Source organism: Actinoallomurus sp. CA-142502, from assembly GCF_050936355.1.
GTDB classification, from domain to species: domain Bacteria; phylum Actinomycetota; class Actinomycetes; order Streptosporangiales; family Streptosporangiaceae; genus Actinoallomurus; species Actinoallomurus iriomotensis.
Genome location: NZ_JBNJMY010000001.1, coordinates 6,312,783 through 6,370,453, shown reverse-complemented (window position 1 = coordinate 6,370,453; position 57,671 = coordinate 6,312,783). Strand labels below are relative to the sequence as shown.

The following is a 57,671-nucleotide window of genomic DNA, read 5'->3' as shown; positions in this document are numbered from 1 at the left end:
GCGGCCAGGACGGTTCGGACTACCCGTTCCCGCAGGCCGAAGGGAGCGTGGAGGAGCGTCGGCGCCGGGTACATGTCTGGGTCGAATCGAGCGGCCCGCGCCGGCCGGTGACCGAGCAGGCCGAGTCCGAGGCGAGCACCACCTACGGGGTGACGAACGCACCGAGCTTCTCCCCGGAGGAGCTCACCGCTGAAGTCAACTCGGCGTACATGGAGATGACCGGGCAGGAGCGCAATGGCATCGACCAGCAACGGGTTGCGGCGGCGTACGACTCTTTGCCCGAGTGGTTGAAGCACGACCTGATGTCCGTGGTGGCCCGCCGGGTCGCCGAGTTCATCCTCACCGGTCAGGTGACCCTCCGGAAAGGGTAAGGGCAAGGACCCCTGGCACACGCTTGTACGGCCGGTGACGGAGGGATCCGGCACGCGCCGGTACGAAGTCAGCGACGCGGGCTGGATCCGGCTTTCCGACGGCCGGGAACTGTCGGGGCCGTGCGCGGATCGCGTCTTCTGCCATCGCGACAGCGGGTTGTAACAGGATGACTGCTCAAGGACATAGACGATTTACCAGCCAAGGACGACCATAACTGAATGCCCGCTGACCGAGGAGGGACGTCGCCGAATGTATCTGACCCAGACGTTGCACAGGGCGGTCCAGCAGGACAGGCGATGGCCGCTGACGATCTTCGCGGACCGGGTACGGTCGGCGGGCGAGTGCGCGGATCGGGTGGGACGCCTGGCCGCCGGGCTGCGGGCGCTCGGTGTCGGTCGCGGGGATCGGGTGGCGTTGCTCGGCGCGAACTCCGATCGCTTCCACGAAAGCCTGCTCGGCGTCCCGTGGGCGGATGCCGTCGTCGTGCCGATCAACCATCGGTGGAGTCCCGCGGAGATCGGTTTCGCCATCGGCGACTGCGGCGCGAACGTCCTGATCGTCGACGAGGATCTCCTCCCCGTCGTCTCCTCTCTAGAACATCCGGAGCCGTCGACCGTGGTGGTCATGGCGGACGGAAACGTTCCGGCGGGCACGGTCTCCTACGAGCGGCTGATCGGGGACAACCCGCCGATGGAGGACAGCTGCCGGGGCGGTGAGGACCTGTTCGGCGTCTTCTACACCGGCGGCACCACCGGCCGGCCGAAAGGCGTCATGCTGACGCACACCAACGTGATCGCCACGGCGTTCGGGACTCTGGCGACCGGCCGGTTCCTCACCCCGGGCGGCCGGCTGCTGCACGCCGCGCCGATGTCCCACCTCGCCGACCTCGGGGCATGGATCGCCGGGTTGCTGACCGGAGGTACTCACGTCATCGTTCCGGGCTTCACTCCGGAGGGTGTGCTGACGGCGATCGAACACCGGCAGGTGACGGACGTGCTGCTGGTGCCCACGATGATCCAGATGCTGGTCGAGTTCCCCGGCGCGGCCCGTTTCGACGTGTCGAGCCTCGCCCATCTGCTCTATGGCGGTTCCCCCATGCCGGAGGCGCTCCTGGAACGGGCCCGGAAGATGTTCCCCCGAGCGGGGTTCGTCCAAGGCTATGGAATGACGGAGCTCTCCGGCGTGACGAGCCTGCTCCTGCCCGACGACCACGACCGGCCGGAGCTGGTGCGTTCCGCCGGGCGCGCCGCTCCGCACGCGCAGGTCCGCATCGTCGGGCCCGACGGCCGTGAGGCACCGCGCGGCACGGCCGGGGAGATCGCGGTACGCGGTGACCACGCGATGGCCGGTTACTGGCAGCGGCCGGGCGAGACGGCCGCAGCGCTGCGAGACGGGTGGCTGCACACCGGCGACGCCGGTTACCTGGACGACCGTGGATACCTGTTCGTCGTCGATCGCATCAAGGACGTGATCATCTCTGGTGGTGAGAACGTCTACTCGGTCGAGGTGGAGAACGCGCTGACGCTGCACCCTGCGGTGGCGGCATGTGCGGTGATCGGGCTGCCGGATGAGCGGTGGGGGGAGCGGGTCCACGCGGTGGTGGTGCGCGCCGGGGGAGCCGACGTGACCGGCGAGGAGCTCCGCGAGTTCTGCGGGCAACGGCTGGCCGGGTACAAGATCCCGCGCAGCGTCGAGTTCGTCGCGTCGATGCCGACCGTCGGCGCGGGCAAAGTCAACAAGCGTCAACTGCGCGCGGAACGGGGCGCTCGGTGAGCCGGCCCGAAGGGCTGGTCGGGCGGGACGAGGACTTCGCGGCGGTATGCGCCTTCGTCGACCAGGCCGCGGCCCACGGTGATGCGCTTATGATCATCGGCGATGCGGGCGTCGGCAAGTCCGCACTCATGGAGGCGGCCGGCTCGTACGCCGTCTCGGCCGGGTTGCGGCTGCTGCGCGCGATCGGCACACAGTTCGAGGCGAACGTGAGCTTCGCCGGCCTGCACCAACTGTTGTTTCCGCTGTTGGGCGACCACCTCGACCAGCTGGGCGCCGCGCAGCGCAAGGCGCTGCGCAGCGCTCTCGGACTTCAGGAGGGCGCGGCGCCGGATCGGATGGCCATTTCCCACGCGGCGCTGGAGATGCTCACGCGAGCCGCATCCACCACCCCCATCCTGATCGTCGTCGACGACCTTCCCTGGCTGGACCAGGCGAGTGGCCTGGTGCTGGGCTTCCTCGCCCGGAGAGTGGCCGGCACGAACATCGGCTTCCTCGCCACGGCGCGTACCAGTGAGGAGGGCTTCTTCGACCGCTCCGGTATCCGCGCGCATGAGCTCCGGCCGTTGTCGGACGCCTCGTCAGAGGCCCTCCTCGACAGCCGGTACCCGGTGCTCAACCTGCGTGCGCGACGCCGGCTCCTGGATGAGGCGCAGGGCAACCCGCTGGCCCTTCTGGAGCTGCCGATCGCGCTGACCTCACCGCACGCCGACCGGACCGTCACCGGCACGTTGCCGCTGACACACCGTCTCCAGGCGGTGTTCGCCGCACGGATCCGCGGCCTGCCGGCGCGGACCCGTCACGCACTCCTGTTGGCCGTCCTGGACGGGACCGGCGATCTGAACGTCCTGCGGTACGGAGAGCAGGGATCGGAGGCACGCGACCTGGCAGCGGCCGACCGGGCACACGTGGTCTCCATCGACGGCGCCGCCGCCAAGGTGTCCTTTCGTCACCCGCTGATCCGTTCGGCCGTCGTGGAGCTCGCCACCGACGACGAGCGCCGGCGTGCCCACCAGATTCTCGCCGAGCGCCACGCCGACGAGCCGGCACGGCGTGCCTGGCACCTGGCGGAGGCGTGTACCGGACCGGACGAGGAGGTGGCCGCTCTGCTCCAGGAGGTCGCCCACGCGAACCTGTTCCGCGGCGACTCGGTGAGTGCCATCACCGAGTTGCTCAGGGCAGCCGATATCAGCCCCGCCGGCACCGACCGATCGAGTCGCCTGGCGGAGGCCGCCTACCTCGGGGCCATCGTCACCGGCGACCTGTCCGACGTGCCCGCCTTGATGGACGCCGCCCGTCGCGCCGATCCGCAACACGGGGGCTCGCTCGCCGGCGCAGTCGCCGGTGCGTACCACCTGCTGAACGAGACCGGCGACATCGACAACGCGAATCGCCTGCTCGTCGGCGCCATAGAAGCGCTGCCAGAGCCGGGTGACGCCCACAACAAGACGTTGGTCGAAGCGCTCTACACCCTGCTCATGGTGTCGTTCTTCGGTGGTCGCGCGGAGCTGTGGCCGGCGTTCCACACCGCCGTCACGCGGCTGCGGCCTCGGCCGCCGCATCTGCTGTCGATCCTGGCGCACACGTTCAGCGACCCGGTCCGCCTCGCACGGCCCGTGCTCGGCCAGTTGGATACGGCGATTGACCGGCTGCATACGGAGACGAGCCCGGCGCGCATCGTCCGCACCGCCATCGCCGGCAGTTACCTCGACCGCGTCGGCGACTGCCGTGAGCCGCTGTGGCGAGCGGTACGCCACGGCCGCGAGGGCGGCGCGGTGACGTCCGCCATCGAGGCGCTGTTCCTGCTCGGGAACGACGCCTATTTCGCCGGACGATGGGACGACGTTCAGGTGCTGACCGAGGAGGGCATCGCTCTGTGCCAGGCCCACAACTACTCGCTGTTGCAGTGGGTCGGCCAGTTCCTGCGAGCCCTGGTCGCCACCGGCCGCGGCGATCACGCCACGAGCGGGCCGTTGATCGATCAGATGAGCCGTTGGGCGGCCCCTCGCCGGGCCGGTCTGGTGTCCGCCTACGCGTGGCACGTCAAGTCCCTCGCCGCGCTGTCCTGCGGCGACTTCGATGAGGCGTACCGGTGCGCCAGTGCCGTCAGCCCGGCCGGGCAACTGCCCTCGCATGTTCCCAACGCGCTGTGGTTGATCATGGAGCTGGTGGAGGCGGCGGCTCGATCAGGCCGGCCCGCCGAGGCGGCCGCTCATGTCGCGGTAGTGCAGCAGGCACGCGTCGGCGAGTTGTCGTCCCGCCTCGCGCTGACGGTCGCCGGCGCTGCCGCCATGGCGGCGGCCGACCATGATCACCGGGACTTGTTCGAACAGGCACTGGCCACCCCGGACGCCGACCGGTGGCCTTTCGACCTGGCGCGTATCCGCCTGGCGTACGGCGAACGTCTCCGACGCGCCAACTCTCCGTCCGACGCTCGCGTTCATCTCAGCGCCGCCGCCGAAGGCTTCGAACACCTCGGTGCCCGTCCCTGGGCGACGCGGGCAGCGAACGAACTGCGTGCCACCGGCATGCACCGCGAGCGGTCCGCCACCACGGACAGCGAAAGTCTCACCGCACAACAGATCCAGATCGCCCAGCTGGCGGCGGCGGGCCTGTCGAACAAGCAGATCGGCGAACGGCTGTTCCTGTCCTCGCGAACCGTCGGTTACCACCTGTACCGGATCTTCCCCAAGCTCGGCATCACCTCCCGCGCCGCGCTACGCGACGCGCTCGCCGACCTGCCCGACAACGAGGCCGGCACCGACTCGCCGGACTGACCAGTCATTCGACAGACGCTAGTCATCGGTCATCGCTTCTAGTGTCGTCTTCAGTTCCACACATCCATCGGAACCGGAGAAAGCGATGAATATGGCCGAGAACGTCGTCCTTGTGCACGGCGGCTTCGTTGACGGTTCTGGCTGGCAGAAGGTGTACCAGTCGCTGAGCCAGGACGGTTTCAACGTCAGCGTCGTGCAGAACCCGACGCTGTCCCTGGGAGACGACGTCGAGGTCACCCGCCGCGTCCTGCAGCGTCAGGAAGGACCCACGGTGCTGGTCGGCCACTCCTACGGCGGAGCGGTCATCAGCGAGGCGGGTACGCACCCCGCCGTGACGGCGCTGGTCTACATCGCCGCCTTCGCCCCGGACAAGGGCGAGTCGGTGAACACGCTCATCGCCGACCCACCGCCTGGTGCACCGGTACCGCCGATCCTGCCGCCTGAGGACGGTTTTCTCTTCCTCGACCGGGCGAAGTTCCCCGCCGCCTTCGCCGGTGACCTGCCGCCGGAGGAGGCGCGGTTCATGGCCGACTCGCAGGTCCCGTGGGGCGTGGACGCCCTCGCGGGTGCGGTCGGCGAGCCCGCCTGGCGCCACAGGCGTAGCTGGTACCTGGTCGCCACCGAGGACCGGATGATCCCGCCGCCCGCGCAGCGCGCCATGGCCGAGCGGGCCGGTTCCACGGTGGCCGAGACACCTGCCAGCCACGCCGTCTATGTGTCCCAGCCGCAGGCCGTCATCGATCTGATCAAGCTGGCCGCCGGCGCGGCCGCGAGCACTGGCCTCTGAACGCCGCCATCCGATCGCAGGAAGTTGGTGTGAACGAGCCCGATCTCGAAACCATCCAGGAGTGAGCTAAGAGATGGATCTTTCCCGAGCAGATCCGTAACGCTCGAAACGTTGAGCGTAACGTCATTGTACTGACAATGGCGACCTGAAGCCTTATAAATGGCCGGGCCGGCCCTTCTAGTGCGTGCCTGGCCATGCAGGTGCGGCTTCGGCATCAGTCTCCGGCGTAGAAGCGACGCCCGGCAGTTCCAATCACGCTGACCAGGGCATCGATGCCTTCTTTAAGATCGCCGTAGAGCTTTTTGTATCTCGCGCATGGCGCCCACAGTAACCATCCGTACGTGTGCACGCATGCCTCAAACATATCCAAGGACCAGAGACTCTGTCCGGGTCCCGAACCGCAGGAGGAAACACTTCTGCCGGTTGTTCTTCCTGGGCTCGCGGGCACCGCGTTGTTTCAATTCTTTACAACGCCCATGAAAGACCGGATTGGAGACGAGCGCCGCGATGAACACTCACGTCCTCGAACGTAACGGATCCCCGGCGGACACCGCCTGCTCGGCCGAACCGGACCCAACTCGGCTCGTCCGCTCGCTCTACGCCCAGTACCGTCCTGCACTCCTCGCCTACGTCACGCAGATGCTCTCCGACCCGTACCAGGCCGAAGACGTCGTCCAGGAGACGATGGTGAGGGCCTGGCGGAACGCTCACCTGCTCACGCCCGAGCGCGGCTCCGTATCGGCCTGGCTGAAACGGGTCGCGCACAACGTCGCGGTGGACAAGGTCCGGGCTCGCCGGGCACGGCCGGCCGAGATCAATGTGGCCGAGGCGCCCATGCAGATCCTGAACGACCACTCCGCCAACGTGGTGGAGTCCATCCACGTCAAGCGTGCGCTCGACCGCCTGAGCCCCGCCCACCGTGCCGCTCTACAGCAGGTCTACTTCGCCGACCGGACGGCCGAACAGGCCGCCAAGGTGCTCGGGGTGCCCGTCGGAACCGTGAAGTCCCGTGTCTACAACGCGCTGAAGAACCTGCGGCTCCTCCTCAAAGAAGAACTGATGTCCGAGGTGTAGGTGATGCCCGTTCACTCGCCCCGCAGGGGGTTCGCCTCGCCCGCCCACCTCATCGACATGCTCGACGACCCTGTGGTAACGCGCTGAACTTTACTGGCCGTCCCCCTTCCAGCAGGCAGAAATACCGGCAGAATTAACGGCAGAACTACTGTGCCGCCGGTTCTGGGAGTGCTGGGAATTTGATGGATGAGACGAGGTCGTTCGGGGAACTCCTCCGCGATCACCGCCACACGGCACGGATGACGATCGAGGAGCTGTCCGACGCCTCAGGCGTGAGCGTCCGGGCCATCGGAGACATGGAGCGCGGGCGCAGTAGAGGACCACAGCGCCGTACGGTGGCGGCGCTCGCCGCCGCGCTCGGTCTCACCCCCTCCGAGAGCGAGGCGTTGAACGGGGCGGCGAAGGCCGGCCGGCCGCGTTCGGTGACGTCGCCCGGCGGCGGCTGTGAGCTGCCGCGCGCGGTGGGAGATTTCGCCGGTCGGGGTGCTGAGCTGGACCGGCTGGAAAAGCTTGCCGAGGAGGCCGCGGGCGACGGGCGCGCGGTGGCGGCGACGATCTCGGGCGGCCCTGGTCTGGGCAAGACGACCCTCGTGGTCCGCGCCGCCGAGTCGATGGCCGGCCGCTTTCCCGACGGGCGGTTCTTCCTGGACCTGCGTGGCATGGACGATTCTCCGCTCAGTCCTGGATCCGCGCTGTCGGCGCTGTTGAAGGCGTTCGGGGTGGCCGACGAGCGGATCCCGCAGGACGAAGGGGAGCGCGCGGCGTACTACCGTTCGGTGCTGGGCAGGCGGCGGAGTCTGGTCGTGCTGGACAACGCCGCCGGAGAGAGTCAGGTGCGACCGCTGTTGCCGGGCGACGGGAACAGCCTGGTGCTGATCACCAGTCGGCGCTCACTGGCGGGTTTGGAGGACGTTCGGCAGCTGCCCTTGACGGAGATGCCGCCGGAAGACGCCGTCGAGATGCTGCGTACGATCGTCCGCGCTGACCGCGCCTTCGACATCGATGATCTTGACGCCGTGGCGGGTTTGTGTGGACATCTGCCACTGGCCATCCGAATCGCCGGGAACCGACTGTTGAGCCGGCCCGGCTGGACGGCGGCGCAGATGGCGGGACGGCTCGCGGACGAGGAACGCCGTCTGGAGACGCTGTCCGCCGGTGACCTGCACATAGCGGCCGCATTCGCGGTCTCTTACCATCATCTGCCGGCGCGGGCGCGTCGCCTGTTCCGCCAACTCGCTCTCGTGCCGGGACCCGATTTCGGGGCGGCGATGACCGCCGTGCTGGCCGCGATGCGCCTGGACGAAGCGGAGGACGCGCTCGAGGAACTCGTCGAACTCGGCCTGCTGCAGTCGCCGCACGTCGGCCGCTATCGCCTGCACGACCTGGTCAAGCTGTTCGCGCGGGCACGGCTGGCCGAAGAGGAGACCGAGGCCGACCGCCGGGCGGCGGAGGCGCGCATGAACGAATGGCTGCTCGACGTCGCAACCGCGGCGGGGCGCTGGTTCGGGCCGGATCATGGCGAGCCGCCACGGGACTTCGACGGGGTACCGCTCGGCAACCCGGAGGACGCCCACGCTTGGCTGGAAGTCGAGGGCGCCAACTGGCTGGCCGCGCTGCGGTCGGCCGCGGACCATGCTGGTCATACGAGGGTCATCGAGGTGGCCGAGGCGATGCACTGGTTCTCCGACCGGCTGGCCCACTGGACCGAGTGGCGTGAGGTCTATGAGATGTCCAGCCGCGCCGCGCGGGCCATGGGGGATCGCGGCGTCGAAGCCGTCCACGTGAACTATCTGGCGTGGGCGCTGAGCCGTTGCGAGGGACGGCACGAGGACAGTGTGGAGTGCGCGCTGCGGGCGTATGAGCTGGCCCGTGCGGAGGAGGATCTCGGCCAGCAGGCCTGGGCGCTGGAGTACGCCGGGATAGCGTCGTGGAGACTGCCCGAGTACGAACGCGCCGCCACGTATCTCCGGCAGGCCATCGACCTGTTCCGGGCCGCGGGCGACTGGGACGGCTATCCGCAGGCCGCGGCCGGCTACGGTGACTGCCTGCGCGGTCTCGGCCGGCTCGAAGACGCGCTCCGGCAGCACGTCAGCCTGCTGGAAGAGATCAAGGCCCCCGATTACCCGGGTTCGTCCTACGTACGGGACATCACCATCGCCGTGACACTGAGCCGGATCGGCGAAGACCATGCGGCGCTCGGCGACTGGCGCGAGGCCGCCGACCACTTCAGGGAGTCGATCCCTCTCCTCCGTAAGTGCGTTCCGTTCCTGGTCGGCGACAGAAGCCACCGAAGCCAGCAGCTCGGTATGGCGCTTCAGGAACTCGGCGACATCGCCGGAGCACGTAAGGCCTTCGAGAACGCACTCGAGGACTACCTGACCATCGGCGACGAGCGCGCCGAGGACGTCCGCAAACTCATCGCCGCCCTCGACGGTTAGGGTGCCCGATCTCAGACCGCCTTTGAGATCTGAGCGCCTGATGCGTGGGCGTGTGGGCCGTTTCAGGCGACGGCGCTCTCCGCGAACGAGATCCCTCCGCGCTCGCTGTGTGAGAGAACAAGCCGCTCCAGGTGCTCTTCGTCGAACCGGATTCCGGGTGAGTGCCTGCGCTCATGGCGGCATCCGACCAGCACGGGCAGGTGAGGGCTCAGCTGGTTGCCTTCGAGAGCGGTCGCGGGCCGGGGCGGCTGCGGGTGAGACGGCGGACCATGATGCCGATCGTCGCCCAACGGATAAAGTCCCGTTGATCGGGATCTTTGCGGACAACCTCCAGTTCGCGGCCGAGGGTCTGGGCGGCCCAGTCGACCAGACGGCCGGCGAAGCCATGGTCGGCCCAGACCTTCCGCACTTTGGGCGGTCGAGGCGGGTCCACAGCGGAGGACGCCTGGCACCATCGGGGTCTTGGACGTTCGCTGCGACGACGTGGACGGCCAGCGGCAGGCCGAGGGTGTCGGTGACGATGAACCGCTTGCGGCCCTTCACCTGCTTGCCCGCGTCGAAGCCCTTGGTGGCGGCCGGGACGGAGCCGGCGGTGCGCACCGACTGCGAGTCGATCAGCCCCGCACTCGGCCCGGCGTCGTGGCCGTCGGCCTCACGGACCTGTTCCCGAAGGGCCTCGTGGATCCGTCTCTCGCCACCCGCCCTTCGGCCCCACCCTCGCGGAAGGCAGCAACGGCTCGACCAGCGCCCGCTGTTCATCCGACAGGTCCGACGGATAGCCCCCACCAGTCACGTCAGGCCCAACGGCGAGCCCACGGGGGCACGGAAGATCTCAAACGCGCTCTCAGCGTCGTAGCGGAATTCCGGCCGTGCCCGATTCATGGGAGCAGGCGATGACCGGTCACGGTGTGGATCCGCCGACCCGGGCCGCGACGGCGCACACGCTCGCAGAGCTGACCGGCTGACGCCGGTCAGCTTCCGATCGTCAGCCGGACCGGGCCTCTCGCAACCCAACCTCGGCCCCAGTCAACGTCGAAGACGTCCCAGTCGGGGAATTCGTCGAGTATCCGGTTGAGCCATATCACCATCTCGAGCCGTGCGAGGTTGATGCCCAAGCAGTGGTGCATGCCGAAACCGAAGCCGAGATGAGAACGCGGCGTGCGGCGGACATCCAGCACGTCGGGGTTCTCCCATCGCGCCGGATCCCTGTTCGCCGCACCCTGCAGCACCAGGATCGTCGCCCCATCCGGGATATGCACCCCCGAGACCAGGCCTTTTCCGTCTCGCGGCACCCGCCAGCCCACGTGGATCACGGACATCCACCGGTGGATCTCCTCCAGCGCGCGGGGAATGAGCTCGCGGTCGTCCAGCAAGAGGCGTCGCTGATCCGGGAATCGCGCGAGCGCGTACAACGTCGTCGCCATGAGTTTGGCGGTCGTCTCATTGCCGGCGAACACCAACTGCGCGACCGAGGCCGTCATCTCCTGGGCGGTCATCTTGCCGGACAGGGGCGAGGCGACCATCTGGCCGATGAGATCGGCGGGGCAGCCGGACCGGTGGCCGGTGGACATCATGGCGGCCAGGTATTCGTTGAGCGCCGCGGTGGCCTCCATGCCCAGGCGGAGGTTCTCCGCGCCCTGTGGACTGGAGTCCGTCGCCCCCTCGGCGGCCTTGACCATGCCATCGCTCCAGTCGCTGAACCGAGGATGGTCCGTCGTCGGAATGCCGAGCAGGCGGGCGATCACCAGGGTGGGGATCGGCCGGGTCATCGCCCTCACCACGTCGACCCGTTCACCCGAACGCAGCCGCTCGACCAGCGGAGCCAGGCATGCGTCGATCACCTCAGTGATCATGTCCCGCTGCGGTGCGATACCACGACGTGTGAAGCTTTCGGCCCAGATGCCGCGCGTCTCATCGTGGCGATCCACGTCCATGCTCATGATCGTTTCGCCGCCGAACATCGAACGGAAGAATTCCGGCGGAGAAAAGAACGCACGAGAATCCGAAAATACCGCCATGCATTCTTTGTAGTGCGAGACGATGTATTGATGCAGATCTTCGTGATAGACGACCGGTCCTAATTCCTGTAGTTCATGAAGGGCCGGGTAAGGATCGTCGATAAAGCGTTGCTCCTGAAAATCAAGTCGCGTCCCAGGCACTTCTCGCATTCGTACGTTCATCGATGAGCTCCATCTTTTCGCCGGGACGGCTCAAGGGGACTTGGGGAGACCGAGGCTGTCCTGCGCGAGGTGGGCGAGGCTTTCTTCCTCGGCGATCGGGAGGGTTCTGCCGATCAGGGCGTCGCGGAAGAGGCGGGCCGCGGTGGAATACCGGGCGTGGGCGCCGGCGCCGTGGATCTGGAACATGCGGTCCGCGGCCTGCCATGCGGCGTCGGCGGCCGCAAGGCCGGCGATGTCGGCCGCTGAACCGCAGAGGCGATGACGGTCCCACAGCCATGCCGCCTGGTAGGTCATGAGGCGGGCGAGTTCGGTCTGGGCCTTGACCCGGGCCAGCGGGAGGGTGATCCGCTGTTCGGCGCCGATCGTGCGGTCTAGTGGCGAGCGGCGGCCGGCGTGGTCGCGGGCGACCTGCAGGGCCAGGTCCGCACTTCCGACGGCGCCTGCCGCGGCGATGACCCGTTCAGCGTCGAGGATGTCCCGGAGAACGGTGCGGCCTTCGTCGATCGTGCCGATGACGTTGGCGGCGGGTACGCGTACGTCTTCGAAGAAGACCGTGCTCGAGGCGGCGACATTGTTGCCCGTCTTCGCGGTGGGCTCGTAGAGGAGTGTTCCGTCGGCCACCGCCTCCTCGACGTCGACGAGGAAGATTGTGAGACCGTGGCCGCGCCCCGTGACCTCGGTGGCCGGCGCCGTGCGGGCGGTGAGGATCATGAAGCGCGTACGGTCGACGCCGGTGACCCAGGTCTTCTGACCGGTGACCACGAAGTCGTCGCCGCGGCGGCGGGCGCGGGTACTGATCTCCGGCACGGTGATGCCGGATTCCTCCTCGGTCAGCGCGAAGCAGGTCTCGAACTCTCCGGCGGCCGGTCCGGAAAGCAGCGCGCGCCTTTGCCCGGGGGTGCCGTGGCGCTCGATGACGAGAGCTCCGAAGGCGGGCGACAGGAGGTAGAGGAGGGAGCCGGTGGCGCCGGCACCGGAGGCGGCCAGCGTCTCGGCGGCAACGGTGAGCTCGAGCAGGCCCTGGCCGGCTCCGCCGTACTGCTCCGGAACGGCCAGGGTCAGCCAGCCGCCGTCGATGAGCTCTTGCCAGATCTCCTCGGGCCAGCGCTCGTCGGCGTCGCAGCGGTCCCAGTACTCCGGCGCGTACCGCATGCCGATCTTGGAAACGCCCTCGTGGACGGAGACGGCGTCTTCCGGGAGGTCGAAGTTCACGCGAATCTCCATCGATGTCGGCAACCACAACCGACGTTAAGGCCGGCCCCCATCGTCAGGTTCAGTCATTTGACTGGGCTTACGCGCGGCGGAGCAGGTAACGGGGGTTGATCACGGTTCGTTTAGTACCGTCATCCTGCGATGAGAGATTACGGCGGTAAGAGCGGTGAGCAGCGTCGCGTCGAGAGGCGGGCGCGGTTGATCGATGCGGCTCTCGAGCTTTTCGGCAGCCAGGGCTACCAGGCGACTTCGATGCGAGCGGTGCTGCGGACCGCCGGTCTTCAGGATCGCTACTTCGCCGAAAGCTTCGCGAGCATGGAAGAGTTGCTCGTCGCCGTGCACGACCAACTCCATGAGGCGGAGTTCGTCGCGGCCGTCGGCGCGATGGATCCGGCGGCGCCGCAGGCAGAGCGGCTTCGTCAGCTGATCGGTGCGATCGCCCGAGGGCTGGAGGACGACCCCCGGGTCGGCCGGGTGAAGATACTCGAAATGTTCGGGGCCGGGCCGCTCGCGGAGGCGCACCGGCAACGTGGCCTGCGAGCCTATGCGGCCGTGGTGGCCGACGCGCTCCCTCCCCTTCGGAAGGACAGTGACCTCGACCGGGATGTTCTCGCCATGGCGCTCGTCGTCGGCATGAACGGTCTGTTCATGGAATGGGTGGCCAAGTCCCTGGACCTCTCCCGTGACCGGATCGTCGAGCACGCGATGCTGCTGGTCAGGGGGGTCATGCGCGAGGCGTGTGAACCCTCGGTCGGTACGGGCTGAGCGGCCGCGTCGGCGAGAGAAGCCGGTGGCGGCGGTCGGTCTTGACTTCCTTCTGCATCTGATGTTCCCTGTCCTCAAATAAGGGAACGGACGCCCAGAAAGGAGCGGCGCTTGTAGAACGTCAATCATCCGAGCCGTTTGATTACCTTTCGTCGGCGCACTGCATATCTCTGCCGCGGCTCGTCAAGCTGCAGTTCCCGGTCCGGCACTGCCGATATCGCGCGCCTGCCGACCTTCCGTCAACTCATGGAGCAGGCTGTCTCCTGCGCCGTTTGACGGGCGTATTTTTATCATTTTGGCTAGGTCCATTGAGTGGTGAAACCCATGCATTCTTATGTCTTCGCCAATAGGGACGACCATGAATGCCGCCGTCTGCAGCGACTGGCTCGTCTGCTCGACCCCATGCACCGCAGAGCCCTGGAGGCTGCGGAGATCGGTCGTGAGTGGCACACCCTCGAACTCGGCGCGGGGCTGGGCACCATCTCCGCTTGGATCGCCAGCCGGACAGGGCCCGGGGGTCACGTGCTGGCCACGGATCTGGACACCACGTTCCTGTCGGAGGCGCGTCACCCGGACGGCGTGGTCATCGAGCAACTCGACGCGGTCCACGACCCGCTGCCGGAAGCGGCGTTCGACCTGATCACCGTTCGTGCCCTGCTTCACCACCTGCCCGAATGGCGTCAGGTGGTGAAGAAGTGCGGCCACGCCCTGAAGCCCGGCGGCTCGCTGGTGATGGTCGAGCCGGATGCGACCAGCAGCGTGCTCAACGACACACCACTGCACCATCGTTTCTGGTCGGCATGGTGCCGATGGGGCGACGGTGAAGGTATCGACTTCCAAATCGGCCACAAGGTGGCGGGCGGGATGCACGACGCAGGTCTCGATGTCGCCGACGCCACGATGGAAGTGCCCTTTTACCGCGGAGGGTCCGCGTGGGCGCAGTTCTACTCGCAGACCGTCGACGCCGCCAGGCCGCGGTTCGCCCGGGCGATCGACCCCGACCTTGTCACCGCGTTCCACCAGGCGTCGGCCGACCCGAACGCGTTGATGTGTTCGTTCGGCTGGATCGCCGTGACCGGACGACGCCCGCCCGGAGTACATGAAGGAGGCACTCTGTGAACCCCGCGAAGGTCACCATCGTCGGCGGCTATGGCGGCGTCGGATCGGCCCTCGCCTACACCTTGTCGAGCACGGACGCTCCGTACGAGCTGGCGCTGATCGGGCTTCGCAGCGAATGCGTCACTTCCCAACTGATGGATCTGGGCGGAATAACCCCATTCACGCGCACGGCTGTGCGGAGTGGCGACATCGATGACTTCACGAATAGCGATGTGGTGGTGATCGCCGCCTCTGTTTCCTTCGAACCCTTGAGGTCACGCCTGGACTTCCTGTCCGGCAACGTCGAGGTCTTGCGTCCGTATTTCCGTGCGCTCGCCGAGCTGCCCGCGGACTGGTCCGGTCACGTCATCGTCGTCACCAACCCGGTCGACCCACTGACCACCTGGCTCAGCCATTCCGCACGGATCGATCGGCACCACATTCTCGGCTACTCCTGGAACGACACCCTCCGCCTGCGTATCGCCGTCGGGCGGGTGCTTCGTGCGGGCCCCTCGGAGGTCGTCGGCTGGGTGATCGGCGAACACGGTGATGGATGCGTGCCGCTCTTCGACCGCATCAGCTTCAGCGGGGTGCCCGTGCGGCTGTCCCCTGAGCAACAGAGGTCCGTGCACGCCGAGATCAGTGGCTGGTACGCCCGTTGGGCGGCTCTCGGCGTCAGCCGTACGACCGCGTGGACGACGGCGACCGGTGTCGCCCGCATGATCCACGACCTCGTCTCGCGCACCCCGGCGGAATGGTGTGCCGCCGTGCCGCTCAACGGCGAATACGACATCGACGGCGTCGCCATCGGTGTGCCGGTCACGCTCGGCCTGAACCACGTGCCCTCGGTTCATGAATGGCGGCTCGCGCAGCACGACAGCCACGCTCTCCACCAAGCCGCCGAGGTGATTCGGCGGTATGCGTACCAGTGCGACGACATGCTCGCCGTCTGAGCCGGTCGTCGCTGGGTTTCGATGAACTCTTCTCGTGTTCACAGCCGTGTCAGCGGCGGGATCCGCTTCATTCCCGCCTGCCGCCGACTCGTGTCGGCGAATGACGAAGGGGTTCGGCGTGATGATCGAAGAGAGAGTTGAAAAGGGGGAGGAGCGGTCGCGCCTTGTCGACGCCGCACGTGCATTGGCGCCGGTGCTCCTCGCGCATTCGGACTGCACGGAGCAGCGGCGCCGGCTCGCCGGCGAAAGCCTTGTCGCTCTCCACGGTGCTGGCCTGCTTCGTCTGGGCACGCCCCGGGCACTGGGCGGGCACGGTGCCACCGTCGGTAACGCGATCGCGGTCTGCGCCGAACTCGCGCGAGCGTGTGCCTCATCGTCCTGGATCGTGGGAATCGCTTACGGGGGAGCCCTCTTCGCCTCGCAGTTGCGCGGCGATGTCCGCGAGAAGGTCTGGGCGGCCGGGCCCGACCGTCTCGTCTGCGGAGCCGCCAACCCGTCCGGCACGGTACGGCGGGTCCCGGGTGGCGTCGCGCTCACCGGCCGATGGCCATGGATCTCCGGCATCCGGCACGCGTCATGGGTGCTGCTCGGTATCGAGTGGGGCGACGCGGACGCCGTGCCGGAGCGTGGTCTGGCGCTGGTCAGTGCCGATGAGGTGAAGGTCGCCGAGACCTGGCACATGGCCGGGATGTGCGGCACGGGTAGCGAGACGGCGGTCGCCGAAGAGCTGTTCGTCCCTGACACGCGACTTCTGTCCTTCGCGGAGATCGCGTCGGGTGTCGGCGTACGCCGGCACCCCGGCGAGGCGCGCGTCACCTTCCCGCTGTCGATCAATCTGCCACTGGTGGGCACGGGTATCGGTATCGCGCAAGCGACGCTGGAGCACGTCGTGCGGTCTCTCGTGGGCGGTAAGCGCGGGCCCTCTCCGCTCTTCCCCGAAGTGGCGAATGCTCCGGCGCATCAGCTGAATGTCGCGGACGCCGCCACGCTGATCGACACGGCGCGGCTGCATGTGTTCAGCGCTGCGGAAGAACTCGACCAGGCCGCACGCGAAGGGCACCGCCCTGACCTTGAGGCCAGGGCACGCCTGCGGATGGCCGGCAGCCACGCGATGCGCTGCGCCAGGGACGCGGTCGGCCTGCTACTCGACACCGCCGGAGCGGGAGCTTCGCCGACGGCTCTCGTCTGCAGCGGGCCTGGCGCGACCTGGAAACCGCGTCCCGGCACGCCGCGCTGAGTGCGGAGACCAGCCGGGAGATCTATGGACGGGTGCTTCTGGCGAGGAGGCTGCCGCTCAGCCCGGTCATCTGACCGAGGAGGCTTCGATGAGTGAATTCCCTGATGTCACCGCGCCATCCTGGGCACGGGTCGCGCTGGTCACCGGCGCGGCGCGAGGTATCGGCGCGGCCGTCGCGGCGGAACTGCACGGTCGCGCGATGCGGGTGGTGCTGCTGGACCGAGACGGTGCCGCCGTACGGGAGACCGCGTGGGCGCTCGACTCGGGCACTGGTACCGCGATGCCGATATGCGCTGACGTGGCCGATGTTCAGGAACTCGAGTCGGCGATCCAGACGATCGCGTCACGCTGGCACGCTCCAGACATCCTCGTCAACAACGCCGCCCGCACGGTCCCGGGCTCTGTCTGGGACGTCAAGATCGACGAATGGGACGCCATCATGGCGACCAACCTGCGCAGCGTCCTGGTGATGACCCGGCTGTGCGCGGAGAAGATGCGGGAGCGACGCTGGGGCCGGGTCATCAATCTGGCCTCGCTGGCGGGCCAACAGGGCGGCCAGGTCGCCGGGGTGCACTATTCCGCCGCGAAGGCGGGAGTGCTGGTTCTGACCAAGATCTTTGCGCGGGAACTCGCCGCGTACGGAGTCACCGTGAACGCCGTCGCGCCCGCCGCCATTCTGACTCCGGTGATGGGCGACCTTCCTCAAGAGGCGCTGGATCGAACCGCGGCAAGCATCCCCGTCGGACGGCTCGGCCGGCCTAAGGAGGTGGCGGCCATCGTCGCCCACCTCGCGGGAGAGGACTCTGGCTACATCACGGGTGCCACGTTCGATGTGAACGGTGGCTCGTTCATGCGGTAAGGCGTCCCTGTGCCGCCGCGCAGTGATCCCGATCAGGGATCAGGGCCGTGATTACCCCGACACCATCTTTCGCCCGGAGGACGACCCGAGGTCCCGGTCCGTGCTGAGACGGACCGGTTCCCGGGCCCGTGCCGTCGGCGACGCAGAGAGGACGGTAGGAAACACCATGGAAGAGGCAACGGGCGGGCGAGGTCGCGGAGTGTGGCAGCCTCCTGTCCCTGACGTGGGAGGCGAAGAAGCGATCCCTGGCGGAACGGCCGTACCGGGTCGCGCGCCGGACGTGGACGGGAACGTGGCACCAGGCTCGGACGCCGGTCCCGGAACCGGCGGCCTCCCGCTGGACATCGCGTCCGTCGACGTGTTCGATTCGAGCACGGTCACCCCCGGAGGCGGCGCTACGAAGCTGCCGCCAGGTCTCGATGGGTCACGGCTGCGACTGGGCGATACGAAGAAGGCGGGCGGCGGCGGGCGCCGTAGGAGCGTCGCGCTTTTGACGGCGACCGGCGTGGTGGCGCTGGCGGCGGCGCCGTTCATGGTGGTCTCCCCGCACTTCGCCGGCGAGCCCACGTCGTCGACGATCAAGGAGGATCACAAGGCCGCGGCGAAGAAGCCCGGCCCCGGCGGCAGGACAGTGGCCGCTCCCGTTCCGAGCTGGCCGGCCGAAGACACTCCCGGATCCGGCGGCCAGCGGCCGTCACCGTGGGAGACGCCGGACGGGACGCAGCCGAGTCCGCCCGGCCTCCCGCCGGCGGTGCCCGACTCCCCGGCCCCTACTCTCTCGCCGTCGCCGTCGCCGTCGACCTCGCCGGGCAGCCCGCCCCCGAACCCCGTGCGGAGCAAGGACGACCAGAACTCCGGTTCCGGCAAGAAGCCGGATTCACCGGCCCGTCCCACCCCCATGGCGTCGACAGAGGCGACGAAGACGATTCGGACGCCGCACAGCGTCACAGCGTCAGAGCACCGTGCGAAGCCGAAGCAGAGCCCCAACACGGAACCCGGCAGCCCCGCGCAGGGACAGACCCGCGTGATCCATGACACCTATGTGCTCCAGCCGGGGCAGGAAGTGCACACCGACCGCATTCGCCTGGCCCTGCGGACCGACGGCGACCTCGTGCTGCTGGACCAGCACGGCACGGTGGTCTGGTCGACCGGGACGAACGCGTCCGGCACCCACGCCGTCTTCCAGGCGGACGGGAACTTCGTCCTGTACTCCAGCAGCCAGGAGACGCTCTGGAGCACGCGCACCGACGGTCACGACGGGGCGGTCCTCGTCATGCGGGGCAACGGTGATCTCGCGATCGTCCAGGGCGACACGACCCTCTGGCACACGGGCACCGCGAAATAGTCCCCGCCATTCCGTATCGGGACACCGGTAGCGAAGAACCGCGCCGCCGCCGGAACGCGGCGGCGCGGCTCCGTCCGAACGAGTGAAGACGGTGGGAAGGATGGAAGTGCGATGTCTTCCGTGACGAGCGACGACACGATCGTGATCGAAAAGGCGGGGGTGGCCGCCATTCTTCGTTCGGCCCACGCCGGCGCGGCCGAGTCCAAATACGCGAAGCTCCCGGTCGACCCGGACCGGACGACCGTCGTCGTGGACGCCTCGGCCGCGAACGCGTTCCACCGTCTGGACGACGATCTGCTCGACGAGCTGGCCGACGTGGTCGGTGCGGACGCGGCGGCGCGTCGTTCGGCGGCCGGCACGTGGGGCGTGCGGTTGATCGCGTCGCGCGCGGGTCGGCCGGGATCCTCCGGCACGCCGGCCCTTGCCTGCCGCCTCGCCGATCGGCTCGGCATGGGCGTTGTCGCCCCCGACGGCGAACTGATCGTCCTGCGCGGGGGTGAGGTGTTCTCCGCCGGCCGCGGGGCGGGATGGCGCGATTTCCAGCCCGGCCGGCGACCGGGCTGGAGCGGCCCTCGTTATCCCGCGCCCGCCTGGCAGAAAGAACTGCTCCGCGTGTTCCGCCCGCGTACGTCGCCTCGGCCGGCCGGGGCCCGCCGCGACGATCAGCGATCACCGCGGGTGACCGTCGATCCGACTCCCGCAGGGCTGTGGGTCCGCACCCCCGAGGCCGTATCGCTGCCACTGGGCGATCACGGGTTCGGCGTACCCGTTGAGCTGGAGCGGCCGATTGTCGTCGTGGGTGCTCCAGGGGAGTCCGCGCCCGCGGCGACAGAGCTGGCCGCGTTCCTGGCGTCGCTATCGCATGTGATCCGTTCGCTCGCCGTCGTCATCCCGTACGGTCAAGATCCCACATCGTGCGCCACCTTCGCGCGAAACCTCGCCGAGCAACTCGGTGCCCCGATCCGGGCCTACCACGCGCTGCCTTATTACACCTCCGACGGCACACGGCGGTTCATCGGTTTCTCCACCGCCGGCCGGCCGGAGCGTCCCGACGCCGCCGGTGAACACGTCTACCCGCCTGAGCGGAACCGCGTGGTGACGCTGGACGAACTCGATCCGGCCAGCTACGTCGTCTACGACGACACGTTCTACCCCGCTCCGTCGCGTCGGCTCAGCCGGCCGCCGGTTCGGCATCGCCGCGATGAACTCCCCGAGCCTCGGCACACGTGGAATCTATGAGGCCCTCGAGGGAAGGAGGCGCGGGTGACTGCCGGTGTGAGCGAATCCGCGATCGTGGTAGAGGAGGCCGGCTCGACGCTCGTGCTCCGTTCGACGGACGCCGACGCCTCGGCCGTCGGGTTCGCGGCGGCGCTGCGGCCGGAGTCGTCCAGAACGACCGTCGTGGTCGATGCCTCGGCATCGGCCGCGCTCGACGCTCTCGACCCGGACCTCCTCTGGCGGCTCGTCGATAGACTGAACGCCGGTGGTCCGGGCTCGGAGATGCGCGACATGCGACTGGTCGCGGCGCGCTCCGGTGCGCCAGACCCGTCTGGCGCGTCACCTCTGGCCGCCCGTCTGGCCGATTGGCTCGGCGTAGGCGTGGTGGCTCCGGACGGGGATTTGATCGCGCTTCGCGGTGGCGAGCTGTTCTCGGCCGGGGCCGGTGCGGGCTGGCTCGCTTTCCGCCGGGGGAGCAGTCCCCAGTGGAACGGGCCCAGGTATCCGGCACCGGCCTGGCAGGCCGCGCTGCCACGCGAGTTTCCGCCGCGTCGGTCCAGAGCGTTCGGCAGGCTCCGGTCGTCGGCACCGCCGATGTCGGTCACCGCGATCCCCGCGGGTTTGTGGGTCCGCGCCGCGGGGGGCGCGCCACTGACCCCGGCGGACCTGGGGTACGGGGTCCCCGTCGAGAAAGCCCGGCCGGTCGTGCTCGTCGGCGCACCGGGGGAGCCTGCGCCGGACGTGGCGGAGCTCGCCGCCTTCCTGGCGTCGCTGCCGTCCGACCTCGGGAAATCCGCCGTCATCGCCCCGTACGGACAGGGTCTCGACGCCTCCGCCGATCTCGTGCAGAACCTCGTGGACCGGCTCGGCATGCCCATCCACGCCTATCACGCTCTGCCTCACTACGCGGGCGACGGCACGCGCAGGTTCGCGCTCTTCGGCAGTACCGGGAGACCGGACCGGCTGACCGACGCACCCGAGTGGTTGCACCGGCCCGGAGCCCCGCGGGTTCAGGTCACGGTCGAGGAGCCGTCCGCGCCCCCCGACTCCGGACCGGACGACTCGACCGTGCGGCAGGATGACCCGAACGTCACGCTTGTCGACCCGATCGCGTCGGAGCCGCGTCCGTACGGTGCTACCACCGACCGGCAGGACGACGCGATCGTCCTGCCGGCGCGGGAGACGCCCGTACGCGGGCCGGATGACTCCGTCGTGCGACCGTCAGCCCCCCATCGAGGCGCCCCTGCGATGGTCACTGTCGACGTTCGGGGGTTCCTGCGGCCTTGCGGCCCTACGCGGCGGGCCACCATGGCGCGTGACGGGGGAGCGGCGGACCTGCCGACCGTGGCGTCTACCGAGGTACCGGAGGTCCGATCGGCCGCCTCGTACGAGCAGGCCGGCGGACCGGCCACGGTGACGTCCACCGAGCACGTTCCACCCGATACGGACACCGTGTCCGCACCGCTTCCGGCGAAGCGCGTTGCGCCGCTGCAGCCGCCGATCGCGGCACCGAGGGAAAAGCCGAACATGTCATCGCATGCTGTCCGGCCGCACGAGCCGGCCGTCACGCCGCGACCGTCGCCGGGCCCCGTGCCTGATCAACCACGACCCGTGCAGCCCGTCGTCGCCCGCCAGGCGACCAAGATCGATCGGCAATGGCTCGCGAACCGGGTCCGGACTCCCGAGGACCGGCGGGCGTTCCGGGCATCGCTCGGCTGGCGTTACGACGCCGCGGCGCGGTCGGTGGCCCGGCTGCTCGCCGAACAGCCGGGACTGCGTGGCGCGGCAGAACAGGACGAGGCGCTGATGACGGATCTGGCGGCGGTACGGGTGTTCGCCGGTGGCGACCGGGCGGAGTTCGTCGCGTCGGTCAGGTCGGGCGGGAGTGAGAGCGATCGATCGTTCGCCGCCTGCGTCGCCGCGGGGCTGCGGAGGTTGCCGTCGTTCCAGGGAGTGGTCGTCTGTGGTGGACCGCCGGATCCGGAGACGGCGAACGCGTACCGCCCAGGGCAGGAGCTGATCGAAGCTGCCCCCCTGACCGCGTTCGACGCGGTCGACGCGCTGGTTCCAGGAGCGGTGGAGTTCCTCATCTGGTCCGCCACGGCGCGTCGCCTGAGCGGGTTCGCGGGGAACTCGCCGTATGCGGAGGTGGCTTTCCTGCCGGGCACCGTCTTCCGGGTGCTCGCCGTGGATCCGGAGGAGACAGCGCCCGTTCGCCGGGTCCTGCTCGCCGATATCCCGGCCGGACGGTCCCCGAAACAGACCTGGCTGGACCGGATCCTGGCCCGGCTCGAGGAAGCCGCGGCGAACCGGGCGGACCTCCCGCGCGAGACGGCCGTGGCAGGCGACGCACGATCAGTCCTCCTGCCGGGAGATCCGGACGGCGCGCCGTCCGTGACGCGTACCAACCAGACGATGACCTGAGTATGGGCGGGACGGTAGGGCGATGACGTCGTGGATCAGCATGCACGGTACGTGGCGCGTCACGGTGGTGCGCAAGGCCTCGGACTGGCCGCAGCGTGTCGTCATCACCGGGTCGGTACAACGCGCGATTCCGGGAACGGTCGGAGCGTCGGAGACGGTGAGCGGCATAGACTGGCACCTCACCATCGAGCATGACCTCGGCGGAGCATGGCGGCAGAGCGAGTTCGTCCAGGCCGGCCCGGTGCGCGAATACGACGGCCGGGCGGCCCGGACCGTCGCGTCGAAGGATCACTACTGGCAGGGCGACAGCGACCCGAACGACCTCGTGCTGCGGCTGGAACACGTAGGAGCCCGGTTCGAAGTCACCGCCACGCCGCACCTCGTCGACGGTCTGGGCCGTGGCGACGATCGCTACCTGGCCGTCACGATCCGGAACACCGGCTACCGCGCCTTCGACTACGACACCGTGCTGGATGTCACCGACCGGGGCCGGAACGCCCTGGCCCGGCAGGGCATCGTAGTGGCCGAGATCTGGACGCCGGAGGCGCTGCGGGCGACCGGGCAGGAGGCGTACGGTCGCGGCGCCGTCGTCCGGCCGCTGGAGGTCGGTGCGGAGGCCGTCGTCCACTTTCCGGCTCGCCGTGACACGGTCCCGTCGGTGGAGGCGGCGGACATCGAGTTCCTGCTGTCCAGCAGGGGAGGCGGAAGCCGCGGGACCGTCCGCGAGCGCCGACTCGCGCGCATGGTCCCGACCGCTGCCCGCCCTGCCCGGAAGCCGAACGATGCCCTGCGAGTGGCGGGGGACAGCGTGGACGTACGGGCGCGAGCCCACCTGCCCGTGCATCGGTCCGCACCGTCACGGGCGCCCGAGTCCGGTGGCCAGGCCGTCATCGGCTGGGAACAACGCCCGGCGAAGCCTTGACGGTTCCAAAAGGTCGGCGGTTCCATCGGCACCCGCCTTGCGAAACACCATCACCGCCAACCATCGCCGGCCGCCCATAGACGCTGGTCGCGCGCAGGCCCGACCTGCGACGACTGCGAATACGTTACTTTCTGTTACGATCGTTAGGTGGCATAGAGTGATATGCAGCTCATGTTGCGTGGCCTGGGGTGTAGCACCGTCGCCTTCTCGGGTCTTGTGCCGTGTCCGAGTCTTCTTACTCGGGAGCGCTGATGAGCAGCACACCCATTGCCGACCTCGCGTTGGTGTCCGATCGTCATTCCGCCGGTCTGATCGGCCGGGACGGGGCTGTCGAGTGGCTGTGTTTTCCCCTGTTCAACGGGCCGTCCGTCTTCGCTCGCCTGCTGGACGACGAGGCCGGGCACTGGACGATCCGCCCGTCCGTGCCGTACGAGACGACGCGCCGCTACCTACCGCGGACGATGGTGCTGGAGACGACCTTCCGCACCGGGAGCGGCACGGTCGTTCTCACCGACGCCCTGCTCACCGGCCCGGATGACGGCGGCCACCGGCTCGGCGCCGGTGTGCCGCACCTGCTCGCCCGACGAGTGTCCGGCGTCGGCGGTGAGGTGCCGATGGAGATCGAGTACCGGCCCCGGCCGGAGTACGGCCTGATCTACCCGATCCTGTCCGGCGTCGAAGGCGGCGTGACCGCCCGCGGCGGTGCCGAGTGGCTCGTGCTGACCACGCCGGCCCCCCTGAGCATCGGCGACTGCAGCGGATACGGCGTGTTCACGGCGCGAGAGGGCGAGACACGGCACTTCGGGATGCACCGCTCGACGCTGCAGGAGACTCCGGCGCGGGTGTGGGACCAGGCGGAACTGGCGGCCCGGCTGGACGACACGATCATCGCCTGGCAGTCGTGGTCCAGCCTCCACCAGGCCTACGACGGCCCGTGGCGCGACCTGGTGCACCACAGTGGGCGGGTGCTGCAGGCGCTGTCCTTCCAGCCCAGCGGTGCGATCGTCGCGGCCGCCACGACATCGCTGCCCGAATGGGCCGGCGGTGAGCGCAACTGGGACTACCGGTACACGTGGGTACGGGATGCGTCACTGACCATGGGCGCCCTGTGGGTCGCGGCCTGCCCCGACGAGGCGAGCGACTTCTTCGCGTTCCTCACCACCGCGGCCCCGTCGCTGGGCAAGGATCGCGCGCTGCAGATCATGTTCGGCGTCCGCGGCGAGCATGACCTGAGCGAGCGCACCCTGCCGCATCTGCGCGGCTGGCGCGGCAGCCGACCGGTACGCGTCGGAAACGACGCGTGGAACCAGCGACAGATCGACGTGTACGGCGAGCTGCTCGATGCGGCCCTGCGCCTCGAACGGCAGATCGGCGACATCGACGACGACGTCCGGCGCTTCCTCATCGCCTGTGCCGACACTGCGGCCGAGCGCTGGACGGAGAAGGACCAGGGCATCTGGGAGATGCGGGGGGAGCCGCGGCACTTCCTGTACTCCAAGCTCATGTGCTGGGTGGCGCTGGACCGCGGCATCGCCCTCGCCTGCCTCCTACGGGCGCGGGAGCGTGTGGAGTACTGGCAGCGGACCCGCGCCGAGATCCGCGAAACCCTGCTGCGCGAGGGCTGGAACGACCGAGTGGGGGCGTTCACGCAGGCCTTCGGCTCCGACGCGCTGGACGCCAGCGCCCTCATGATGCCGATCGTCGGCTTCCTCCCCGCCGGCGACTCGCGGATGCTTTCCACGATCGACGCCGTCGCGGACCGGCTCACCGACGACCAGGGCCTGGTCTACCGCTACCGCACCGCGGACGGCATCGACGGCCTCGCCGGCGAGGAGGGTGCCTTCCTGCTGTGCTCGTTCTGGATGGCGCAGGCGCTCGCCATGTCCGGGCAGGTCGGCCGGGCCAGGGACGTGTTCGAGCGAGCCGCCGCCTACGCCAATGACGTGGGCCTGCTGTCGGAAGAGGTCGATCCGCACAGCGGCGAACTGCTCGGCAACTTCCCGCAGGCGTTCAGCCACATCGGGCTCATCAACGCCGCCTGGGCCATCGACGAGGCCGAACGGGCCTGCGGGCCGGTGGGCGCGGGCCGGGGGAACGGCGATGGTCGGGTGGCGTGAGGTCGCCGCCGAGTTCGCCGGCACGGCGCTCCTCCTGCTGCTCGCCGTCAGTGCGATCGTCGCGGGCTTCGCGGCCGGCTCGCCGATCGTCGGCGCGGTGCCGGACGAGTACCTGCGGCGGCTCATGACGGGTGTCCTGATCGCGGCCGCGGCGGCGGGGATCGTCTACTCGCCGCTGGGCCGGATCAGCGGCGGTCACCTCAATCCCGCGGTCACGACCGGGTTCTGGGTGCTGGGCAAGCTGACGTCCGGTTCGGCGCTGAGGTACGCCGCGGCGCAGGTCGCGGGCGCGACAACCGGTGCGCTGGTGGCGCTTCTGGTCTGGGGCCACGCGGCGGTCAGCGTGCGGGTCGGCGCGACGGTGCCCAGGCTCGGTGGCGCGGCCGCCGCGCTGGGAGCCGAGACCCTGATGACGTTCCTGCTCCTCACACTGATCTTCACCTTCGTCGACCACCCGCGCCTGATGCCGTTCACCGCGGCCTCCACGGCACTGCTCGTGGCCGTGCTGATGCTGGCCGAGGCGCCGGTTTCCGGCACCAGCCTGAACCCCGCCCGCAGCTTCGGCCCGGCGCTGGTCGGCGCCACGTGGACGGGCCTATGGGTGTACGTCGTCGCGCCGACACTCGGCGCGCTCGCCGCGGCGCTGTTGCACCGGCACCGCCGGGGCACCGTGGCCTGCGGGAAACTCCTGCACGACAACGCTTACCGTTGCCGGTTCCTGAACTGCGCTTACACCCCACCCCGCGACCGCGTCCAGCGGCTCCGTCGTCACCACTACTCACGGAGGGAGCAACCGAAGATGAAGGCGATCGCCGTATATCCCGGGAAGGCGGACAGCGCCCACCTCACGGACGTGCCCAGGCCCGCCGTAACCGACGTCCCGGGCGGCCACGGCGTCCTTGTCCGGGTCCTACGCGTCGGTCTGGACGGCACCGACAAGGAGATCAACGCCGGCGAGTACGGCACTGCGCCGGCCGGCGAGGACATCCTGATCACCGGCCACGAGAGCCTCGGCGTCGTCGAGGAGGTCGGCCCGGCCGTGAGCGAGGTGCGGCCCGGCGATCTGGTCGTCGCCCGCGTCCGACGCGCCGGGGGCAGCCTGTACGACCTCATCGACACCCCGGACATGACGGCCGACGAGGCCTACTTCGAACACGGGATCAGCGGGGTGCACGGGTTCCTGAGGGAGTACTACGCCGAGGAGCCCCGCTATCTCATCCCGGTACCCGCGGCCTTGCGGCACGTCGCCGTACTGCTGGAACCCACGAGTGTGGCAGAGAAGGGCATCCTGCAGGCGTACGACATCCAACGCCGGTTGAAAGTGTGGCACCCGCGCCGCGCCGCGGTCCTGGGGGCCGGCACGATCGGGTTGCTCGCGACCATGATCCTGCGCAACCGGGGGCTCGAGGTCACCACCTTCGGCCTGGAGCAGGCCCCTTACCTCAACTCCGAACTGGTCGAGGCGATCGGTGCCTCATACGTCAGCACCCGGCAGACCTCGCCGGCGCAGGTCGCCGCGGAGGGCGGCGCGTTCGACCTGGTGTTCGAGGCGACCGGCTACTCCCCGATCGTCTTCGACGCGATGTGCGGCCTGCTCGCCAAGAACGGCGTGCTGATCCTCTCCAGCGTGACCGGCGGGATGCGGCGCAGCGAGGTGCCGTCCGACGCGATCAACCTCGACTTCGTGCTGGGGAACAAGGTGATGTTCGGCACGGTGAACGCGAGCCGGGAGCACTTCGAAGAGGGCGTCCGTGACCTCGCCGTCGCCGAGGCCCGCACCCCCGGCTGGCTGTCCCGCCTGCTCACCCACCCGATCCCCGGCCTGGACCGGTACGCCGACGCCCTCACCGCGCTCGGCGAGCCCGGCGCGATCAAGGTGTACGTGGAGGTGTCCCCGGACAATGTGTGACCCGGGACCGGTGCCCACGGGGAGTGGGTGTCGTATCGGTGACAGCCCATGAAGTTCAGCCGTTCGCCGCGAGCAGGGCACGGATGGTCTCCTGCACCGCGCGGGCGGCTCGCCGGGCTCCGAGTGCGGCGTTGGTCGAATCGTCTTCGACCTCGCCGCGGACACAGGGGAGCGGCAGGTGTCAGACCCCGGCGGCGGCGAGCAGACCTTCGTAGTCGTCCAGGCAGGGGTCGCAGATCCGCAGGTGAGCGGCGACACCGGGGAAGCGTTCTTCGGGATCGCCACCCGCGAGCCGTTCTTCCACGTAGAGGTCGAGCAGATCGAAGGTACCCGCACAGCCCGCGTCGAGCGGATCCGTTCGCAGGAACCGCTCGAGAGATGACCAGCCGCTCATGATCGCTCCACCTCATCGAGCGTCAGATATCCGTTGGCGACCAGGTTCGCGCGTATCTTACGCCGTGCGTCGAACAGGGCCTTGTAGAGAGCGTTGCGGGTCGTCCCCAGCTTGATGGCCAACGCGTCCGCCGGCACGCCACCCAGTACGAGGGCCGAAAAGATCCGGCGCTGGTGTTCGGTCAATTCCTCGTCCACCGCGCGGCGCAGTGCCGAGACCAGATCCCGCCACTCGGCCTGATCTTCCGGCCGGAGGCCGAACCGGTCAGGCAGTCGATCCCAGTCCTCTGGCTCGATCGGCCATGTCCGCCACTGCCAGAAATGACGTCCGATCTTGTTGGCCACCTCGAGTACAACGAACTTGTAGGCCCACGTCGTGAACCGGCTCTCTCCTCGGAACTGGCGAACCTTCGCGGTGATCGCGACCAACGCGTCCGCCGCGGCCTGGTGGGCCAGGTCGTCGAGTTCGGGTCCGTCGATGCCGAGGGCCGCCCGGCGCCTGGATGCCTCCCGTCGGGCGACTCGCAACAGCAACTCATGGAGATTCGTGATCGCCTGTTCACGCGCCGATCCCGTACCGGTCAACGCGCTCACCCAGTCGCGCGAGTCTCGGTACGCGGCCTGCCGGCGCGTGAGCTCGCGGTCCGCGGTATCGGGCGGCTCCGATGGCGACATGATTCGAGCCTACGGTGCCTGATCTGGACCAGCTCTCATCGGCCCCCGCCCCGGTGGACGGATGCCGATTGATCTTACGAAACGCGAACGCCGAACAGATTCGGCGGGATCTCAGGTAAGCCCGGCCCGCTCCGGCTGCGCTAACAGTCCGTTCGGCTCGGCTTGGTGACCGTCCCTGGTGCCACCGGAGAAGAGGGAACCGTCATCGCCTGATGATGGCGGGCCGGCGGCGCACGGGGCACGGCGACGCGCCCGGGCGACAGTTACACCACAACGGAAAGGACACCTCACATGCCGCTCCTCAATCCGGGCGACCGGTTCCCGTCGCTGACGGTCCCGTCTCTCGGCGGCGGTTCACTAGCGCTGCCTGACGTTCTGCGCGGCCACTTCGGCGTCATCCTGTTCTACCGCGGGCACTGGTGCCCGTACTGCAACGCGCAGCTGCGCGCCTTCCAGCGTGCCCTGGACACCCTCACCGGACTCGACGCCAAGGTCGTCGCGCTCACCGTCGAGGACGAAGCCACGACACGGGCCCTGGCCGACGAGCACGGCCTGACCTTCCCGCTCGGGCACAGCGCCGACGCGGACGAAATCGCCGAAGCGACCGGCGCGTTCGTCAATCAGGACCCGAAGTACCTTCAGTCGACAGGCTTCGTACTCGACGGCGATGGCAAGGTCATCGTCAGCGTGTACTCCAGCGGAGCCATCGGCAGGCTCGTCCCCGAAGATGTGACCGGCCTGATCCGCTACCTGCGCGAGCACGCGGCCGGCTAGCCACCGGCGAACGAGCTTCGCGCACGGCGCTCCAGCAGGTGGAAACGCGGCATAACGACCGATTTCCGCCTGCTGGCTCCGTCATCACACCTGCCATGCTCACGACTCGGGACAACCAGAAGGTAAGACAGGTGCGCAGCGCCGCCGCAAACCATTCATGACTACTTCGCTCAACGGCCGCACGGCGCTGGTGACCGGCGCGGGACGCGGCATCGGGCGGGCGATCGCGCTGGAACTGGCCAAGACGGGCGTCCGTGTGGCACTGGTCGCGCGCTCGCACGACGAACTCACCGACAGCGCCGCGTCCGTCCACGAACTCGGCGGCACGGCAGTGGTGATCACGGCGGACGTCGCGGATCCAGACCAGCTCGCCCGGTGCGCGACACGCGCCCGTGACGAACTCGGGGGCGTGGACATTCTCATCAACAACGCCGCCGTCGTGTGGCCGCTCGGCCCGAGCGCCGAGATCGATTCCACCGACTGGGCGGCCGCGATCGGCGTCAACGTCGTGGCCGTCGCCTCACTGACCTTCGCGCTGCTACCCGCCATGCTCGAGCAGAAGTGGGGCCGTATCGTCAACGTCTCCAGCGGTGTCGTCACCCGCCCGGCATCCATGGTCGGAGGTAACGCCTACGTCACCGGCAAGGCGGCGCTCGAGGCGCACACCGTGAATCTCGCCGCTGAACTGGCCGACAGTGGTGTCGCCGTCAATGCCTTCCGGCCTGGATCGGTCGACACCGCGATGCAGGCATGGATCCGCGGCCAAGACCCCGACCGGATCGGCGTGAACCTGCACCAACGGTTCAGCCGCTCGTACGCGGAGGGCTCCCTGATCACCGCGGAGCGGTCTGCGAGGTCGCTCCTCGACCGGCTTCCGGGCGAGGAAACGGGGCAGATCTGGGATGTCACCGACTCCGTCTCCCATTCACGCCCGTGATGAAGCCCCGTGAAGTAGGCCCGACCGGTATCACTCACACGAGGAGACAGGCCATGACCAAGGTGATCGCATTCGACGTCAACGAAACCCTGCTGGATCTCAGCTCGCTCGATGACGCGTTCGAGGACCTGCTGGGCTCGGCCGCCCTGCGCGGGCAGTGGTTCGCACAGATGCTCCAGCTGTCATTCGTCGGCGGACTGACCGGCGAGTACGTGGACTTCACCACCGCACAACACGCGGCACTGCACATGCTCGCCGAACGACACGGGCATACCCTCACGACCGATGAGGCCACCGCGGTGGTGAGCCGGATGAGCTCATTGCCGGCCCATCCGGAGGTTCCCGGCGCCCTACGGCGGCTGCGCACCACCGACCTCACGCTCGTCGCCCTGACGAACTCGATCCAGACGGTCGCCGAAGCACAACTGACCAATGCCGGGATCCGCGAGCATTTCGACGGCGTCATCTCGGCCGACGCTGTGAAACGGCTCAAGCCCGCTCCGGAGCCCTACCTCACGGTCGCGCGGGCATTCGACGTCGATCCGGCGGAAGTCCGCCTGGTCGCAGCGCACTCCTGGGACGTGTCCGGAGCGCTCGCCGCCGGATGCAAGGCCGCCTTCGTCACACGCCCCGGCATGGTGCCGAGCCCACTCGGCGGCCGACCTGACATCGTCGGCACCGACGTCGCCGACGTCGTCGACCAGATCATGACAATGGACACCGAATAGCAGCGTCCACGCTGCTCACTCACCAGGCGGTCCCCACCCGGTCGAACGTGCACCGGCCGGCGCCGCCATGACCTGGTCGTCCATGGCCGGCCGTGAACGCCGGCCCGACCAGCCGTACGCCAGGAGCTCGACCAGCCGTAGCCGCCGGCCGAGTTCCAGCCTGGTCATCACCGCGAGGCGGCCGATGCGGCTGTGGGCGCCATGCGGACCTCAGAGGCCGTACTCATGTAGGAGGTTGAGCCAGATCTCGCTGGTGGTCGGGAAGGTCGGGACGGCGTGCCAGAGCTTCTCGAGCGGGATCTCGGCGCTCACCGCGATCGTGGCCCCGTGGAGCAGGTCGGCCGCCGCCGGGCCGACGAAGGTCGCGCCGAGTGGCACCCGGCGGTCCTCGTCGACGACCAACCGGGCCCGCCCGACGTACCCGGGTACCTGCCTGCAACTGGGCGCCGACGATCGCGCCGATGTCGAAGTCGACGATGCGCGTGCGGAAACCGTCCGCGCGCGCCTGAGCCTCCGTACGTCCCACCGCGCACACCTGCGGGTCGCCCAGGGCGTCGGCGCGATCACGGAGCGACGGCAGGTCGTCGGCGCACCCGCCGGTCGTCTGGCGTTCGACCCGAGCGAGTGAGCGGCCGAAGTGCAGGTCGATGCCGATTCCGCGAGGGACGGGGACACCAGCTCACCGGCGAACGGCTCGGTCCGGGTGAGTAGGCGGTCCTCGCGCACGAGGATGATGCTCTCGACGGCGCCGAGGGCGTGCAGCGCCTGCGTCATCTCGCACGCGACGGGCCCGCCGCCGATCACGATGAGCCGCTTGGGCGTCTGCCGTGTGCTGGTCGCCTCCCGGTTCGTCCATGGACGCGCCTCCCGCAGCCCTGGAACATCGGGGATCGCGGGAGCGCGCGAGGGGAGTCCTCGACACCGCCTACCGCGAGGGTCAAGCAGGCCGATGATCGCCGTGGGCCGTCCGTCCGAGGGTTCCGCACTGGGAGCAGGACACGGACGAAGCAAGAGGTCATGGGCGTACTCGGCGCGGTCGTCGCAGCGAACGGCATGCTGGAGGGCGCCGCCGACACAGATCCGGCCTGGCACCTTTGTCGTCGTCCATCTCCGTACAAGGCCGAGGCCGCGCCGACCGGGTGAATCAGCCGAACACGCGGCGCTGGATCTCGCGCCGGTAGTCATCGAGGGTCTTGTCGAGGTGAACGGCCGCGGCCTGGGCTGCGGCATCGGGGTCGCCGTCCCGGATGGCCTGGTAGATCGCGGCGTGCTCCTCGACGGCCTCCTCGGCGTGGCCGCCGACCGTGCCGTGCAGGCCGATCGTGCTGGACTGGCGCTGGAGGCGCCGGGCCTCGCGGACCGCCGCGACGAGGAACGGGTTGTGCGAAGCGGTGGCGATGCCCAGGTGAAAGTCGTCGTCACCCTGGTCGAACAGCGCCGTCTGGCCGGTCGAATACCCCTCCCGGCACATCTCGGCGGCGGCCTCGATGGCGCGGAGCTCGGCGGGAGTGGCCCGGGCCGCGGCCAGCCGGCCGGCCGCGGTCTCCTGGACCCGGCGGAACTCGAACAGCATGTAGACGTGATCGAGGTCGGTCGGCAGGAAGAAGCCACCCCAACGCGATGAGCCGAGCATCCCCTCGTCGTCGGCGACATAGAGTCCGCGGCCCTTCTGGGCACGTAGCCGGCCGATCGCGGAGAGGATCTTCACGGCTTCTCGTACGACGGTCCGGCTGGTGCCCAGGCGTGCGGCGAGTTCGTTCTCGGTGGGCATCCGGTCGCCGGGCCGCAGGCGCAGCTCGGCGATGAGCTGGAGGATCTGTTCGGCCACCAGCTCATAGCGTGGCCGGTACGCGCCGGTCCGCCGTGCGTCGCCGTCCTGCTCCGGCGGCGGCGCATCGGCCGCAGCCGGCTTGGGCGTGCCGTCCACCGGCGTGCCTCCTTCGTTGCGGGTCACCCTGAGAGTATGACCCACCGTTGCCGCCCAAGGAGCATACATCTGTCGGTGTACGAAACGAAGATGAGTAAGACTTATCGTGTCGCTCGCACGTCAGGTGAGCTGGTCCAACGTCTCTCTCCTGGCCTCGTCGCCGTAACACGGCCGTAAAAATGGGCCCGCCTCTCCTCTTGACGACCTCGGGCTCCGGAGCTCTGATGAGGGACGACAGGAGTCAGCCGGGCCGAGGTGCTCGCCAGAGCCTCCGCGACGCCGCGGACCACCTCGCCCGTTCGAAGTTCGGCGAGATGAGTAGGACACATTTCCTGCCCGCCATGTGCTGGTCGGCGGGTCCCACGACGTCAGTGGAGCAGCCAATGACAAGGAAGGCCCGCGCCGACGGCGCGAAGAGATCAGGCAGGAGCCGTCGCCGCGCCGTGCTGCTGGCCCTCGGCAGCGCGTTCACGTTGACCGTCGTGGCCTGCGGGGGAGGGGGAGCCGCCGGCGGGCAGGGAGGTCTCAAGAAGGCGCCGCAGACCGACGGGCCGCTGACGGTGTGGGTGGACTCGACGCGTCTGGCGGCCGCCCGGCTCTACCAGCGGCAACATCCCGCGGTGAAGATGAACATCGTCACCTATGACGGGGACGCCAACGGTTCGAACTACCTCCAGACCAAGGTGAGCCTGTTCAACCGAATCCGCAGGGGATGGCCGGACGTCGTCTTCAGTTCGCAGAACAACGAGGTCTCCTGGGCGGTGCAGGCGGGCTTCGCCGCTCCGCTGAACAAGGGCCTGATCCCACGGTCCGTCCTCGACGGCTTCGCTCGCGGCGCCAACGACCCGTGCATGGCGAACGGCACGCTGTACTGCCTGCGCAACGACCTGTCCCAGACCGTGCTCTGGTACAACGCCGGCCTCATGAGGAAGTGGGGCTACCGGGTCCCGGCGACGTGGGAGGAGTACCGGGCGCTGGGCGAGAAGGTCGCCGCCGGGCATCCCGGGTACCTGGTCGGTTCCGCGGGTGACAACTTCACCCCCGAGATCTACATGTGGGCGAGCAAGTGCGGCGCCAACCAGATCACCGGCCCCAAGGCCGTCACGATCGACACGACGAGCGCGAACTGCACCCGGATGGCCTCACTGCTGGACACCCTGATCAAGAACCACACCATGTCCACGAGCAGCGTGTTCAGCTCCGACTTCGACAAGAACCAGGCCGGCAGGATCCTCATGCTGCCCGGCCCTTCGTGGTTCGGCGGCTCGCTGTTCCAGGGCACGTTCAAGACCCCCGCCGGCCAGATCGCGGTCGCCCCGACGCCCCAGTGGTCCGGCGACCCGGCCCCCTCCGCCGGCAACGTCGGCGGCGGCACCTGGCTGCTGTCGGCGCACAGCGCCCACCTGAAGGCCGGCACGGACTTCCTCACCTGGGTGACCACCGCGAACGACTACCAGGGAAAGGTCGCTCCCGGCTATCCGGCGTACACGGCCGCGGCCAAGGCGTGGCTGGCGAACCAGACCTCCTCCCGCTACTACGCGGGGGACATCGCCGGGCCGCTCCAGACGGAGGCCGGGCGGGTGTGGCCCGGCTGGGGATACGGCCAGTTCAGCCAGGAGGCGATCTGGGCGGCCACCGTCACACCGGGCGTGACCGCGGGCAAGACGATCGTCTCTCTCCTGCCCGCATGGCGGAACGCGATCGCGAACTACGCGCGGTCCGACGGATACAAGGTCGGCCAGTGAGGGAGGGGAACACCAGACAGGGAAGACCGGTGGGCGCTCCGTCGCACGGGGCATCGCGTATCGCGTGGCCTGGCCGGGCCGGACACGGTTTCGTCGCCCCGTACGTCGTGCTGCTGATCGCGTTCGGCGTCGTGCCGACGGTCTACGCGATCTACTTCGCCTTCACCGACGCGAGCGAGCGCTTCGCCGGACTGTCGAACTTCACCACCGCGGCGGCCGACTTCCGGTTCCTGCCGGCCATCGGGCACGTGGCGCTCTACCTGCTGGTCTGGCTCGTCTTCCTGGTGGTCCTGGTCGTCGGGCTCGCGCTTTCGCTGCACGGCCTGACCGCTCGCGCGGCCGACCGGGCCCTGCGCTTCCTGTACTACCTCCCCGGCGCGCTGGCCGGGGCGGCGAGCGCGATGGTCTGGCTGTTCATGCTCGACCCGGCGGTGAGCCCGGTGGGTTTCCTGCTGCGTGCTCTCGGCTACGACACCTTCGGCCAGGTCATCGCGCCCGGACACCTGCCGATCCTGCTGGCCTTCATCGCGTTCTGGACGGGTGCGGGCGGCTGGATCGTGGTCATGTACGGCGCGCTGAACAACATCTCCCCGGACCTGCTGGAGGCGGCCCGGATCGACGGGGCCGGGCCCTGGCAGGTCGCGTGGCGCATCCAGTTGCCGCTCCTGCGCAAGTGGATCGTCTACATGGTGATTCTGTCCTTCGCCGCGGGCACCCAGCTGTTCGTCGAGCCGCAGCTGCTGTCGCAGGCGAGCAACGGGGTGGCCGGCCGCGACTACTCGCTCAACCAGCTCTCCTACGACTTCGCCTTCCAGAACGACAACGTCGGCTCCGCGGCGGCCATCTCGGTCGAGCTGCTGGTCGTCGGGCTCGTCGTCGCGGGTCTGTTCGTCGCCAGATCGGGGTTCTTCGATGCCGACTGACCCCCGGCGGCCGGGCCGCGCCGTTCGCCGGCGGCCGCCGAACCCGCTCCGCGCCCTGGTGCTCGCGGTGTTCCTGCTGTTCTTCGTCGTCCCGGTCCTGTGGCTCCTGCTGGCGGCCACCAAGACCGACGAGCAACTCGTCCACGGCGACCCGCTCTCGGCCGGGTCCTGGTCCGCACTGCGGCACAACTGGGACGCGCTGACCTCGTACCAGGACGACGCGATCTTCCAATGGCTGGGCAACTCCGCGCTCTACTCGTTCGTCGCACTCGCGATCACACTGTGCGTGACGATTCCCGCCGGTTACGCGCTCGCGATGACCGAGTTCCGCGGTCGCCGCACTCTCCTGGTGGCGACCCTGGTCGTCATGCTCATGCCGAACGCGACGCTCGTGGTGCCGTTGTTCTTGGAGGTCGACGCGGTCCACCTGGTCGGCTCGATGTGGTCGATCATCCTGCCGTACTCGTTCTATCCGTTCGGCGTGTACCTCACCTACATCTACTTCAGCACCGCGATGCCCAGAGAACTGCTGGCCGCCGCGAAACTCGACGGCTGCTCGGAGTTCGGCGCCTTCCGCCGGATCGCCCTGCCGCTGGCCGCGCCGGTCGTCGCCCTGGTCGGGTTCTTCAGCTTCGTGGCCAACTGGACGAACTATTTCCTCCCGTACGTCCTGCTGCCCGAGAGCGGCCAGTTCCCGGTCCAGGTCGGTCTGGGCACGCTGCTGAACAACGTCCCCCAGTTCAACCCGACCGTCGGCTCGCTCGAGGTCCAGCGACCCGAGCTGGCGCTGGCCACGCTGCTGGCGATCACGCCCGTACTCGTCGTCTTCCTGTTCTCACAGCGCTTCCTGGTCGCCGGAATGCTCGCCGGCGCGACCAAGGACTGATCCCCGCGCCCCGGAATGGAGAGTCCCGGATGCATCCCGTCATCACGGCCTCGGTACCGCTGCTCGAACCGCCGGGCTGGGCGATAGCGCAGCGCCGGCTGTTCGACCTGCTCGATCACGCCTGGCGCCGGTTCGCGCGCGACTTCACCGGCCCGGACGGGCGGCTGCTCTACCACGACCGGCTCACCTCACGCGATGGCGTGGACGACTTCTACGAGACCTTCTTCAACTGGCCCCAGCTCTACCTCCTCGGCGGGGCCGACGACCTGCTCGCCGCGTCCGAACGGCACTGGGAGGGAGTCACCCGGCAGCTCACCGAACTGGGCATGCTGCATGAGGAGTACGAACGCGGCTACGACTGGTTCCACCAAGGCGAGAGCCTGCTGCTGTTCTACTTCCTGTGCATGGCCGCGCCCGAGCGCTGGACGGAGCGAGCGCTGCGGTTCGCGGATCTGTACGTCGACCCGGCGCACGGCAACTACGATCCCGCGCACCGCGTCATCCGCCGGCCCCACAACGGCAGCGACCCGCGGAGGGAAGGGCTCTTCGACGGCGACGCCTATCCCTGGCTGCCCAAAGAGGCGCGGACGTACGGCTTCCCGCTTGAGTGGGTGCTGCCGCCCGGCGCCGAGCCGGAAGCGCCGGATCGCGACCCGCGGCTCGGCGAGGAGATGCGTCGCCGCATGGGCACCGGCGACACCGCGGTCAACCTGGCCGCCGCAGGGCTCGTCCTCAACGCCTGGACGCTGTCCGGTGAGTCGCGATACCGGGACTGGATCGCCGAGTACGTCGGCGCGTGGCGCGAGCGCGCCGCCGCCAACGGCGGCGTACTGCCCGACAACGTCGCCCCGGACGGCACGGTCGGCGGCCTGCTCGAAGGCCGCTGGTACGGCGGCCACTACGGCTGGTCCTGGCCGCACGGCTGGTACAGCGTCGGGCACGCCGCCATCGTCGGCGCCCTCGCCGCCGCCGGCGCGACCGGCGACGATGCTCACCTCGACCTCGTACGCCCGGCGCTGGACGAGATCATCGCCCGCGGCGAGGTGCTGGCCTTCACCGAGGCCGATTCCAGCCTGGAGTCGAAGTGGACCGTCCAGCTCGAGGAGGACGTCCGCACACCCACGCTGCACGTGCCGTTCCGGTACGGTGACCGCGGCTGGTTCGACTACAACCCCATGTTGATGGCGGTGCCCATCGCGCTGTGGCACCACTCCGCGTCCGACGCCGACCGGGAGCGCATCGAGCGGCTGCGGGCGGCCTCCGGCTACGACTGGCGGACCGTCCGGCCGTTTCGCAGCAAGGAGGAGGCCGGGCACGAGGAGCCCTGGTTCGCCTTCCTCGCCGGCGACGATCCCGGCTACCCGGAACGGATCCTCGCCGCCGCGCAGGCTCAGGTGCGGCATCGCCTGACCCGCATGGAGCGATATCGCGGCATGGACGTGCCCGAGGCCGACATCCACGTGTGGCAGCAGTCGAACCCGGTGGTCACCGAGGCCCTCGTTCAGCTGACCTGGGGCGGGCCGCAGGTCGTCTACAACGGCGGCCTGCAGCAGGCGCGGGTGCGCTACTACGACGCCGACGCGCGGCGCCCGGGCCTTCCCCCCGAGGTCGCGGCCCTGGTGTCCCGCATCGATCCGGAGGCGACCGTCGTCGACCTGGTGAACCTCGACCCGCGGTCGGCACGCCGCGTCATCGTGCAGGCCGGGGCGTTCGCGGAGCACACCATCGGCACGGTGCGCCACACGGTCTGCGACGACCCGTCCTGGATCGGCGACATGTACGACTACGGGCACCGCCGGCCGGTCGTGGCATCGGAGGAGATCGACGTCGACGGCCCCTGGCTTCTCGTGGAGCTGCCCAGGTCGACTCGGATCCGCCTGACGCTGGATCTCGACCTGCGTACGCGCCCCCCGTCGTATCGCACGCCGTTCGACACGCAGGAGCGCGAGGGCCACTCCTCTCCGCACGCGACGTCACTCCGCGAAGGGGAGGACTCGTGACCGCTCGACGCGTCGCCTACGCCGGGGAGCGACGGCTGCGGATCGACCCCGCCGAGCCGACGCCACCGTCGCCGGGACAGGTCCGCGTCGACGTCGCCTACACCGGGATCTGCGGCACCGACCTGCACATTCTCCACGGCGACATGGACGGCCGAGTCGACCCGCCCTGTGTCATCGGCCACGAGATGTCGGGCCGGATCGCGCAGGTCGGCGCCGGCGTTCGTGACTGGCGGCCGGGGGACCCCGTCACCGTCATGCCGCTGGTTCCCTGCCGGACCTGCCCGGCCTGCCGTGCGGGCCACGCGCACCTCTGTCACCGTCTGGTCTTCCTCGGCATCGACGCGGCGGGATCCCTGCAGAACAGCTGGACCGTGCCCGCGTCCACGCTGGTCCGGCTCCCCACGGACCTGGCCCTGGAGCACGCCGCCCTCGTCGAGCCCACCGCCGTGGCCGCACACGACGTACGGCGCGCGGAGCTACGGCCGGGGGAGCAGGCGGTCGTGGTCGGCGGCGGCCCGATCGGGCTGCTCATCGCGATCGTCGCCCGGCGGTCCGGGGCGGGCGTGCTGCTGGTGGAACCGGACCCGTACCGGCGCTCCGTCGCCGAGGGACTCGGTCTGACCTGCGCCGATCCGGGCGGAGGCGACCTCGCCGAGTTCGTCGAGCGATGGACCGGCGGAGCGGGTGCCGCTGCGGCGTTCGAGGTCTCCGGCACGGCGGCCGGCGTCACCGCCGCCGTCGACGCGCTGGCCGCCCGCGGCCGCATGGTTCAGGTCGCCATTCACCCCGTCGCGCGGGAGATCAGCCTCCACCGTTTCTTCTGGCGCGAACTGACCCTGCTCGGCGCGCGCCTGTACGACCGGGCCGACTTCGAGACGGCCGTCGGCCTCATCGCCGAGGGGGAGATCCCCGCCCGAGCGCTGATCTCGCGGATCGAACCCCTCGATCGGGCGGCGCAGGCGTTCGCGGCGCTCGAATCCCGGGCGGACGTCATGAAGGTCCTGGTCGACTGCAGGACGAACGAGAAGGCGGACTCGCGATGACCGATCCGCGAGCCTTCGCACCGAACGGAAGGCTCGCGGTGGTCACCGGCGCGTCTGGATGAGGCACGCCGGTCAGGTCAGCTGCGACTCCACTTCTGGTTGCCCTGGCCATTGCAGGTCCAGATCTCCACGGCGGTGCCGTTGGCGGTGGCCTGGCCCGTGACGTCCAGGCACAGCCCCGAGCCCACGCCGACCACGGTGCCGTCGGCGTTCAGGTGCCACTGCTGGTTCGCTCCGCCGTTGCAGGTCCAGATCTCCACCCGCGTGCCCGGGCTGGTGGCGTTGTTCGGCACGTCCAGGCACTTCCCGCCGTACACCGTCAGCTCGTTGCTCGCATTGAGGGTCCACTGCTGGCCCGCACCGCCGTTGCAGTCGTAGATCTGCAGGTAGGTGCCGTCGCTCTGGGACCCGTTCGGCACGTCCAGGCACCGGCCGGAGGCGGTGCCGCGCAGTACACCGGTGGTCGGGCCGCCGCCGTCGCCGGGCCGGACTCCCGCGGCCGCCATCACCGACTGCGCGCCCGACGGCCAGGTGTTGTTGCTCACCAGCGTGTTGCCGGACACCGAGTTGCCGCGGTCGCCATTGTTGATATTGGTCCCGCCGTTGCTGTACCAGTTGCCGGCGAGGGTCAGGGTTCCGGTGTTGTTGTTGCCGTTGGCGTTCTCGACCGCCCAGGTTCCGCCGACGGAGGAGAAGACGTTCCCCGAAGCGGTGAAATACCGCGATCCCTCATCGAAGTACAGGCCGAAGTAACCGTTCGTCCGCAGGCAGTAGTTGCCGCTGATGACCCCGCCCGGGTTCGCCGAGAGCGTGTAGACGCATCCGCCGTCGTTCATCTGTTGCATGACGTCGTGCACGTAGTTGCCGGTGATCTGGTCGTTCGACGCGGTCGTCGCCGTGCTGTAGCGCGGCTGGTAGTTGTACAGGCCGCGGTTGGCGTAGTCGTTGCTGCCGCCGGCGTCGTTGGCACCCCAGCCGAAGCCGACCGAGATGCCGGAGTACGGCATGTTGTACACCTCGTTGTGAGTGATCGTGGCGTTCGTGACGTACGTCGGCAGGAACGAGGTGATGCCGCGATAGTCCAGGCCGATGTCGTGGACGACGTTGTCGCTGATCGTGAGGTTCTTGTTGACCATCCGCTGGTCGCCGGGGTGGTGCGCGTCGGCCTGCACACCGCCCGCGACGATGGCGCCGGCCGCGTCGCCGGTGAAGACCGAACCGCTGACGGTGACGGAGGTGGTGCCCAGGCCGACACCGCTGGCGTGGGCGTTCGCGTCGTTCCCGATGCCCACCGCGTTCTGGCCGAGGTCGACGAACTGGTCGCGGCCGAACGTGATGCCGCTTGCCGCGGACACCTGGACCGCCGCGGGCATCTGGCTCCAGTGCGGCCGGGCGGCCTCGAACTGGGTGCAGCCGGAGTTACAGGAGCCGAACGCGGGCCAGGACCGGTCGCCGGACAGGTAGGCGCCGGTCTGCTGGTCGGCGTACCCCTGGCCGCCGCTCGGGCCCAGCCAGCTCGTGCCGGTGAAGGTGATGCCGGTGAAGGCGAGGTCGTGAGCGGGTGAGTCGTAGGTGCCACCGACGTCGAGCAGCGACTGCAGCAGCGGCAACTCGACATCGGCGCTGCTCATGCTCTGCCCGGAACGCGGGATGTAGTAGAGGGTGCCCGTCGTGGTGTTGAGATACCACTCGCCGGGCGAGTCGAGGAACTCGTAGGCGTTCTCCAGGTACAGGGGGCCGGCCCGGAACGGGCTGCTCAGCGTGTCGTAGCCGAAGTTGTTGTTGTTCCACGCCGGCTGCTGCATCGTCAGAACGTTGCCGCCGATGCTCTGCACGGGCGAGTACCGGTCGGTGAACGAACCGACACTCTCGACCTCGACGCGGTTCTGGCCGGCCAGGTTGTTCAGATAGCTCAGGGCGCTGTTGGAGAACCGCATGCCGGTGGCGGTGAAGGTGAAGTCCGACCGGTTCACGCTGGTGCGCGCGCGCGTGGCCGGTGCACCGTCGACGTACAGCTGCCGGGTGTCGACGCCGGTTCCGACGTTCGCCTTCCAGATGTTCTTGGACGAGTCGGCGAGGCTCCACCCGGTGACCGCCTTCGCGCCGCTGATCACCGGATGCGCGCCGGACGCCGCCTGCCAGCTGACCGTGTGGCCGCCGGTACCGGAGTCGGCGGCGGTGAACCGCAGCGGCGAGGTCTGCCGGTAGACCCCGTCGGCGAGCTCTACCGCGATATCGCCGGACATAGAGCCGTTCATCGATCGGACCGCCGCCTGCGCTCCCGCCAGTGAACAGGGCTGCCCGGCCGAACACGCGCTGCCGCTCCCCGACGGCGACGCGTAGATCGTCGTGGTCGCCGCCGAGGCGGAAGCCGCGGGAACGATCAGGGCGGCCGCCGCGAGCGGCCCGACCGCGGCGGCTCTGAGGGCGGCGGGTGCCCTCCGGCGTCTCAGGAGGAACGGAGACGAAGACATTGGCGGGCCTCCCAGGTCGGTCGTCGATCGCGGCGCTTTGTCGAATCGATTCGCTAGGCGCGGTTTCGAGCGGATGCTACGGCCGGCGCCGATCCGGGTCAACGGCTTCCACCGGCGTTCACGGGTGTCATGCCCCGTCGGCTCTGGTAAGTCGTGAAAGCTCATTGACACGCCCGACCTACGCATTTAACGTCCAGGCCGAATCGGTTCGACATCTGTACGAGATGTCGAACAGGTGATGCGAATGAGTCTCGTCCGCTGAAGGGACAAGCCCCATGCCACGAATCAGCCGCATCCTCCGGCGGCTACGCGTCACGGTGGTCGTGCTGACCGGTGTCTTACTGGCCGCGAGCGGTGTCGTGGGCACCGTGACGACGCCGGCCCGGGCGGCCACCTCGATCACCGTCAACGGTGCGTCGGGCGGTCGTACGTTCGACGGCGTCGGCGCGGTCAGCGGCGGCGGCGGCAACAGCCGGCTGCTGATCGACTATCCCGAGCCGCAGCGCGGCCAGATCCTGGACTACCTGTTCAAGCCGGGCTACGGGGCCGCCCTGCAGATGCTGAAGGTCGAGATCGGCGGTGACACCAACTCTACCAGCGGCGCCGAGCCCAGCCACTCCCACTTCCGCGGCGATCTGAACTGCGATCGTGGCTACGAGTGGTGGATCATGGAACAGGCCAAGGCGCGCAACCCCGGCATCAAGCTGGTCGGGCTGGCCTGGGGCGCGCCGGGATGGATCGGCAACGGCACCTTCCTGTCCACCGACATGATCAACTATCTGGTGTCGTGGCTGGGCTGCGCCAAGCAGCACAACCTGTCGATCGACTACCTGACGGCCGCGCAGAACGAGAAGCTGTGGGACGTCAACTGGACGATCAACCTCCGCAACGCGCTGAACGCGGCCGGCTATTCGAACGTCAAGATCATCGTCGGCGACCAGTACCCGGGTGCCTGGGTCGGGGCCGACCAGGTCGCGAGCAACGCCACCTTCCGGGCCGACGTCGACGTCCTGAGCGGACACTATCCGTGCGGATACCTGAGCGCGCAGACCTCATGCTCGGTGCCGTCGAACTTCACGAGCTCCGGAAAGACGCTGTGGTCGAGCGAGAACGGCTCGCAGGACTACAACGGGGGTGCCGCGCCGCTGGCACGGGGCGTCAACCGGTCCTATATCGACGGCAAGATGACCGCCTACCTGAACTGGGATCTGATCGCCTCGGTCACGCCGAACATCCCGTGGCCGACCGTCGGGCTCATCCTGGCGAACCAGCCGTGGTCGGGCTGGTACGCCGTCGGCAAGGACAGCTGGGCGCTCGCGCACACCACTCAGTTCACCGCCCCCGGGTGGAAGTACCTCGACTCCTCCAGCGGCTATCTCGGCGGCAACCGGAACAACGGCAGCTACGTGTCACTGAAGTCGACGAACAACACCGACTACAGCACGATCATCGAGACCGCGGACGCCACGAGCGCCCAGACGCTGAACTTCGGCGTCACCGGAGGACTGTCCACGGGGGCGGTGCACGTGTGGGCGACCAACCTCAACTCCGGTAACCCGGCCGACTACTTCGTGCACACCGCCGACATCACCCCGTCCGGCGGGAACTTCTCCCTCACCGTCCAGCCCGGCTACCTCTACACCGTCACGACCACCACCGGGCAGGGCAAGGGCACGGCCACCAGCCCGGCCCAGGGCGCGCTGAACCTTCCGTACGGCGACGACTTCGACTCCTACTCCGCGGGCCACGAGGCGAAGTACCTCATGGACATGCAGGGCGCCTTCGAGGCGAGCGCCTGCGGCGGCGGCCGGTCCGGCATGTGCGTCCGCCAGGGCAGCACGCAGGCCGCGATCGGGTGGAAGCCGATCTCCGACCCGTACGCACTGCTGGGCAACACCGGCTGGACCAACTACACCGTCTCCTCCGACGTGCTGCTGGAGAAGTCCGGGTACGCCGAGGTCATCGGGCGCGCCGGCGCGCAGAGCACCGGCGACCCGAACGGACTGAACGCCTACTACCTGCGGGTCAGCGACACGGGAGCCTGGTCGATCCTGCGCTCGAACACCAGCGCGCAGTGGACGACGTTGCGCACTGGCACGACCTCGGCACTCGGCACGAACCGCTGGCACACCCTCGCACTGGGCTTCTCCGGCGGCACCATCACCGCCACCGTCGACGGCGCCTCTCTTGGCTCGGTGAGCGACTCCGCCTACGGCGCGGGCCAGATCGGCCTGGGAACGAGTCAGGGCGAGACCGCGCAGTTCGACAACCTCAAGATCACCCCCGGCTCGGGCGGCGGTACGGGCGGGTCGCCGTCCGCGCTGATCAACACCGGCTCCGGCCGTTGCCTCGACGTCCCGAACGTCTCCCAGACCAACGGCACGCAGGCCGAACTCTGGGACTGCAACGGCGGAACGAACCAGCAGTGGACGCCGACCTCGTCCAAGCAGCTCCAGGTGTACGGCGCCAAGTGCCTGGACGCGGAGGGCGCCGGAACGTCCGCCGGCACCCACGTGATCATCTGGGACTGCAACGGCGGCGCCAACCAGCAGTGGAACCTCAACACCGACGGCACCGTCACCGGCGTCCAGTCCGGCCTGTGCCTCGACGCGGTCAACGGCGGCACCGGCAACGGAACGCTGATCGACCTGGGCACCTGCACCGGCGGCGGCAACCAGAAGTGGTCGCGGGGCTGACCCCGCGAGCTGATCGGCCGGTCCCCGGTCCGCCGCCGGCGGGCCGGGGACCGGCCCCGGCTCGCCGCCCCGTGCCACGCCGGCCCGGTGGTTCAGCGCGGCGTGGGTGCCGGACCGGTGCTGTTCCGGAGCGAGATCGGCGGAGTGAACAGATGGTGCGGGGGCGGGGAGTCCGGCTCGGCGATACGGCCGATGAGGAACTCCACGGCCGCCGCGCCCATGTCGGCCGCCGGCACGTCGGCGGCGGTGAGCTCGGGATGGAACTGCTCGGCCCAGTACCGCGCGGCGACGCCGGCCACGGAGAACCGCGCCGGGATCTCCAGACCGGCGCGGTCGAGCGCGCGCTGCACCCCGGGCAGGGCCGCCTCGTTGACCGTGACCGCCGCGGTCACCTCGGGATGGGTTCGCAGGATCTCCTGGACGCAGGACTCTCCGGCCGCCGCGTTGTCGGCGCAGCAGAACTCGAACCCTTCCACGCCGCGGCGGGCGACCGCCTCGTTGAAGCCCTCGCGCGCTCGGTGGGCGGGGCCGTAGCCCGAGGCGACCAGCTCGGCCGAACGGTTGACCAGTGCGAGATGCCGGTGCCCGAGGTCGACCAGATGGTTCGTGCATCGTTCGGCCAGCGACGCGTAGTCCACGTCGACCCAGCACGTGTCCTGCGGCCGCGTGGTGCGCCCGATGGTGACGAACGGCAGCCCCATGTCGCGCAGCCGCTCGACGCGCGGATCCTTCAGGCGGACCTCCATGAGGATCACGCCGTCCACCCGGCGCCCGCCGACGATCCGCTCGAACGAGCGGTCGTGGTCGTCGGCCGCGGGGGAGAGCAGCACGTCGAGATCGGCACGGTCGGCGGCAGCCATGACGCTGGCGACGAAGTCCAGTTGCATGAACGTCAGCCGGTCCCGGACCGGTGGGACGACCAGTCCGAGGGTGCGGGTACGACCCTCCTTCAGCGCGCGGGCGGCGGCGTTGGGCCGGTAGCCCAGCTCGTCGATGACCGACTGGATGCGCTGCCTGGTCGCCTCGGACACGGACCGCTTGCCGCTGAGGGCGTACGACACCGTGCTGCGCGATACGCCGGACCGGCGGGCGATCTCCCCGATGTTCATCAAGCTCCTTCGCGGCGTCGGCGGCCGTGGACCTGTCGACCGGCGCGCGCGGTCGGTGCCGCGAGTCGAATCGATTCGTAGACGAGGAAAGAGTATAGTCACCCGACTTTTTGCCGGGCAACGCTCCGCCCCCTGGCGTGGCCGTCCCGGTGCGAGCGCCTTCCCGGCCTGACGGGCGTGGCCGGCGTGAAAACTTTCACGCCGGCCGGCCCCGAACCGAGGTGCCGATGCCTGCTCCGCAAGGCCTCTACCAGGGAAGACCGCCACCGTTCGATCGCGCCGGGCCCGAGGGCGAAACCTGGCATTGACCCCCACTCAACCCCGCCGTAACATCCCAGCGAATCGATTCGCGAATCGGTTCGACACATCCTGCCACTCGCGGTTCGGCCCGGACCGAAGGAAGCCCGATGAGTTCGAGAGCAAGACTCGGCCGCCTCGCGGCCGCGGCCGCCACGGCCCTCGCGTTGCTGATCCCCCTGTCGGCGCCGGCTCAGGCCGCGACCGAGTCGATGAACGTGAACCTGGCCGCCACGACCGGACCGTCGACCGGTGTCGGCGAGGGATTCCTGTACGGCGTCAACCAGGACGGGACGCAGCCGCCGGACCAGTACCTGCAACCGCTCCGTCCCAACGCCTACCGCGCCGGCGGGCATGTGAACCGGGCCTGGATCGGGGACGGCTACCGGTACGGCTCCCAGACGCAGACGGACGTCAACACGGTGATCGCGCAGGCCAGGCGGTTCGCTCCGTACAACGCCGAGTTCCAGGTCATCGTCACCGACCTGTACGGCCTGGACGGAGGGCAGCCGTCCAACACCGTGTATCCGTGCGACAACGGGGACTGCTCCAACTGGGTGAGCTTCATCGACGCCACGGTGGGCGCGCTCCAGGCGTCGGGGCTGAAGTTCGCCTACGACATCGACAACGAGCCGGACATCTCCGTCTTCTGGACGCGAGGCGTGAACAGCACCCAGTACTTCCAGATGTGGGACACGGCGTACCGGGAGATCCGCCGCATCGCCCCGAACGCGAAGATCGTGGGGCCGTCGTTCGCCTTCACCCCGCTCGGCAACCGGAGCGAGTGGCAGACGTGGCTGGCGCACGTCAAGTCCGCCGGGACGGTGCCCGACGAGATCACCAACCACGACGAGGGCGACGTCGACGACCCGGTTGCCGTGTCACAGGCCCTCAACGGCGCGCTGGACTCCGCCGGAATCACGCGCCGCCCGCTGTCGGCGAACGAGTACCAGCCGGCGGACCGGCAGACCGCCGGAGTGACGGCCTGGTACCTGGCCCGCTTCGCCCAGTCCGGCTACACCAACGCGATGCGCGGCAACTGGGTCTGCTGCCTGATTCCCAACCTGACCGGCATCGTCGCGGTGAACGGCGGTAGCTTCGCGGCCACCGGCAACTGGTGGGCGTTCCGCACGTACGCCGACCTCACCGGCAGCCTGGTCGCCACCTCCGGGCAGGTCGGCAGCACGGCGATCTCCGCCGCGGAGGACAGCGCGAACAAACGCGCCGTCGCCGTCATCGGGGACTCGGGCGGCTACACCGGCGGCGCGTCCGTGACGTTCAGCGGGCTGTCGTCGGTGCCCTGGCTGGCGAACAACGGCAGCGTCCATGTCACCGTCTACCGCATCCCGGACCAGTCCCCGCTGGGCTCCCGCCCGGTCGTCCTCGACCAGGACATGAGCGCCGCCGGCGGCTCCGTCACCGTGCCCTTCACCTTCCAGGCCTCGCACGACGCGTTCGGTGTCTACCTGACGCCGGGATCGGGCGGTGGCACGGGCGATTCGTTCCCGAGCGGCTACCACCAGCTGGTGGTCGGTAACGACGGCCTGTGCCTGGACGTGTACGGCAATTCGGGTGCGTCGGGTGCGGCGATCGATCAGTGGTCGTGTAACGGTCAGTCGAATCAGCAGTTCCAGTTCGTGGCCGGGTCGAATGGTTTTGGGGAGTTGCAGGCGCAGAACTCCGGTCTGGTGGTGGCGGTTTCGGGTGGTTCGACGTCGCAGGGGGTTCCGGACATCGTGCAGCAGGCCCGTGATGGTGGGGCGGGTTCGATGTGGAAGCCGGTGGCGCAGTCCGATGGGTCGTGGGCGTTCCAGAACCAGAACAGCGGCCTGTGCCTGGACGTGTACGGCGCGGGGAGCAACACGGGTCAGCAGCTGGATCAGTGGCCGTGCAAGAACGCGGCGGGTGGCAACCAGGACTTCAGCCCCCGCTGACGACCGGCCAATCCCATCTCGGAAAGACGGAGGTTCCCATGTCCTCAGTCCATGCCGGCCTGCGCCGGCCGGCCCGGCTGCTGGCCACGTGCCTGCTGGCCGTGGCGGCGGTCGTGCTCGCCCTGTGCGCGCAGACGGCGGTGAACAACGCCTCGGCGGCGTCGTTACCGTGTGACATCTACGCGGCCGGCGGGACACCGTGCGCGGCGGCGCACAGCACGACCCGCGCGCTGTTCGCCTCCTACAGCGGGCCGCTCTACCAGATCCAGCGCAAGTCCGATCAGAAGTACCTCGACATCAACCCGCTGTCGGCGGGCGGATACGTCGACGCGGCGCCGCAGGTGTCGTTCTGCGCCGGCACGTCGTGCACGATCACGAAGATCTACGACCAGACCACCAACCACAACGACATGCCGATCTCCTGGGGCGGTTACTGGAAGGGGCCCGGCCCGAACGGCGCGGACATCGGCGCGGACGCCATGGCACTGCCGGTCACCATCGGCGGGCACGCGGCGTACGGGATCAAGTCGACGCCCGGCACCGGGTACCGGGTCGACAACGCCAGAGGCGTGCCGACCGGCTCCCAGCCCGAAGGCATCTACATGGTGACCTCGTCGAACTACGTGAACCAGTGGTGCTGCTTCGACTACGGCAGCGGCGAGAACTCCCACACCGACACCGGCAACGCCACCATGAACGCGATCGAGTGGGGTACCGCCTGCTGGTTCGGCGGGTGCGTCGGATCGGGCCCATGGGTGGAGGCCGATCTGGAGAACGGGATGTACCACACCGGAACCGGGTCGAACAAGGATCCGAACAATTCCGGGGTGCACTTCCCGTTCGTCAGCGCGTGGGAGAAGAACAACGGCACCAGTAATTTCACTCTCAAATACGGCAACGCGGCCAGCGGGGGACTGACGACGCCGTATTCCGGCGCGTTGCCCAACGGCTATTCGCCGATGCGCACCGACAGTTCGATCCTGCTGGGCACCGGCGGAGACAACAGCGTCAGCGGCCAGGGCGAGTTCTTCGAGGGCGCCGTGACGAAGGGCTATCCGTCCGACGCGACGGAGAACGCGGTGCAGGCGAGTATCACGGCCGCGGGGTACGGGTCGGGCGGTGGCACGGGCGGTTCGTTCCCGAGTGGCTACCACCAGCTGGTGGTGGGCAACAACGGCTTGTGCCTGGATGTGTATGGGAACACGTCGACGTCGGGTGCGGCGATCGATCAGTGGTCGTGTAACGGTCAGTCGAATCAGCAGTTCCAGTTCGTGCCGGGGGCGAATGGTTTTGGGGAGTTGCAGGCGCAGAATTCTGGTCTGGTGGTGGCGGTTTCGGGTGGTTCGACGTCGCAGGGGGTTCCGGACATCGTGCAGCAGGCCCGTAACGGTGCGGCGGGTTCGATGTGGAAGCCGGTGGCGCAGTCCGATGGGTCGTGGGCGTTCCAGAACCAGAACAGCGGCCTGTGCCTGGACGTCTATGGCGCGGGAAGCAACACGGGTCAGCAGCTGGATCAGTGGCCGTGCAAGAACGCGGCGGGTAGCAACCAGGACTTCAGCCCCCGCTGACGGCCGTCCCCCGACCGGCTGAGCGGAGCCGGGCCCCAAGGAGCAGAACTGTGCAGACCTCATCTCTCCGTCCAATCGGCCGTGTCGCCGGCGAAAGACGGCGGTCACCGGTCGCCGCGTACGTGGTGGCCGTTCTGGCCCTCCTGATCACGGCCGTGGCGGCGTGGTCGACACCGGCCTCGGCGGCCGGCACGGGCCCCTGTGACATCTACGCCGCGGGCGGCACGCCGTGCGTCGCCGCGCACAGCACGGTGCGCGCGCTCTACGGCTCCTACAGCGGCAACCTTTACCAGGTCCGGCGTTCCTCGGACAGCGCGACGAGGAACATCGGCGTCCTGAGCGCGGGCGGCTTCGCCGACGCCGCGGCCCAGGACTCCTTCTGCGCCGGCACCACGTGCGTCATCACCGTCGTCTACGACCAGTCCGGGCATGGCAACGATCTGTGGTACCAGGGATCCAGCACGGTGCCCGGGTCCAGCCAGAGCAGCCCGGCGAAGGCGACGTCCGAGTCCCTGACGGTCGCCGGCAACAAGGCCTACTCGCTCTACATCAACCCCGGTAACAGCTACTGGAGGGACGGCCACTCGACGGGCGTACCGACCGGCACCGCGCCCGAGGGCATGTACATGGTGACCAGCGGCACGCACGTCAACGGTGGTTGCTGCTTCGACTACGGCAACAGCGAGACCGACCGCAAGGCGGACAACGCCGGCGCCATGGATGCGATCAACTTCAGCACCTCGTGCTGGTTCGGCGGCTGCTCCGGTTCGGGCCCCTGGGTGCAGGCGGACCTGGAGTGGGGGTTGTACCCCGGTGGAAGCCAGTCCTGGAACCCGAACCAGCGGGCCTTCACCAACCGGTACGTCACGGCGATGCTGAAGAACAACGGCACCTCGCGATTCGCCATCAAGGGCGCGGACGCCCAGTCCGGTGGTCTCACCACCCTGTGGGACGGCGGCCTCCCGAACGGGTACAGCCCCATGAAGAAGCAGGGCGCCATCGTGCTCGGCAGCGGCGGTGACTGCTGCAAGCCCGGTGGCGGCGCCAACCTCAGCGCCGGCACCTTCTACGAGGGCGCCATGGTCTCCGGCTACCCCTCCGACGCGACCGAGAACGCGGTGCAGGCCAACCTGGTGGCCGCAGGATACGGGGCAGGGGGCGGCTCGGGCGGCTCCTTCCCGAGCGGCTACCACCAGCTGGTGGTGGGCAACAACGGCCTGTGCCTGGACGTGTACGGCAATTCGGGTGCGTCGGGTGCCGCGATCGACCAGTGGTCGTGTAACGGGCAGAGCAACCAGCAGTTCCAGTTCCTGCCTGGGTCCAACGGTTATGGGGAGTTGCAGGCGCAGAACTCGGGTCTGGTGGTGGCCGTCGCGAACGGCTCGACCTCCCAGGGGGTGCCGGACATCGTGCAGCAGGCGCGCAACGGTGCGGCGGGTTCGATGTGGCGGCCGGTGGCGCAGTCCGATGGGTCGTGGGCGTTCCAGAACCAGAACAGCGGCCTGTGCCTCGACGTCTATGGCGCGGGGAGCAATACCGGCCAGCAGCTGGACCAGTGGCCGTGCAAGAACGTGGCCGGCGGAAACCAGGACTTCACTCCGCGCTGACGACGGGCCCCGAACCCGACACCCCGTTCTCCGGCAGGCGGGCGACGCCGAGGTCACGCCGCGCCCGCCTGCCGGCCAGCCGACCCGTGCGGTGAACGGCCGTGACCCCATCCGAAATGGAGGTACCGACGTGACCCGGAATGAAACCGCGCGCAGACCGAGAAACGGCCGGCCCGCCTTCGCGGCGGGGGTGGCGATGATCGTGGTGATGTTCATGGCGCTCGGCGCCGCGCCGGCTCGGGCGGCGACGACGCTGAAAAGCCTCGCCGAGGCGAAGGGGCGGTACTTCGGCACCGCGCTGACGGCCGGCGATCTGGGCGTCAGCGGCGAGATGAACGTCGCGACGGCGCAGTTCGACATGGTCACCCCGGGCAACGAGATGAAGTGGGACACGACCGAGCCCTCGAACGGGTCCTACAACTTCGGGCCGGGCGACCAGATCCTCAATTTCGCCCAGGCGCACGGCATGCGGGTGCGGGGGCACAACCTGGTGTGGCACGCCCAGTTACCGGGCTGGGTGTCCAGCCTTCCCTCAAGCCAGGTCAAGTCGGCGATGGACGCGCACATCACGACCGAGGCGACCCACTACAAGGGGAAGGTGTACGCCTGGGACGTGGTGAATGAGCCGTTCAACGAGGACGGCAGCCTGCGGGCGGACGCGTTCTCCAACGCGATGGGCAGCGGGTACATCGCCGAGGCGTTGCGGACGGCGCACGCGGCCGACCCGAACGCGAAGCTGTATCTGAACGACTACAACATCGAAGGGGAGAACGCCAAGAGCAACGGGATGTACAACCTGGCGCAGTCGCTGCTGTCCCAGGGCGTCCCGTTGAACGGCATCGGACTGGAGAGTCACTTCATCGTCGGGCAGGTCCCCTCCTCGATGCCGGCCAACATGCAGCGGTTCGCCGCTCTCGGCCTGGACGTGGCCGTCACCGAGCTCGACGACCGCATCCAGCTGCCGGCCTCCGGTTCCGCCCTTGCGCAGCAGGCCACCGACTACGGCACCGTGGTCAACGACTGTCTGGCGGTGTCCCGCTGCGTCGGCGTCTCCCAGTGGGGCGTCGACGACGGGCACTCGTGGATTCCCGGCACGTTCCCCGGTTACGGTGCCGCCACGATGTACGACTCCAACTACCAGCCCAAACCGGCCTACAACGCCACCGTCACCGCTCTCGGCGGCTCCTCTTCGGGCGGTGGCGGCGGCGAACTGCACGCGGTGAGCGCGGGCAAGTGCCTCGACGTGCCGAACTCCAGCACCACGGCCGGTACCCAGCTGCAGATCTGGGCCTGCTCCGGCGCGAGCAACCAGATGTGGACGCACACCGCCGCGAACGAGCTCACCGTCCAGATCGGCGGCTCGACCCTCTGCCTGGACGCCTACAACAAGCAGACCTCGCCCGGAACGAAGGTCGAGACCTGGCCGTGCAACGGCGGCGCGAACCAGCAGTGGCAGCTCAACGCGAACGGCACCGTGACCGGCGTGCAGTCCGGCCTGTGCCTGGACGTGAGCGGAGCGTCGACCGCCAACGGCGCCCTGGTCCAGCTGTGGACCTGCAACGGCGGCGGCAACCAGCAGTGGACCCTCGGATGACGAGGGGCGATTCGCCGGTATGACGCCTGTGCCGGGCCGGCATCGTACGCCGGCCCGGCACGACCCGGACCGGGCGCCGCCGACGGCTCACCGTCCCGATCAGGGGGCGAGGCGGGGAGCGGTGCCCGTACTGGCCCGCAACACGATGGGAGGCACGAGGAGGCGATCGCGCGCGGGAGCGCCGGCGATGCGCTCCAGCAACAGGTCGATGGCGATCCGGCCCATCTCCCGGGCGGGCACGTCGGCCGCGGTCAGCGCCGGGGTCACCGCGTCGGCCCACCGGGCGCCGGCGATGCCCGTGACGGACATGTCACGCGGGATCGTACGGCCCGCGGCGGTGATCCCTCGGTACAGCCCGCCCAGGGACGCCTCGTTGACGGTGACGATGCCGGTGGTCTCGGGATGGTCGGCCAGGATCCGTGCCGCGCACCGCTCGCCGCCCATGGCGTCGTCCTCACAGGGGTAGGCGGCGCCGTTCAGGCCGAGCTCGCGGACGGCCAGATCGAATCCGTCCTGCCCGCGGTGGGCCGACTCGTACCCCGACCGCAGGAGCGCCTCGGACCGGTTGACGAACGCCAGCCGCCGGTGGCCCAGGTCGGACAGATGCTGCACACACCGGCGTACCAGGGTTCGGTAGTCCAGATCGACCCAGGCCGTGCCGTCAGGGTCGCTGATGCGGCCGATCGTGACGAAGGGGAAGGCGCTCTCGCGCATCCGCTCGACGCGGGCGTCGTGCAGCCGGATCTCCATGAGGATCGCGCCGTCGACGCGCCGCTCTCCGATCAGACGCTGGAAGGATCGTTCCTCGCCCGCGTCGGCCACGGACAACAGCACGTCGTAGTCGCGGCCCGCGGCGGCCTCCGTGACCCCGCCGATGAAGTCGAGCTGCATGTCGGTGTAGTGGTTGCCGGCGGGCGGGAAGACCAGGCCAAGGGTCCTGGTCTCGCCACGGGCCAGCGCGCGGGCGGAGGCGTTCGGCCGGTACCCCATCTCTTCGATCACCCGCTGGATGCGCCGGCGCGTGCTCTCCGAGACCGGCCGCTTACCGGACAGAGCGTACGAGACGGTGCTGCGCGAGACCTTGGCGCGGCGCGCCACCTCACCGATGTTCACCGACGATGTTTCGAACCGACTCAAACATGCCTCCGGAGCAGAGTTCGCGGACGGCCGACCGTCGCATGGGCGCGAACCGGTTCGGAGGTGGCCAGTCTACGCCGGGTCGCCGCCTGGGCCCAGGGATCCAGGGCGAACCGGCCGCGGCCCATTGACCCCACGGGGATGCGGGCTTATGTTCGGGCGAACCGACGCGAACCGGTTCGACTCCCCGTGCGAAGAGCGGTGCGGAAGCCGTCCGGTCCGGCGGGCGCCGAACGCGCGAGAGGGGAGAATCCCGTGAGGACACGACCGTTGTGGCGACACGTCGCCGGTCTCGGACTGGTCGCCGCCGTACTGTCCGGCGGCATGGCCGGCTGCGCGTCATCGGACGACGGAGCCGGATCCCGGTCGGGGAGCGGCACGTACACGATCTGGGACCCCTATCCCCAGTTCGACAAGGGCTCGGCATGGGCGCGGCTGCTCGACAGGTGCGGCGGCGACGCGGGAGTGACCGTCAGGCGGACCGGTTTCGACACGACCGACCTGACGACCAAGGCCCTGCTCGCCGCGCAACAGGGCAACGCCCCCGATGTGCTGGTCGTCGACAACCCCGTGGTCTCCACTCTCGCCGAGGCGGGCGTGCTCGTCCCCAACGACCAGGCGCGGATCGTCACGTCCGCGATTGAGCCGAACCTGCTCGGCGCCGGACGGGTCGGCGGGCAGACGTACGGCGTCCCGATCGGCGCCAACACCCTCGCCCTCTTCTACAACAAGGCGGTCCTCAAGAGCGCCGGCGTCGACGCCGCGTCGGTGCGGGACTGGGCCTCCCTGACCACCGCGCTGGCCAAAATCACCGCGGCGGGAAAGAAGGGCATCACGTTCTCGGCCATCGGCACTGAGGAGGGCAGCTTCCAGTTCCTGCCGTGGTTCTGGGGCGCGGGCGCCCAGCTGACCCGGCTGGACTCCCCGGCCGGCGTGGCGGCGCTGTCGCTGTGGACCGGCTGGCTGAGGAAGGGGTACGCGCCGAACTCGGTGTTGAACAACACCCAGACGACGAGTTGGCAGGAGTTCGCGACCGGCAGGTACGCGTTCGGCGAGAACGGCACCTGGCAACTCGCGAACGCCGAGAGGGTGGGCTTCGACTACGGCATCATCCCCATACCGGCCGAGCACGGCGGCACCGCACCGGCGCCGACGGGCGGCGAGTTCGTCACGGTCCCCGTACAGAGGAAGACCAGCCGATACGCGACCTCGGAGAAGCTGGTGGCCTGCCTGACCAACACCGGCAATCTGTACACGACCGACAGGACACTGTCGTACGTCGCACCGACCGGCGTGGTGCAGGCCAAGCAGGTCGCGTCGGAGCCCGGCCTGAAGGTGTGGTTGGACGCCGTACGTGCGGCGAAGCCGCGCACCGGCGACGGCCTGGGCACCAAGTACCCCAAGATCTCCCAGCCGATGTGGACGGCGGTGCAGGCGGCGCTCAGCGGATCGAAGCCGCCGCAGGCGGCACTGTCGGCCGCGCAGTCCGCGGCGGCCGCCGCGACTCGGTGAGCCCCGGCTCGCGACGAGGGGACGGCGGAATGAGCGATCTGATCCGGGCACCGGGGGAGGCGCGGCGACGGCGGCCGGCGGACGGACACGGCGACGCGGCCGGCACGGCGGCGGCCCGGGCGCACGCGCGGGCTCGGCCGGCGCGGGCCCGCTCGAGCCGGTGGACGGCCTGGGCGTTCCTCGCCCCGGTCCTCGCGTACCTCGTGCTCTTCTACGCGTATCCGCTGTACCGCAACCTCGACCTGAGCCTGCGGAACTACACGGTGCGGTCGTTCGTACGTGGCGGCGCGCCGTTCACCGGGGCGAAGAACTACACCACCGTCGTCCACGACCCGATCTTCGTGCCCGCGCTGGTGCACACCATGGTCTTCACGCTGGTGTCGCTGGCGTTCCAGTTCACGATCGGCATGGGGCTGGCCGTGTTCTTCAGCCGGCACTTCCGGCTGTCGGCGACGTTGCGCGCGCTGTTCCTCGTACCGTGGCTGCTGCCGTTGATCGTGTCGGCGTCCACGTGGTCGTGGATGCTGAACAGCGACTCCGGCGTCGTGAACGCCATGCTGCACCGGCTCGGGATCGGTCCGGTCAACTGGCTCACGTCTCCGCAGTGGTCGCTGACGTCGGTGATCATCGCGAACATCTGGATCGGCGTCCCGTTCAACCTGGTCGTGCTCTACAGCGGGCTGCAGACGATCCCCGTCTCGCTGTACGAGGCCGCCGCCCTGGACGGGGCGAACGGCTGGCAGCGGTTCTGGCGGGTGACCTTCCCGCTGCTCCGGCCGGTCTCCGCCATCACCCTCCTCCTCGGCCTCATCTACACCCTGAAGGTGTTCGACATCATCTGGATCATGACGAGGGGCGGACCGGCCGGCTCGTCGACCACGTTCGCCACCTGGTCGTACCGGCTGGGGTTCGGGACTCTGCTGCCCTCGTTCGGGCCCGGCGCGGCCGTCGGCAACCTGCTGATCGTGATCGCGCTGGTGTTCGGCCTGCTGTACGTCCGGCTCCAGCGAAGGCGGCAATCGATATGACCGGCAGGGCCACCTGGTGGAAGACGGCCATCGGCCTGGTGCTGACCGCTCTGATGCTCTTCCCCGTCTACTGGATGATCAACGTGTCGTTCACCCGTGACCGGGACATGCGCAAGAGCCCGCCCGACTGGTTCCCGGTCCACGGCACGGTCGCGGGGTATCGGGCCGTCGTCGACCAGCAACTGCCCCACCTCGGCACGAGCCTGTTCATCGGTGCCGGCACCGTCGTGCTGACCCTGCTGGTGTCGGCGCCGGCCGGATACTCGATGGCCAAGCTCCGCCCGCGCGGTGCCGGCGTGCTGGGCTTCGTGCTTCTCATCGCGCAGATGGTGCCCGGGATCATCATGGCGATGGGCTTCTACTCCATCTACCTCTCGCTCGGCGTGCTCGACAACCCGGTGGGTCTGGTCGTCGCCGACTCCACCATCGCCGTCCCGTTCGGAGTACTGGTCTTCGCCGCGTTCATGACCGGGATCCCCGACGAACTGCTGCAGGCGGCCACGATCGACGGGGCCGGCCGGTTGCGGATCTTCTGGTCGATCGTCCTGCCGGTGAGCCGCAACGCGATCGTCACGGTCTCGCTCTTCTCGTTTCTGTGGGCGTGGTCCGACTTCGTCTTCGCCAGCACCCTCGACGGCGGCGGTGACCGTCGGCCGATCACCCTCGGGATCTACCACTACATCGGCAACAACGACCAGCAGTGGAACGCCATCATGGCGACCGCCGTCGTGGCCTCGATTCCCGCCACCGCACTCCTGATCATCGCCCAGCGCTACGTCGCGGCGGGCGTCACGGCCGGAGCGGTGAAGGACTGACGGCTCGCCCCGAGAGAAACGAGAAAGCCCGAACATGTCGATCCCGGCCTTCTCCGTCCAGGAGATCCCCTTCAGCTATCACGGCTCGTGGTTCGGCGTCTCCCCGGTCGTCGCGCCGCACACGTATGCCGACGACCTGCATCTCGTCTCACACCAGACGGGGATGCACCCCGTGCTCCGCTTCGTCCCCACGGTGGGCGGAGCTCGCGTCGAGGCGACGGTCGAGGCGACACCGAGCCGACTGTCCTGGGTCCACGGCCGCGGCCGCGTGGACCTGGCCTATGGGCGGGCCGACGCCATCCGGCTGCGGGGACGAGGGCTCGGCCTGCGTGTCAGCTCGGCCGAACCCGAGCTGACGCCCTTCAGCGGCACCTACCTCTACCGCGACCCGGTCGACGGCGCGCACGTGTTC

The 57,671-nt window shown here is 69.1% G+C and carries 45 protein-coding genes and 1 pseudogene (2 of these 46 cut by a window edge); 34 read left to right on the top strand and 12 right to left on the bottom strand.

What is annotated here, in order from left to right; translation table 11 throughout:
* From ACQEV1_RS30240 to ACQEV1_RS30215, 6 genes are all read left to right on the top strand, one after another.
* Positions 1-371 carry the end of a hypothetical protein gene (locus ACQEV1_RS30240; protein WP_433397894.1) on the top strand. It extends 9,109 nt beyond the left edge of the window, so the window shows 371 of its 9,480 coding nt (coding positions 9,110-9,480); its start codon lies beyond the left edge, outside the window; it ends in the stop codon at positions 369-371.
* Positions 372-621: 250 nt separating this feature from the next.
* Entirely contained in the window at positions 622-2,145 is a 1,524-nt protein-coding gene (locus tag ACQEV1_RS30235) for an acyl-CoA synthetase (protein WP_433397892.1), read from the top strand.
* Positions 2,142-4,919, top strand: coding sequence for an AAA family ATPase (locus ACQEV1_RS30230; protein WP_433397890.1), 2,778 nt, complete (start codon positions 2,142-2,144; stop codon positions 4,917-4,919). The genes ACQEV1_RS30235 and ACQEV1_RS30230 overlap by 4 nt, the downstream gene beginning before the upstream one ends.
* Positions 4,920-5,010: 91 nt before the next feature.
* A complete protein-coding gene (locus ACQEV1_RS30225) occupies positions 5,011-5,706 on the top strand; it encodes an alpha/beta hydrolase (protein WP_433397888.1) in 696 nt (231 codons plus the stop codon).
* 507 nt (positions 5,707-6,213) lie between these two features.
* Positions 6,214-6,780 (top strand): sigma-70 family RNA polymerase sigma factor, encoded by a 567-nt coding sequence (locus ACQEV1_RS30220; protein ID WP_433397886.1) that lies wholly within the window; start codon positions 6,214-6,216, stop codon positions 6,778-6,780.
* Positions 6,781-6,962: 182 nt separating this feature from the next.
* Positions 6,963-9,218, top strand: a complete 2,256-nt coding sequence (locus tag ACQEV1_RS30215; protein WP_433397884.1) for an ATP-binding protein — start codon at positions 6,963-6,965, stop codon at positions 9,216-9,218.
* A 208-nt stretch (positions 9,219-9,426) separates the two neighbouring features.
* On the opposite strand, the gene ACQEV1_RS30210 is transcribed toward ACQEV1_RS30215, so the two are convergent.
* The 4 genes and pseudogenes from ACQEV1_RS30210 to ACQEV1_RS30195 form a co-directional block, all read right to left on the bottom strand.
* Positions 9,427-9,627 carry a hypothetical protein gene (locus ACQEV1_RS30210; RefSeq protein ID WP_433406198.1) on the bottom strand — a complete coding sequence of 67 codons (201 nt, stop codon included), beginning with the start codon at positions 9,625-9,627 and terminating at the stop codon, positions 9,427-9,429.
* 44 nt (positions 9,628-9,671) lie between these two features.
* Positions 9,672-9,977: pseudogene (locus tag ACQEV1_RS30205) on the bottom strand (transposase); the annotation flags it as partial.
* 212 nt (positions 9,978-10,189) lie between these two features.
* Positions 10,190-11,398 carry a cytochrome P450 gene (locus tag ACQEV1_RS30200; RefSeq protein ID WP_433397882.1) on the bottom strand — a complete coding sequence of 403 codons (1,209 nt, stop codon included), beginning with the start codon at positions 11,396-11,398 and terminating at the stop codon, positions 10,190-10,192.
* Between the two features lie 30 nt (positions 11,399-11,428).
* Positions 11,429-12,610 (bottom strand): acyl-CoA dehydrogenase family protein, encoded by a 1,182-nt coding sequence (locus tag ACQEV1_RS30195; protein WP_433397880.1) that lies wholly within the window; start codon positions 12,608-12,610, stop codon positions 11,429-11,431.
* 141 nt (positions 12,611-12,751) lie between these two features.
* Here ACQEV1_RS30195 and ACQEV1_RS30190 point away from each other — a divergent pair, with 141 nt between their 5' ends.
* The 11 genes from ACQEV1_RS30190 (at position 12,752) to ACQEV1_RS30140 (ending at position 27,457) form a co-directional block, all read left to right on the top strand.
* The gene (locus ACQEV1_RS30190; protein WP_433397878.1) at positions 12,752-13,375 is read left to right on the top strand and encodes a TetR/AcrR family transcriptional regulator; all 624 of its coding nucleotides are present in this window, start codon (positions 12,752-12,754) and stop codon (positions 13,373-13,375) included.
* Between the two features lie 312 nt (positions 13,376-13,687).
* Positions 13,688-14,494 (top strand): class I SAM-dependent methyltransferase, encoded by an 807-nt coding sequence (locus ACQEV1_RS30185; RefSeq protein WP_433397876.1) that lies wholly within the window; start codon positions 13,688-13,690, stop codon positions 14,492-14,494.
* Positions 14,491-15,426 carry a malate dehydrogenase gene (locus ACQEV1_RS30180; RefSeq protein WP_433397874.1) on the top strand — a complete coding sequence of 312 codons (936 nt, stop codon included), beginning with the start codon at positions 14,491-14,493 and terminating at the stop codon, positions 15,424-15,426. Before ACQEV1_RS30185 ends, ACQEV1_RS30180 begins: the two co-directional genes overlap by 4 nt.
* 100 nt (positions 15,427-15,526) lie before the next feature.
* Entirely contained in the window at positions 15,527-16,663 is a 1,137-nt protein-coding gene (locus ACQEV1_RS30175) for an acyl-CoA dehydrogenase family protein (RefSeq protein ID WP_433397872.1), read from the top strand.
* Positions 16,664-16,751: 88 nt separating this feature from the next.
* Positions 16,752-17,522, top strand: a complete 771-nt coding sequence (locus tag ACQEV1_RS30170) for an SDR family NAD(P)-dependent oxidoreductase (protein WP_433397871.1) — start codon at positions 16,752-16,754, stop codon at positions 17,520-17,522.
* Between the two features lie 292 nt (positions 17,523-17,814).
* Positions 17,815-18,867 carry a hypothetical protein gene (locus tag ACQEV1_RS30165; protein ID WP_433397869.1) on the top strand — a complete coding sequence of 351 codons (1,053 nt, stop codon included), beginning with the start codon at positions 17,815-17,817 and terminating at the stop codon, positions 18,865-18,867.
* Positions 18,868-18,978: 111 nt separating this feature from the next.
* Positions 18,979-20,106, top strand: coding sequence for a hypothetical protein (locus tag ACQEV1_RS30160; RefSeq protein WP_433397868.1), 1,128 nt, complete (start codon positions 18,979-18,981; stop codon positions 20,104-20,106).
* A gap of 24 nt (positions 20,107-20,130) precedes the next feature.
* Positions 20,131-22,509, top strand: coding sequence for a hypothetical protein (locus ACQEV1_RS30155; RefSeq protein ID WP_433397867.1), 2,379 nt, complete (start codon positions 20,131-20,133; stop codon positions 22,507-22,509).
* A 22-nt stretch (positions 22,510-22,531) separates the two neighbouring features.
* A complete protein-coding gene (locus tag ACQEV1_RS30150; RefSeq protein WP_433397866.1) occupies positions 22,532-23,431 on the top strand; it encodes a hypothetical protein in 900 nt (299 codons plus the stop codon).
* 251 nt (positions 23,432-23,682) lie between these two features.
* Positions 23,683-25,548 (top strand): glycoside hydrolase family 15 protein, encoded by a 1,866-nt coding sequence (locus ACQEV1_RS30145; protein WP_433397864.1) that lies wholly within the window; start codon positions 23,683-23,685, stop codon positions 25,546-25,548.
* Positions 25,532-27,457 (top strand): aquaporin, encoded by a 1,926-nt coding sequence (locus tag ACQEV1_RS30140; protein ID WP_433397862.1) that lies wholly within the window; start codon positions 25,532-25,534, stop codon positions 27,455-27,457. Before ACQEV1_RS30145 ends, ACQEV1_RS30140 begins: the two co-directional genes overlap by 17 nt.
* A 181-nt stretch (positions 27,458-27,638) precedes the next feature.
* Here the strand turns inward: ACQEV1_RS30140 and ACQEV1_RS30135 are convergent, their stop codons facing one another.
* Both ACQEV1_RS30135 and ACQEV1_RS30130 read right to left on the bottom strand, forming a co-directional pair.
* Positions 27,639-27,851 carry a hypothetical protein gene (locus ACQEV1_RS30135; RefSeq protein WP_285622353.1) on the bottom strand — a complete coding sequence of 71 codons (213 nt, stop codon included), beginning with the start codon at positions 27,849-27,851 and terminating at the stop codon, positions 27,639-27,641.
* Positions 27,848-28,444: an RNA polymerase sigma factor gene (locus ACQEV1_RS30130; RefSeq protein WP_433397860.1), complete on the bottom strand. Its 597-nt coding sequence runs from the start codon at positions 28,442-28,444 to the stop codon at positions 27,848-27,850. Before ACQEV1_RS30130 ends, ACQEV1_RS30135 begins: the two co-directional genes overlap by 4 nt.
* Positions 28,445-28,816: 372 nt before the next feature.
* Here ACQEV1_RS30130 and ACQEV1_RS30125 point away from each other — a divergent pair, with 372 nt between their 5' ends.
* The 3 genes from ACQEV1_RS30125 (at position 28,817) to ACQEV1_RS30115 (ending at position 30,964) form a co-directional block, all read left to right on the top strand.
* Entirely contained in the window at positions 28,817-29,299 is a 483-nt protein-coding gene (locus ACQEV1_RS30125) for a peroxiredoxin family protein (RefSeq protein ID WP_285622349.1), read from the top strand.
* A gap of 157 nt (positions 29,300-29,456) precedes the next feature.
* On the top strand, positions 29,457-30,236 hold the full coding sequence (locus ACQEV1_RS30120) for an SDR family NAD(P)-dependent oxidoreductase (protein ID WP_433397857.1): 780 nt from the start codon (positions 29,457-29,459) through the stop codon (positions 30,234-30,236).
* A 53-nt stretch (positions 30,237-30,289) separates the two neighbouring features.
* Positions 30,290-30,964, top strand: a complete 675-nt coding sequence (locus ACQEV1_RS30115) for a haloacid dehalogenase type II (protein WP_433397855.1) — start codon at positions 30,290-30,292, stop codon at positions 30,962-30,964.
* Positions 30,965-30,979: 15 nt separating this feature from the next.
* On the opposite strand, the gene ACQEV1_RS30110 is transcribed toward ACQEV1_RS30115, so the two are convergent.
* Genes ACQEV1_RS30110 through ACQEV1_RS30100 form a run of 3 tightly spaced genes read right to left on the bottom strand, consistent with a single transcriptional unit; the run spans position 30,980 to position 32,918 of the window.
* Positions 30,980-31,132, bottom strand: coding sequence for a hypothetical protein (locus tag ACQEV1_RS30110; RefSeq protein ID WP_433397853.1), 153 nt, complete (start codon positions 31,130-31,132; stop codon positions 30,980-30,982).
* Positions 31,133-31,174: 42 nt separating this feature from the next.
* The gene (locus tag ACQEV1_RS30105) at positions 31,175-32,149 is read right to left on the bottom strand and encodes an FAD-dependent oxidoreductase (RefSeq protein ID WP_433397851.1); all 975 of its coding nucleotides are present in this window, start codon (positions 32,147-32,149) and stop codon (positions 31,175-31,177) included.
* Positions 32,109-32,918: a FadR/GntR family transcriptional regulator gene (locus ACQEV1_RS30100; RefSeq protein WP_433397849.1), complete on the bottom strand. Its 810-nt coding sequence runs from the start codon at positions 32,916-32,918 to the stop codon at positions 32,109-32,111. The genes ACQEV1_RS30105 and ACQEV1_RS30100 overlap by 41 nt, the downstream gene beginning before the upstream one ends.
* 356 nt (positions 32,919-33,274) lie before the next feature.
* Between ACQEV1_RS30100 and ACQEV1_RS30095 the strand changes: the two genes are divergently transcribed.
* From ACQEV1_RS30095 to ACQEV1_RS30075, 5 genes are read left to right on the top strand one after another with little or no spacing between them, the layout of a single operon-like run.
* Positions 33,275-34,636: an ABC transporter substrate-binding protein gene (locus tag ACQEV1_RS30095; RefSeq protein WP_433397847.1), complete on the top strand. Its 1,362-nt coding sequence runs from the start codon at positions 33,275-33,277 to the stop codon at positions 34,634-34,636.
* A gap of 29 nt (positions 34,637-34,665) precedes the next feature.
* Positions 34,666-35,559 carry a carbohydrate ABC transporter permease gene (locus tag ACQEV1_RS30090; protein WP_433397845.1) on the top strand — a complete coding sequence of 298 codons (894 nt, stop codon included), beginning with the start codon at positions 34,666-34,668 and terminating at the stop codon, positions 35,557-35,559.
* Entirely contained in the window at positions 35,549-36,445 is an 897-nt protein-coding gene (locus ACQEV1_RS30085) for a carbohydrate ABC transporter permease (protein ID WP_433397843.1), read from the top strand. Before ACQEV1_RS30090 ends, ACQEV1_RS30085 begins: the two co-directional genes overlap by 11 nt.
* A gap of 29 nt (positions 36,446-36,474) precedes the next feature.
* Positions 36,475-38,445: a hypothetical protein gene (locus ACQEV1_RS30080; protein WP_433397841.1), complete on the top strand. Its 1,971-nt coding sequence runs from the start codon at positions 36,475-36,477 to the stop codon at positions 38,443-38,445.
* Positions 38,442-39,488 (top strand): zinc-dependent alcohol dehydrogenase, encoded by a 1,047-nt coding sequence (locus ACQEV1_RS30075; protein ID WP_285622324.1) that lies wholly within the window; start codon positions 38,442-38,444, stop codon positions 39,486-39,488. The genes ACQEV1_RS30080 and ACQEV1_RS30075 overlap by 4 nt, the downstream gene beginning before the upstream one ends.
* Before the next feature lie 77 nt (positions 39,489-39,565).
* Here the strand turns inward: ACQEV1_RS30075 and ACQEV1_RS30070 are convergent, their stop codons facing one another.
* Complete coding sequence (locus ACQEV1_RS30070) at positions 39,566-41,734, bottom strand: ricin-type beta-trefoil lectin domain protein (RefSeq protein WP_433397839.1); 2,169 nt, start codon at positions 41,732-41,734, stop codon at positions 39,566-39,568.
* Between the two features lie 503 nt (positions 41,735-42,237).
* Between ACQEV1_RS30070 and ACQEV1_RS30065 the strand changes: the two genes are divergently transcribed.
* On the top strand, positions 42,238-44,658 hold the full coding sequence (locus ACQEV1_RS30065) for a ricin-type beta-trefoil lectin domain protein (RefSeq protein ID WP_433397837.1): 2,421 nt from the start codon (positions 42,238-42,240) through the stop codon (positions 44,656-44,658).
* A gap of 92 nt (positions 44,659-44,750) precedes the next feature.
* Here the strand turns inward: ACQEV1_RS30065 and ACQEV1_RS30060 are convergent, their stop codons facing one another.
* Positions 44,751-45,767, bottom strand: a complete 1,017-nt coding sequence (locus tag ACQEV1_RS30060; protein ID WP_285622315.1) for a LacI family DNA-binding transcriptional regulator — start codon at positions 45,765-45,767, stop codon at positions 44,751-44,753.
* 407 nt (positions 45,768-46,174) lie between these two features.
* Here ACQEV1_RS30060 and ACQEV1_RS30055 point away from each other — a divergent pair, with 407 nt between their 5' ends.
* The 4 genes from ACQEV1_RS30055 to ACQEV1_RS30040 all read left to right on the top strand — a co-directional run bounded on the left by ACQEV1_RS30055 (position 46,175) and on the right by ACQEV1_RS30040 (position 52,767).
* Complete coding sequence (locus ACQEV1_RS30055; protein ID WP_433397835.1) at positions 46,175-47,998, top strand: RICIN domain-containing protein; 1,824 nt, start codon at positions 46,175-46,177, stop codon at positions 47,996-47,998.
* Between the two features lie 38 nt (positions 47,999-48,036).
* Positions 48,037-49,566 (top strand): arabinofuranosidase catalytic domain-containing protein, encoded by a 1,530-nt coding sequence (locus ACQEV1_RS30050; protein WP_433397833.1) that lies wholly within the window; start codon positions 48,037-48,039, stop codon positions 49,564-49,566.
* Positions 49,567-49,616: 50 nt separating this feature from the next.
* The gene (locus ACQEV1_RS30045; RefSeq protein ID WP_433397831.1) at positions 49,617-51,173 is read left to right on the top strand and encodes an arabinofuranosidase catalytic domain-containing protein; all 1,557 of its coding nucleotides are present in this window, start codon (positions 49,617-49,619) and stop codon (positions 51,171-51,173) included.
* A 130-nt stretch (positions 51,174-51,303) separates the two neighbouring features.
* Positions 51,304-52,767, top strand: coding sequence for an endo-1,4-beta-xylanase (locus ACQEV1_RS30040; RefSeq protein WP_433397829.1), 1,464 nt, complete (start codon positions 51,304-51,306; stop codon positions 52,765-52,767).
* A gap of 99 nt (positions 52,768-52,866) precedes the next feature.
* On the opposite strand, the gene ACQEV1_RS30035 is transcribed toward ACQEV1_RS30040, so the two are convergent.
* Positions 52,867-53,880, bottom strand: coding sequence for a LacI family DNA-binding transcriptional regulator (locus ACQEV1_RS30035; protein WP_285622301.1), 1,014 nt, complete (start codon positions 53,878-53,880; stop codon positions 52,867-52,869).
* Positions 53,881-54,159: 279 nt separating this feature from the next.
* Here ACQEV1_RS30035 and ACQEV1_RS30030 point away from each other — a divergent pair, with 279 nt between their 5' ends.
* The 4 genes in view from ACQEV1_RS30030 to ACQEV1_RS30015 are tightly spaced (at most 34 nt apart) and all read left to right on the top strand, a layout consistent with a single transcriptional unit that may run on beyond the window.
* Positions 54,160-55,416, top strand: a complete 1,257-nt coding sequence (locus tag ACQEV1_RS30030; RefSeq protein ID WP_433397827.1) for a sugar ABC transporter substrate-binding protein — start codon at positions 54,160-54,162, stop codon at positions 55,414-55,416.
* A gap of 29 nt (positions 55,417-55,445) precedes the next feature.
* Positions 55,446-56,444, top strand: coding sequence for a carbohydrate ABC transporter permease (locus tag ACQEV1_RS30025; RefSeq protein WP_433397825.1), 999 nt, complete (start codon positions 55,446-55,448; stop codon positions 56,442-56,444).
* Positions 56,441-57,259, top strand: a complete 819-nt coding sequence (locus tag ACQEV1_RS30020; RefSeq protein WP_285622291.1) for a carbohydrate ABC transporter permease — start codon at positions 56,441-56,443, stop codon at positions 57,257-57,259. The genes ACQEV1_RS30025 and ACQEV1_RS30020 overlap by 4 nt, the downstream gene beginning before the upstream one ends.
* A 34-nt stretch (positions 57,260-57,293) precedes the next feature.
* Positions 57,294-57,671 carry the beginning of an amylo-alpha-1,6-glucosidase gene (locus ACQEV1_RS30015; protein ID WP_433397822.1) on the top strand. It continues 1,347 nt past the right edge of the window, so only the first 378 of its 1,725 coding nucleotides appear in the window; the start codon lies at positions 57,294-57,296; the stop codon falls past the right edge of the window.

Excerpts from the sequence above, each read along its gene's own strand:
- ACQEV1_RS30235 (WP_433397892.1), top strand. The coding sequence starts at position 622 with ATGTATCTGACCCAGACGTTGCACAGGGCGGTCCAGCAGGACAGGCGA.
- ACQEV1_RS30225 (WP_433397888.1), top strand. The coding sequence starts at position 5,011 with ATGGCCGAGAACGTCGTCCTTGTGCACGGCGGCTTCGTTGACGGTTCT.
- ACQEV1_RS30220 (WP_433397886.1), top strand. The coding sequence starts at position 6,214 with ATGAACACTCACGTCCTCGAACGTAACGGATCCCCGGCGGACACCGCC.
- ACQEV1_RS30215 (WP_433397884.1), top strand. The coding sequence starts at position 6,963 with ATGGATGAGACGAGGTCGTTCGGGGAACTCCTCCGCGATCACCGCCAC.
- ACQEV1_RS30200 (WP_433397882.1), bottom strand. The coding sequence starts at position 11,398 with ATGAACGTACGAATGCGAGAAGTGCCTGGGACGCGACTTGATTTTCAG.
- ACQEV1_RS30190 (WP_433397878.1), top strand. The coding sequence starts at position 12,752 with ATGAGAGATTACGGCGGTAAGAGCGGTGAGCAGCGTCGCGTCGAGAGG.
- ACQEV1_RS30175 (WP_433397872.1), top strand. The coding sequence starts at position 15,527 with ATGACGAAGGGGTTCGGCGTGATGATCGAAGAGAGAGTTGAAAAGGGG.
- ACQEV1_RS30170 (WP_433397871.1), top strand. The coding sequence starts at position 16,752 with ATGAGTGAATTCCCTGATGTCACCGCGCCATCCTGGGCACGGGTCGCG.
- ACQEV1_RS30160 (WP_433397868.1), top strand. The coding sequence starts at position 18,979 with ATGTCTTCCGTGACGAGCGACGACACGATCGTGATCGAAAAGGCGGGG.
- ACQEV1_RS30150 (WP_433397866.1), top strand. The coding sequence starts at position 22,532 with ATGACGTCGTGGATCAGCATGCACGGTACGTGGCGCGTCACGGTGGTG.
- ACQEV1_RS30145 (WP_433397864.1), top strand. The coding sequence starts at position 23,683 with ATGAGCAGCACACCCATTGCCGACCTCGCGTTGGTGTCCGATCGTCAT.
- ACQEV1_RS30140 (WP_433397862.1), top strand. The coding sequence starts at position 25,532 with ATGGTCGGGTGGCGTGAGGTCGCCGCCGAGTTCGCCGGCACGGCGCTC.
- ACQEV1_RS30135 (WP_285622353.1), bottom strand. The coding sequence starts at position 27,851 with ATGAGCGGCTGGTCATCTCTCGAGCGGTTCCTGCGAACGGATCCGCTC.
- ACQEV1_RS30125 (WP_285622349.1), top strand. The coding sequence starts at position 28,817 with ATGCCGCTCCTCAATCCGGGCGACCGGTTCCCGTCGCTGACGGTCCCG.
- ACQEV1_RS30120 (WP_433397857.1), top strand. The coding sequence starts at position 29,457 with ATGACTACTTCGCTCAACGGCCGCACGGCGCTGGTGACCGGCGCGGGA.
- ACQEV1_RS30115 (WP_433397855.1), top strand. The coding sequence starts at position 30,290 with ATGACCAAGGTGATCGCATTCGACGTCAACGAAACCCTGCTGGATCTC.
- ACQEV1_RS30110 (WP_433397853.1), bottom strand. The coding sequence starts at position 31,132 with ATGACCAGGCTGGAACTCGGCCGGCGGCTACGGCTGGTCGAGCTCCTG.
- ACQEV1_RS30105 (WP_433397851.1), bottom strand. The coding sequence starts at position 32,149 with ATGACTACCGGCGCGAGATCCAGCGCCGCGTGTTCGGCTGATTCACCC.
- ACQEV1_RS30095 (WP_433397847.1), top strand. The coding sequence starts at position 33,275 with ATGACAAGGAAGGCCCGCGCCGACGGCGCGAAGAGATCAGGCAGGAGC.
- ACQEV1_RS30085 (WP_433397843.1), top strand. The coding sequence starts at position 35,549 with ATGCCGACTGACCCCCGGCGGCCGGGCCGCGCCGTTCGCCGGCGGCCG.
- ACQEV1_RS30080 (WP_433397841.1), top strand. The coding sequence starts at position 36,475 with ATGCATCCCGTCATCACGGCCTCGGTACCGCTGCTCGAACCGCCGGGC.
- ACQEV1_RS30070 (WP_433397839.1), bottom strand. The coding sequence starts at position 41,734 with ATGTCCGGCGATATCGCGGTAGAGCTCGCCGACGGGGTCTACCGGCAG.
- ACQEV1_RS30065 (WP_433397837.1), top strand. The coding sequence starts at position 42,238 with ATGCCACGAATCAGCCGCATCCTCCGGCGGCTACGCGTCACGGTGGTC.
- ACQEV1_RS30060 (WP_285622315.1), bottom strand. The coding sequence starts at position 45,767 with ATGAACATCGGGGAGATCGCCCGCCGGTCCGGCGTATCGCGCAGCACG.
- ACQEV1_RS30055 (WP_433397835.1), top strand. The coding sequence starts at position 46,175 with ATGAGTTCGAGAGCAAGACTCGGCCGCCTCGCGGCCGCGGCCGCCACG.
- ACQEV1_RS30050 (WP_433397833.1), top strand. The coding sequence starts at position 48,037 with ATGTCCTCAGTCCATGCCGGCCTGCGCCGGCCGGCCCGGCTGCTGGCC.
- ACQEV1_RS30025 (WP_433397825.1), top strand. The coding sequence starts at position 55,446 with ATGAGCGATCTGATCCGGGCACCGGGGGAGGCGCGGCGACGGCGGCCG.
- ACQEV1_RS30020 (WP_285622291.1), top strand. The coding sequence starts at position 56,441 with ATGACCGGCAGGGCCACCTGGTGGAAGACGGCCATCGGCCTGGTGCTG.